This is a genomic window from Streptomyces sp. NPDC008163, assembly GCF_042956885.1.
Taxonomy (GTDB): Bacteria; Actinomycetota; Actinomycetes; order Streptomycetales; family Streptomycetaceae; genus Streptomyces; species Streptomyces drozdowiczii_A.
Map to the genome: position 1 here is coordinate 520,660 of NZ_JBIBHG010000003.1, position 55,793 is coordinate 576,452.

At 71.4% G+C, this 55,793-nt stretch carries 56 protein-coding genes (2 of these 56 only partly in view); 11 read left to right on the plus strand and 45 right to left on the minus strand.

Annotated features, from left to right (window positions below):
* Positions 1-798: the 5' portion of an amidase gene (locus ACFZAT_RS10215; RefSeq protein ID WP_391262624.1), read on the minus strand. 672 nt of this gene lie to the left of the window's left edge; 798 of the gene's 1,470 nt are visible here — the first part of the coding sequence; it begins with the start codon at positions 796-798; the stop codon falls past the left edge of the window.
* A 113-nt stretch (positions 799-911) separates the two neighbouring features.
* A complete protein-coding gene (locus tag ACFZAT_RS10220) occupies positions 912-1,268 on the minus strand; it encodes a hypothetical protein (protein WP_391262626.1) in 357 nt (118 codons plus the stop codon).
* A 258-nt stretch (positions 1,269-1,526) separates the two neighbouring features.
* On the opposite strand from ACFZAT_RS10220, the gene ACFZAT_RS10225 reads away from it, so the two are divergent.
* The gene (locus tag ACFZAT_RS10225) at positions 1,527-2,300 is read left to right on the plus strand and encodes a hypothetical protein (RefSeq protein ID WP_391262627.1); all 774 of its coding nucleotides are present in this window, start codon (positions 1,527-1,529) and stop codon (positions 2,298-2,300) included.
* On the opposite strand, the gene ACFZAT_RS10230 is transcribed toward ACFZAT_RS10225, so the two are convergent.
* The 8 genes from ACFZAT_RS10230 to ACFZAT_RS10265 form a co-directional block, all read right to left on the minus strand.
* Entirely contained in the window at positions 2,263-3,825 is a 1,563-nt protein-coding gene (locus ACFZAT_RS10230; protein WP_391262629.1) for an NCS1 family nucleobase:cation symporter, read from the minus strand. The two genes, ACFZAT_RS10225 and ACFZAT_RS10230, sit on opposite strands and share 38 nt — an antisense overlap.
* Positions 3,826-3,909: 84 nt before the next feature.
* On the minus strand, positions 3,910-4,926 hold the full coding sequence (locus ACFZAT_RS10235) for a TIGR03842 family LLM class F420-dependent oxidoreductase (protein WP_391262631.1): 1,017 nt from the start codon (positions 4,924-4,926) through the stop codon (positions 3,910-3,912).
* Positions 4,927-4,937: 11 nt separating this feature from the next.
* A complete protein-coding gene (hydA, locus tag ACFZAT_RS10240) occupies positions 4,938-6,338 on the minus strand; it encodes a dihydropyrimidinase (RefSeq protein ID WP_391262633.1) in 1,401 nt (466 codons plus the stop codon).
* Between the two features lie 73 nt (positions 6,339-6,411).
* Positions 6,412-7,695 carry an aminotransferase class III-fold pyridoxal phosphate-dependent enzyme gene (locus tag ACFZAT_RS10245; protein WP_391262635.1) on the minus strand — a complete coding sequence of 428 codons (1,284 nt, stop codon included), beginning with the start codon at positions 7,693-7,695 and terminating at the stop codon, positions 6,412-6,414.
* A complete protein-coding gene (locus ACFZAT_RS10250) occupies positions 7,692-8,534 on the minus strand; it encodes a nitrilase-related carbon-nitrogen hydrolase (protein ID WP_391262636.1) in 843 nt (280 codons plus the stop codon). The genes ACFZAT_RS10245 and ACFZAT_RS10250 overlap by 4 nt, the downstream gene beginning before the upstream one ends.
* A 181-nt stretch (positions 8,535-8,715) precedes the next feature.
* Entirely contained in the window at positions 8,716-9,966 is a 1,251-nt protein-coding gene (locus tag ACFZAT_RS10255) for a hypothetical protein (RefSeq protein ID WP_391262638.1), read from the minus strand.
* Between the two features lie 142 nt (positions 9,967-10,108).
* Positions 10,109-10,489 carry a PPOX class F420-dependent oxidoreductase gene (locus ACFZAT_RS10260; protein WP_391262640.1) on the minus strand — a complete coding sequence of 127 codons (381 nt, stop codon included), beginning with the start codon at positions 10,487-10,489 and terminating at the stop codon, positions 10,109-10,111.
* Positions 10,490-10,547: 58 nt separating this feature from the next.
* The gene (locus tag ACFZAT_RS10265) at positions 10,548-10,817 is read right to left on the minus strand and encodes a helix-turn-helix domain-containing protein (protein ID WP_391262642.1); all 270 of its coding nucleotides are present in this window, start codon (positions 10,815-10,817) and stop codon (positions 10,548-10,550) included.
* Positions 10,818-10,888: 71 nt separating this feature from the next.
* On the opposite strand from ACFZAT_RS10265, the gene map reads away from it, so the two are divergent.
* On the plus strand, positions 10,889-11,656 hold the full coding sequence (gene map, locus ACFZAT_RS10270) for a type I methionyl aminopeptidase (RefSeq protein WP_391262644.1): 768 nt from the start codon (positions 10,889-10,891) through the stop codon (positions 11,654-11,656).
* Between the two features lie 194 nt (positions 11,657-11,850).
* Here map and ACFZAT_RS10275 read toward each other — a convergent pair whose 3' ends face one another.
* Both ACFZAT_RS10275 and ggt read right to left on the minus strand, forming a co-directional pair.
* A complete protein-coding gene (locus tag ACFZAT_RS10275; RefSeq protein WP_391262785.1) occupies positions 11,851-12,672 on the minus strand; it encodes a glycoside hydrolase family 75 protein in 822 nt (273 codons plus the stop codon).
* A gap of 78 nt (positions 12,673-12,750) precedes the next feature.
* Positions 12,751-14,568: a gamma-glutamyltransferase gene (gene ggt, locus ACFZAT_RS10280; protein ID WP_391262646.1), complete on the minus strand. Its 1,818-nt coding sequence runs from the start codon at positions 14,566-14,568 to the stop codon at positions 12,751-12,753.
* 105 nt (positions 14,569-14,673) lie between these two features.
* Between ggt and ACFZAT_RS10285 the strand changes: the two genes are divergently transcribed.
* On the plus strand, positions 14,674-15,417 hold the full coding sequence (locus ACFZAT_RS10285) for a hypothetical protein (RefSeq protein ID WP_391262648.1): 744 nt from the start codon (positions 14,674-14,676) through the stop codon (positions 15,415-15,417).
* A 25-nt stretch (positions 15,418-15,442) separates the two neighbouring features.
* On the opposite strand, the gene ACFZAT_RS10290 is transcribed toward ACFZAT_RS10285, so the two are convergent.
* Both ACFZAT_RS10290 and ACFZAT_RS10295 read right to left on the minus strand, forming a co-directional pair.
* Positions 15,443-16,213 (minus strand): hypothetical protein, encoded by a 771-nt coding sequence (locus tag ACFZAT_RS10290; RefSeq protein ID WP_391262649.1) that lies wholly within the window; start codon positions 16,211-16,213, stop codon positions 15,443-15,445.
* Positions 16,213-16,800, minus strand: coding sequence for a hypothetical protein (locus ACFZAT_RS10295; protein WP_391262651.1), 588 nt, complete (start codon positions 16,798-16,800; stop codon positions 16,213-16,215). The genes ACFZAT_RS10290 and ACFZAT_RS10295 overlap by 1 nt, the downstream gene beginning before the upstream one ends.
* A gap of 134 nt (positions 16,801-16,934) precedes the next feature.
* On the opposite strand from ACFZAT_RS10295, the gene ACFZAT_RS10300 reads away from it, so the two are divergent.
* Positions 16,935-17,732, plus strand: coding sequence for an SAM-dependent methyltransferase (locus tag ACFZAT_RS10300; RefSeq protein WP_391262652.1), 798 nt, complete (start codon positions 16,935-16,937; stop codon positions 17,730-17,732).
* Between the two features lie 16 nt (positions 17,733-17,748).
* Here the strand turns inward: ACFZAT_RS10300 and ACFZAT_RS10305 are convergent, their stop codons facing one another.
* The 5 genes from ACFZAT_RS10305 to ACFZAT_RS10325 are packed head-to-tail and all read right to left on the minus strand — an operon-like array spanning position 17,749 to position 23,289.
* Positions 17,749-18,279, minus strand: coding sequence for a hypothetical protein (locus ACFZAT_RS10305; protein ID WP_391262654.1), 531 nt, complete (start codon positions 18,277-18,279; stop codon positions 17,749-17,751).
* Positions 18,276-19,697 (minus strand): ATP-binding protein, encoded by a 1,422-nt coding sequence (locus tag ACFZAT_RS10310; protein WP_391262656.1) that lies wholly within the window; start codon positions 19,695-19,697, stop codon positions 18,276-18,278. The genes ACFZAT_RS10305 and ACFZAT_RS10310 overlap by 4 nt, the downstream gene beginning before the upstream one ends.
* On the minus strand, positions 19,694-20,377 hold the full coding sequence (locus tag ACFZAT_RS10315) for a response regulator (RefSeq protein WP_391262658.1): 684 nt from the start codon (positions 20,375-20,377) through the stop codon (positions 19,694-19,696). Before ACFZAT_RS10315 ends, ACFZAT_RS10310 begins: the two co-directional genes overlap by 4 nt.
* Positions 20,378-20,437: 60 nt before the next feature.
* A complete protein-coding gene (gene murJ, locus ACFZAT_RS10320) occupies positions 20,438-22,129 on the minus strand; it encodes a murein biosynthesis integral membrane protein MurJ (protein ID WP_391262660.1) in 1,692 nt (563 codons plus the stop codon).
* Entirely contained in the window at positions 22,126-23,289 is a 1,164-nt protein-coding gene (locus tag ACFZAT_RS10325) for a peptidoglycan bridge formation glycyltransferase FemA/FemB family protein (RefSeq protein ID WP_391262662.1), read from the minus strand. The genes murJ and ACFZAT_RS10325 overlap by 4 nt, the downstream gene beginning before the upstream one ends.
* A gap of 226 nt (positions 23,290-23,515) precedes the next feature.
* Here ACFZAT_RS10325 and ACFZAT_RS10330 point away from each other — a divergent pair, with 226 nt between their 5' ends.
* Positions 23,516-24,721, plus strand: a complete 1,206-nt coding sequence (locus ACFZAT_RS10330) for an Ig-like domain-containing protein (RefSeq protein WP_391262664.1) — start codon at positions 23,516-23,518, stop codon at positions 24,719-24,721.
* Positions 24,722-24,807: 86 nt separating this feature from the next.
* Here ACFZAT_RS10330 and ACFZAT_RS10335 read toward each other — a convergent pair whose 3' ends face one another.
* From ACFZAT_RS10335 to ACFZAT_RS10370, 8 genes are all read right to left on the minus strand, one after another.
* The gene (locus ACFZAT_RS10335; protein ID WP_391262665.1) at positions 24,808-25,680 is read right to left on the minus strand and encodes an ABC transporter permease subunit; all 873 of its coding nucleotides are present in this window, start codon (positions 25,678-25,680) and stop codon (positions 24,808-24,810) included.
* Positions 25,677-26,321: an amino acid ABC transporter permease gene (locus tag ACFZAT_RS10340; RefSeq protein WP_073965914.1), complete on the minus strand. Its 645-nt coding sequence runs from the start codon at positions 26,319-26,321 to the stop codon at positions 25,677-25,679. Before ACFZAT_RS10340 ends, ACFZAT_RS10335 begins: the two co-directional genes overlap by 4 nt.
* A 17-nt stretch (positions 26,322-26,338) precedes the next feature.
* The gene (locus ACFZAT_RS10345) at positions 26,339-27,250 is read right to left on the minus strand and encodes a transporter substrate-binding domain-containing protein (protein ID WP_391262668.1); all 912 of its coding nucleotides are present in this window, start codon (positions 27,248-27,250) and stop codon (positions 26,339-26,341) included.
* A 14-nt stretch (positions 27,251-27,264) separates the two neighbouring features.
* Positions 27,265-28,008: an ATP-binding cassette domain-containing protein gene (locus tag ACFZAT_RS10350; protein WP_391262670.1), complete on the minus strand. Its 744-nt coding sequence runs from the start codon at positions 28,006-28,008 to the stop codon at positions 27,265-27,267.
* 133 nt (positions 28,009-28,141) lie between these two features.
* Positions 28,142-28,582 (minus strand): DUF6278 family protein, encoded by a 441-nt coding sequence (locus tag ACFZAT_RS10355; RefSeq protein ID WP_391262671.1) that lies wholly within the window; start codon positions 28,580-28,582, stop codon positions 28,142-28,144.
* A gap of 115 nt (positions 28,583-28,697) precedes the next feature.
* A complete protein-coding gene (locus ACFZAT_RS10360; protein WP_391262673.1) occupies positions 28,698-29,477 on the minus strand; it encodes an exodeoxyribonuclease III in 780 nt (259 codons plus the stop codon).
* A gap of 48 nt (positions 29,478-29,525) precedes the next feature.
* Positions 29,526-30,185: an MBL fold metallo-hydrolase gene (locus tag ACFZAT_RS10365; protein WP_391262675.1), complete on the minus strand. Its 660-nt coding sequence runs from the start codon at positions 30,183-30,185 to the stop codon at positions 29,526-29,528.
* 12 nt (positions 30,186-30,197) lie between these two features.
* Entirely contained in the window at positions 30,198-31,475 is a 1,278-nt protein-coding gene (locus ACFZAT_RS10370; protein WP_391262677.1) for an alpha/beta fold hydrolase, read from the minus strand.
* A 473-nt stretch (positions 31,476-31,948) separates the two neighbouring features.
* Here ACFZAT_RS10370 and ACFZAT_RS10375 point away from each other — a divergent pair, with 473 nt between their 5' ends.
* Positions 31,949-32,944, plus strand: coding sequence for a LuxR C-terminal-related transcriptional regulator (locus ACFZAT_RS10375; protein ID WP_391262679.1), 996 nt, complete (start codon positions 31,949-31,951; stop codon positions 32,942-32,944).
* A gap of 24 nt (positions 32,945-32,968) precedes the next feature.
* On the opposite strand, the gene ACFZAT_RS10380 is transcribed toward ACFZAT_RS10375, so the two are convergent.
* The 17 genes from ACFZAT_RS10380 to ACFZAT_RS10460 all read right to left on the minus strand — a co-directional run bounded on the left by ACFZAT_RS10380 (position 32,969) and on the right by ACFZAT_RS10460 (position 50,268).
* A complete protein-coding gene (locus tag ACFZAT_RS10380) occupies positions 32,969-33,847 on the minus strand; it encodes an EamA family transporter (RefSeq protein ID WP_391262681.1) in 879 nt (292 codons plus the stop codon).
* A 206-nt stretch (positions 33,848-34,053) separates the two neighbouring features.
* Positions 34,054-35,043 (minus strand): ornithine cyclodeaminase family protein, encoded by a 990-nt coding sequence (locus ACFZAT_RS10385; protein WP_391262683.1) that lies wholly within the window; start codon positions 35,041-35,043, stop codon positions 34,054-34,056.
* Positions 35,044-35,069: 26 nt separating this feature from the next.
* On the minus strand, positions 35,070-35,819 hold the full coding sequence (locus ACFZAT_RS10390) for an ATP-binding cassette domain-containing protein (RefSeq protein WP_391262685.1): 750 nt from the start codon (positions 35,817-35,819) through the stop codon (positions 35,070-35,072).
* Positions 35,812-36,687: an ATP-binding cassette domain-containing protein gene (locus ACFZAT_RS10395; RefSeq protein WP_391262687.1), complete on the minus strand. Its 876-nt coding sequence runs from the start codon at positions 36,685-36,687 to the stop codon at positions 35,812-35,814. The genes ACFZAT_RS10390 and ACFZAT_RS10395 overlap by 8 nt, the downstream gene beginning before the upstream one ends.
* Entirely contained in the window at positions 36,684-37,700 is a 1,017-nt protein-coding gene (locus tag ACFZAT_RS10400; protein WP_391262689.1) for a branched-chain amino acid ABC transporter permease, read from the minus strand. Before ACFZAT_RS10400 ends, ACFZAT_RS10395 begins: the two co-directional genes overlap by 4 nt.
* Complete coding sequence (locus ACFZAT_RS10405; protein ID WP_391262691.1) at positions 37,697-38,590, minus strand: branched-chain amino acid ABC transporter permease; 894 nt, start codon at positions 38,588-38,590, stop codon at positions 37,697-37,699. The genes ACFZAT_RS10400 and ACFZAT_RS10405 overlap by 4 nt, the downstream gene beginning before the upstream one ends.
* Positions 38,591-38,602: 12 nt before the next feature.
* Positions 38,603-39,766, minus strand: coding sequence for an ABC transporter substrate-binding protein (locus ACFZAT_RS10410; RefSeq protein ID WP_391262693.1), 1,164 nt, complete (start codon positions 39,764-39,766; stop codon positions 38,603-38,605).
* A gap of 82 nt (positions 39,767-39,848) precedes the next feature.
* A complete protein-coding gene (locus ACFZAT_RS10415) occupies positions 39,849-41,000 on the minus strand; it encodes an aminotransferase class I/II-fold pyridoxal phosphate-dependent enzyme (RefSeq protein WP_391262695.1) in 1,152 nt (383 codons plus the stop codon).
* 37 nt (positions 41,001-41,037) lie between these two features.
* Positions 41,038-42,027: an aldo/keto reductase gene (locus ACFZAT_RS10420; RefSeq protein ID WP_391262697.1), complete on the minus strand. Its 990-nt coding sequence runs from the start codon at positions 42,025-42,027 to the stop codon at positions 41,038-41,040.
* Positions 42,027-44,105, minus strand: a complete 2,079-nt coding sequence (locus tag ACFZAT_RS10425) for a molybdopterin-dependent oxidoreductase (RefSeq protein ID WP_391262699.1) — start codon at positions 44,103-44,105, stop codon at positions 42,027-42,029. Before ACFZAT_RS10425 ends, ACFZAT_RS10420 begins: the two co-directional genes overlap by 1 nt.
* Before the next feature lie 93 nt (positions 44,106-44,198).
* Positions 44,199-45,455: an ATP-grasp domain-containing protein gene (locus tag ACFZAT_RS10430; RefSeq protein ID WP_391262701.1), complete on the minus strand. Its 1,257-nt coding sequence runs from the start codon at positions 45,453-45,455 to the stop codon at positions 44,199-44,201.
* Between the two features lie 51 nt (positions 45,456-45,506).
* Positions 45,507-46,793 carry an MFS transporter gene (locus tag ACFZAT_RS10435; RefSeq protein ID WP_391262703.1) on the minus strand — a complete coding sequence of 429 codons (1,287 nt, stop codon included), beginning with the start codon at positions 46,791-46,793 and terminating at the stop codon, positions 45,507-45,509.
* On the minus strand, positions 46,790-47,653 hold the full coding sequence (gene dapF, locus ACFZAT_RS10440) for a diaminopimelate epimerase (protein WP_391262705.1): 864 nt from the start codon (positions 47,651-47,653) through the stop codon (positions 46,790-46,792). The genes ACFZAT_RS10435 and dapF overlap by 4 nt, the downstream gene beginning before the upstream one ends.
* Before the next feature lie 44 nt (positions 47,654-47,697).
* Positions 47,698-48,387, minus strand: a complete 690-nt coding sequence (locus ACFZAT_RS10445) for a 2OG-Fe dioxygenase family protein (protein ID WP_391262707.1) — start codon at positions 48,385-48,387, stop codon at positions 47,698-47,700.
* 26 nt (positions 48,388-48,413) lie between these two features.
* A complete protein-coding gene (locus ACFZAT_RS10450) occupies positions 48,414-49,460 on the minus strand; it encodes an iron-containing redox enzyme family protein (RefSeq protein ID WP_391262709.1) in 1,047 nt (348 codons plus the stop codon).
* A gap of 178 nt (positions 49,461-49,638) precedes the next feature.
* Positions 49,639-49,821: a hypothetical protein gene (locus tag ACFZAT_RS10455; RefSeq protein ID WP_391262711.1), complete on the minus strand. Its 183-nt coding sequence runs from the start codon at positions 49,819-49,821 to the stop codon at positions 49,639-49,641.
* A 174-nt stretch (positions 49,822-49,995) separates the two neighbouring features.
* Positions 49,996-50,268 (minus strand): hypothetical protein, encoded by a 273-nt coding sequence (locus ACFZAT_RS10460; protein WP_391262713.1) that lies wholly within the window; start codon positions 50,266-50,268, stop codon positions 49,996-49,998.
* Between the two features lie 393 nt (positions 50,269-50,661).
* On the opposite strand from ACFZAT_RS10460, the gene ACFZAT_RS10465 reads away from it, so the two are divergent.
* The 4 genes from ACFZAT_RS10465 (at position 50,662) to ACFZAT_RS10480 (ending at position 53,943) form a co-directional block, all read left to right on the plus strand.
* Complete coding sequence (locus tag ACFZAT_RS10465) at positions 50,662-51,246, plus strand: helix-turn-helix domain-containing protein (protein WP_391262714.1); 585 nt, start codon at positions 50,662-50,664, stop codon at positions 51,244-51,246.
* Between the two features lie 13 nt (positions 51,247-51,259).
* Positions 51,260-51,448, plus strand: coding sequence for a hypothetical protein (locus tag ACFZAT_RS10470; protein WP_391262716.1), 189 nt, complete (start codon positions 51,260-51,262; stop codon positions 51,446-51,448).
* Positions 51,449-51,598: 150 nt separating this feature from the next.
* On the plus strand, positions 51,599-52,828 hold the full coding sequence (locus ACFZAT_RS10475) for a metallophosphoesterase (protein ID WP_391262718.1): 1,230 nt from the start codon (positions 51,599-51,601) through the stop codon (positions 52,826-52,828).
* 98 nt (positions 52,829-52,926) lie between these two features.
* Positions 52,927-53,943 (plus strand): helix-turn-helix domain-containing protein, encoded by a 1,017-nt coding sequence (locus tag ACFZAT_RS10480; RefSeq protein ID WP_391262720.1) that lies wholly within the window; start codon positions 52,927-52,929, stop codon positions 53,941-53,943.
* Here the strand turns inward: ACFZAT_RS10480 and ACFZAT_RS10485 are convergent.
* Positions 53,925-54,323 (minus strand): nuclear transport factor 2 family protein, encoded by a 399-nt coding sequence (locus ACFZAT_RS10485; RefSeq protein WP_391262722.1) that lies wholly within the window; start codon positions 54,321-54,323, stop codon positions 53,925-53,927. The two genes, ACFZAT_RS10480 and ACFZAT_RS10485, sit on opposite strands and share 19 nt — an antisense overlap.
* A gap of 242 nt (positions 54,324-54,565) precedes the next feature.
* On the opposite strand from ACFZAT_RS10485, the gene ACFZAT_RS10490 reads away from it, so the two are divergent.
* On the plus strand, positions 54,566-55,793 hold the 5' end (the start) of the coding sequence (locus ACFZAT_RS10490) for a BTAD domain-containing putative transcriptional regulator (protein WP_391262787.1). 1,835 nt of this gene lie beyond the right edge of the window; 1,228 of the gene's 3,063 nt are visible here — the first part of the coding sequence; its start codon is at positions 54,566-54,568; its stop codon lies beyond the right edge, outside the window.

Consider the following 55,793-nt stretch of genomic DNA (forward strand, 5'->3'; position numbering starts at 1 on the left):
GGCGGCCGAGGCGTCGACGGGCGGCGGGCGGTGCGGGTCCTCGGGGTGCGGCCCGGCGACGGCGTCGAGGAGGAGGGCGGCGTCCTCGACGGTCCTGGCCAGCGGCCCGTTGACGGTGAGTCCCTGGAAGGCGTCGCTGTGCGGGTGCACCGAGATCCGGCCGCGCTGCGGCTTGATGCCGACCAGGTGGGTCCAGGCGGCGGGGATGCGGACGGACCCGGCGCCGTCCGAGCCGAGGGCGGCGGGCACCAGCCCGGCGGCGACGGCGGCGGCCGAGCCGCCGGAGGAGCCGCCCGGGGTGTGGTCGGTGTGCCAGGGGTTGCGGGTGGCGCCGAACGCGGCGCCCTCGGTGAAGGGCCACTGGCCGAGCTCGCAGGAGTTGGTCTTGCCGACGATCACGGCCCCGGCCGCGCGCAGCCTGCGGACGGCCTCGCTGTCCGTGCCCACCGCCGCCCGCTCTCCGGCACAGCCGAAGTAGGTGGGCATCCCGGCGACGTCCGTGTCGTCCTTCACCGCGACGGGCACCCCGAGCAGCGGCAGCCGCTCCCCCGCCGCGAGCCGGCGGTCGGCCTCGGCCGCCTCGATGAGCGCGGCCTCGGTGCGCAGGTGGCGGAAGGCGTTGAGGGTGCCCTGGCTCGCCTCGATCCGGGCCAGCGCCTCGGCGACGAGGACGGTGGAGGTGGTCACGCCGTCCGCGAGGGCCCGCACGCTGCCGGCGAGGCCGCGCGGGGCGGGGTCCGGGGCTTCACGGTCCGGTACGGGTTCTTCGGCCGTTCGGGTGATCGGGGCTGAGGACATGGGCGGCTCGCCTCCTCGTACCGTCAGGTGCGTATGTACACCTGTCCGCGCGAACGGACTTACTGGAGGGTAACGAGTGGGCGCGCCGCCCTCAACCGTGTGGGACGAAGTGCTTACGGCCGCACGCTGATCTCGCCGATGCCCGTGCCGAGCCCGGCGCAGTGCGCGGTGGACTGGCCGGACTGGCCCGGGGCGAGGGTGACGTGCTCGCCGTCCACGTCGGGCGACCAGCCGCAGACCAGGTGGACCCAGAAGGTCTGGGTGGTGGAGCCGTTGTTCCGGCACAGCGCGTAGCCGGTGTAGTCGTCCACGGCGTGCTTGCCGGTGTCGCAGGACAGGCCGGGCGGTGTGGCGGAGGCCGGGGCAGCGACGGCGAGACCGCCCGCCACGGCGAGGGCCGCGGCCAGGCCGGTGACGGCGGCGGTGCGGCGCGTCACGGTGCGGGACGGGCTCCCCAGGGTCTTCTTCATGGCTCCCTCTCGATGGTGACCGGCCGTGACCGCCGGGGGCGGCACGCGCGTGGTCGCGTTCGGCTCTGGCGCGGGTGGCCACCGGAGTCGGCCGCCCGCGGTCTGCCTAACCCGGCCGCACAGGAAAACGTCACGCTGCGTGGACGGGGCCGGGGCGGCTGCGCCGAACGGGCGGCGTTCACTCCTGCGGCGTACGCTCGACTGGTCCGGACCGCAGTCGTCCGGAAGCCCCACGACCCTTCGCACCGAGGAGGCGACGTGACCGGTTCTCGACTCGGCACCCGCCCGGCCGCGTGGGCCGCCGCGTTCCTGATCGGCGCCGGCGGTACCGGCGCCCTCGGCGGCGTGGCCCACGCGGAGGACATCGACCATCTCACCGCCCAGCAGATCGCCGACCGCTCCCGGGACGCGCTGCTCGGCGCGGAGTCCCTGCACGTGTCGACGCGCGGCGACCTGGGCAAGGGCACCCCGTCCATGTCCCTGGACCTGGCCGTGGACCGGCACGGCAACTGCAACGGCTCGGTGGACCTGGGCCGGAGCCAGGGCTCGGTGCTGATCGTCAAACGCGGTGACGACGTGTGGCTGAAACCGGACGCGGACTTCTGGAAGAACCAGGTGCCGAACGGCGGTTCGGCCTTCGAGGCGATCGTCGGCGACCGCTATCTGAAGGCGCCCGCCGACAGTCCCCGGCTGCGTGCCCTGACGAAGGCGTGCGACCTCAACACCTTCCAGAAGCTGGTGAGCGACAACGCGAACGACGACACCGGCACCCTCAACAAGGGCCCGAAGACCACCGTCGACGACAAGTCCGTGGTGCCGCTGACCCGGATGCGCGGCGACATGACGCTGACCGTGGACGTGGCGGCGACCGGAAAGCCCTATCCGCTGCGGCTCTCCCTGCACGGCGGGGACGGCGCGGACGCGGTGGTGGACCTCTCGGACTTCGACCGGCCGGTGCCGAAGAACACGCCGTCGCCCGCCGACTCGTACGACGTCAGCGCCCTGCTGGGGCGGACCTCCGCTCCGTCGTGACGCCTGCCATCAGCGCCACGTACACGAGGAGCGAGGCGGCGAGGCCCACCGCCCAGCCGTAGTCCGCGAGCGGCTTCAGGAACGGGATGACCCCGTCCGAGGGGAAGGGGCCCTCGCCGGGCTTCGAGTGGGAGCCGCCGATCGCGAGGACACCGCCGGCCGCGAAGGCGGCGACGGCCCGCCAGTTCCAGCCGCCCGTGTACCAGTAGCGCCCGCCGGGCAGGTAGAGGTCCGCGAGGTCGAGCACGGTGCGGCGGACGATCCAGTAGTCGGCGATCAGGATGCCGGCGACCGTACCGAGCAGCCCGCCGACCAGGCCGAGCCAGGTGAAGATGTACAGCTCGGGCGTCTCGGTGAGCTTCCACGGCATGATGACGACGCCGACGACCCCGGTGATCAGCGCTCCCGTACGGAAGTTGATGAACTTCGGCGCGAGGTTCGCCAGGTCGTACGCGGGTGAGACGACGTTCGCCGCGATGTTGACGGAGATCGTCGCGACCAGGACGGTGATCAGGGCGTAGAGGAGTCCGAAGACGTTGTCGGTGTGGGCGACGAGCTCGACCGGGTCCCAGACGGCCTTGCCGTACACGGCCTGCGAGCCGGAGGTGACGAGGACCGAGAGCAGCGCGAACAGGGTCATCGTGGTGGGCAGTCCGAGCGACTGGCCCCGGATCTGGGCGCGTTGACCGGCTCCGAAGCGGGTGAAGTCGGGGATGTTGAGGGAGAGCGTGGCCCAGAAGGCGATCATGCCCATCAGGGACGGGAAGAAGACGGGCCAGAAGTCCTTGCCCCAGCCCAGCTCAGACGGCTGATCGAGCAGCGGGCCGAAGCCGCCGGCCTTCACCGCGATCCATACCAGGAGCACCAGCGCGCCGACGATGACGAACGGTGCCGCCCAGTTCTCGAAGCGGCGCAGCGCGTCCATACCCCGGTAGATGATGGCGAGTTCGAGCGCCCAGAAGAGGACGAAGCACAGCCAGAGCGTCCAGGGCTGCCCGCCGACCTCGGATGCCTCGGCCCAGCCGCCGAACACCTTGCCGAGCAGCGTGAAGATGCCGACGCCGCCGATCCAGGTCTGGATGCCGAACCAGGCGCAGGCGACCGCCGCCCGGATCAGGGCGGGCAGATTGGCCCCGCGCAGACCGAACGAGGCCCGCGCCAGCACCGGGAAGGGGATGCCGTACTTGGGCCCGGCGTGACCGGTGAGCAGCATGGGCCCGAGCACGATCAGGTTGGCGAGGGCGATGGTGAAGACGGCCTGCTTCCAGTCCATGCCGAGGGCGACGAGGCCGGACGCGAGCAGCCAGGACGGGATGTTGTGGGCCATGCCGACCCACAGGGCGGTGAAGTTGTACGTGGTCCAGACGCGCCGTGCGAGCGGGACGGGCAGCAGGTCCGCGTTGACGAAGCGGTTGTCGTCGGGGACGGCGCCGGGGGCGAGCCCGACGCGGTCGGAGGGGTCGGAGGGGGCGGCCGGTATGGGGTCCGGCGAGGGGGACGGGGACGGACGTGCGGTCGATGTCATGGCGGCTGGACCCTTCGCTCGGGGCGGTGCCGTGCGGGGCGGGGCGCGGGGGGTTTCGCGTACGACCGTGGGGGGTTCGGGCGGTCAGTCGGCGAGTGCGGGGATGACGGCGCAGCCGTAGGCGTCGATGGTGGCTTCGCGGGCGTCGTGCATGTTGTACACCGCGAACTGGTCGACGCCCAGCCCCCTGAGGTGTCTCAGCTTCTCGACGTGAGCGGCGGCGGGTCCGAGCAGGCAGAAGCGGTCCACGATGGTGTCGGGGACGAACGCGGTGTCGGGGTTCCCGGCCCGTCCGTGGTGGCTGTAGTCGTAGCCCTGGCGGTCCTTGATGTACGCGGTCAGCTCGTCGGGGACGAGGCCCGAGTGCTCTCCGTACCGGGAGACGAGGTCGGCGACGTGGTTGCCGACCATTCCGCCGAACCAGCGGCACTGGTCGCGGGCGTGGGCCAGGGCCTCGGGCGCGTCGTCGTCGGTGACGTAGGCGGGGGCGGCGACGCAGATGGTGATCGAGTCCGGGTCGCGACCGGCCCCGGCCGCCGCGTCCCGTACCGCCTTGATCATCCACTCGGTGAGGTAGGGGTCCGCGAGCTGGAGGATGAAGCCGTCGGCCTTCTGCCCGGCGAGCGCGAGGGCCTTGGGTCCGTAGGCGGCCATCCAGACGGGGAGCTTTCCGTCCTTGATCCAGGGGATGCGGACGGGGTTGCCGTCCACCTCCGCCTCGCGGCCCTCGGCCAGGTCGCGGATGACGTCGATCGCCTCGCCGAGCCGGGCCAGGGTGTTGGGGGCGCGCCCGGCGACACGCATCGCGGAGTCGCCCCGGCCGATCCCGCACACGGTCCGGTTGCCGTACATGTCGTTGAGGGTGGCGAAGGTGGAGGCGGTGACCTCCCAGGTGCGGGTGCCCGGGTTGGTGACCATGGGCCCGACGGTGAGCCGGTCGGTGTGTTCAAGGATGCTGCTGTAGATGACGAAGGGCTCCTGCCAGAGCACCGCCGAGTCGAAGGTCCAGCCGTAGCGGAACCCGTTGCGTTCGGCGCGGCGCATCAGGCTGATAACGGCCGATGCGGGCGGGTCCGTCTGGAGGACGAGTCCGAAGTCCATTCCCGTTGCTCCTAGTTCAGGTACTGACAGGTGGCGCGTGGGGTGTAGATGCCGTGGCCCGCGCGGCCGGTGTACGTGCGGTTGTCGATGACCACCTCGCCGCGCGAGAGCACCGTCTCGACCCGGCCGGTGAGCTGCTTCCCCTCGTACGCCGAGTAGTCGACGTTCATGTGATGGGTCTCGGCGGACACGGTCTGCCGGGCCGACGGGTCATAGACGACGATGTCCGCGTCCGCGCCGGGCGCGATCGTGCCCTTCTTGGGGTAGAGGCCGAACATCCTCGCCGGGGACGCGCAGGCGATCTCGATCCAGCGGCGGCGCGAGATGTGGCCGTCGACGACCGCCTGGTGCAGCAGGTCCATGCGGTTCTCGACGCCCGGCATGCCGTTGGGGATCTTCGAGAAGTCGCCCCGGCCCATTTCCTTCTGCCCGGAGAAGCAGAAGGGGCAGTGGTCGGTGGAGACGACCTGGAGCTCGTTGTTGCGCAGCCCGCGCCACAGGACCTCCTGGTGCTCCCGGGGCCGCAGCGGGGTGGAGCAGACGTACTTGGCGCCCTCGAAGTCCGGTTCCGCGAGGTTGTCCGTGGAGAGGAAGAGGTACTGCGGGCAGGTCTCGCCGAAGACGGGCTGCCCCTTGTGGCGGGCGGCGGCGATCTCGGCGACGGCCTCGTCGGCGGAGACGTGCACGACGTACAGCGGCGATCCGGCGACCCGGGCGAGCTGGATCGCCCGGTGCGTGGCCTCGGCCTCCAGCGCCACCTTGCGTACGTCGCCGTGGTGGCGGGGGTCGGTGCGGCCGGCGGCGAGGGCCTGCTCCACCAGGACGTCGATGGCGATGCCGTTCTCCGCGTGCATCATGATCAGGCCGCCGTTGGACTCGGCCCGCTGCATGGCGCGCAGGATCTGCCCGTCGTCGCTGTAGAAGACACCGGGATAGGCCATGAACAGCTTGAACGAGGTGATGCCTTCGCCGACCAGGAGGTCCATCTCCTTGAGCGAGGACTCGTTGACGTCCGCGAGGATCATGTGGAAGGCGTAGTCGATGGCGCAGCTGCCGTCCGCCTTCGCGTACCAGCTGTCCAGTCCCTCGCGCAGGGAGCGGCCGACGGACTGGATGGCGAAGTCCACGATGGTGGTGGTGCCGCCCCAGGCCGCGGCGCGCGTGCCGGTCTCGAAGGTGTCGGCCGCGTAGGTGCCGCCGAACGGCATCTCCATGTGGGTGTGCGCGTCGACGCCGCCCGGGATGACGTACCTGCCGGTGGCGTCGATGGTCCGGGCGGCGGTCCAGCCGGCCGCCTCGTCGCTGTCGTGGGCGGCGAGCGCGACGATCCGGCCGCCGTCGACGAGGACGTCCGCGTGCATCTCGTCCGACGCGGTGACGACCAGGCCGCCGCGGATGACGGTACGGCTCATGGGTACCCCTCCTCGTTGTACGGGTGGAACGCGGGTGCGGGGTCCTGCCCCGCACCCGCGTGGTTGCCGGCGCTCAGCCCACCGAGCGCAGCGCGTCGGCGAGGATGTCCGCGCCTTCCTCCGCCTCGGGGATGGCGAGCGAGAGCGGCGGGGCGATGCGCAGCACGCTGGTGTTGTGGCCGCCGCCCTTGCCGATGAGCAGCCCGCCCTCGCGCGCCGCCTCCAGGACGGCCGCGGCCGCTTCCGGGTCCGCCTCGTCGGTGCCGGGCTTCACGAGCTCGACGCCGATCATGAGGCCCCGGCCGCGCACCTCGCGCACCCGCTCCGAGGCGGCGCCGATCGCGCGCAGCCGCTCGATGAGCAGGCCGCCGACGCGGCGGGCGTTGCCCTGGAGGTCGTGTTCCAGGAGATACGCGAGGTTGGCGAGGCCGGCCGCCATCGTGACCGGTGAACCGCCGAACGTCGAGATGGAGTTGGCGTCCAGGCAGTTCATGACCTCGGCGCGGGCGACCACGCCGCCGATGGACATGCCGTTGCCGATGCCCTTGGCGAAGGTGAGGATGTCCGGCGGCCCGTTCTGCGCGTGGGCCTGCCAGCCCCAGAAGTGTTCGCCGGAGCGCCCCCACCCCGTCTGCACCTCGTCGGAGATCCACAGCACCCCGTGCCGGTTCAGCACCTCGCGGAACGCGCCGTACAGCCCGTCCGGCGGTGAGGTGAAGCCGCCGACGCCCTGGATGGGTTCGGCGATCAGGGCGGCCGGGGTGCGGGTGTGGCCGAGCAGGTCCTCCAGGTCCGCGACGCAGGCGGCGGTGAACTCCTCGTCGCTCAGGTGCGCGTAGGGGCCTCTGGTGCGGACGCCGCCGTGCACGTACAGGGTCTGGAGCGGCGAGAGGCTGGTGGGCGACCAGGCGTTGTTGCCGGTGATGGAGACCGCGGAGAAGGACCGGCCGTGGTAGCTGTTGCGCATCGCGAGGATCTGGTTCGACCTGCGGTACGTGGTGGCCAGGAGCAGCGCGGTGTCGTTGGCCTCGGTGCCCGAGGTGGTGAAGAAGACCCGGGCGTCGGGGATGCCGGAGAGCGAGGCGACGCGTTCGGCCAGCTCGATCATCGGGCGGTTGAGGTAGAGCGTCGAGGAGTGGATGATCCGGCCGGCCTGCTCGCTGACGGCCTTGGTGACCTCGGGCAGGGCGTGGGCGGTCATGGTGGTGAGGATGCCGCCGAAGAAGTCGAGGTAGCGGTTGCCGTCGGCGTCCCAGACGTGGCGCCCCTCGCCGTGCGTGATCTCCAGCGGGTGGCGGTAGTAGAGGGCCAGCCACTCGGGGCTGACGGCGAGGTGGCGGTGGTGGAGGCTGCTCACGGCTCAACCAGCCCCTCGTACGCGTCGGGCCGTCGGTCCCGGTAGAACGCCCACTGCTGCCGGACCTCTTCGATGAGCCCGAAGTCCAGGTCGCGGACGAGGAGTTCCTCCTCCTTGTCGCTGGCGACGTCGCCGACGAACTGGCCGCGCGGGTCCACGAAGTAGCTGGTGCCGTAGAAGTCGTTGTCGCCGTACTCCTCCTGGCCGACGCGGTTGATCGCGGCGATGAAGTACTCGTTGGCGACGGCGGACGCGGGCTGTTCCAGCTGCCAGAGGTAGGCGGAGAGGCCGCGCGAGGTGGCGGACGGGTTGTAGACCAACTGGGCTCCGTTGAGGCCGAGTTGTCGCCAGCCTTCGGGGAAGTGCCGGTCGTAGCAGATGTAGACGCCGATCCTGCCGACGGCGGTGTCGAAGACCGGCCAGCCCGCGTTTCCGGGTTTGAAGTAGTACTTCTCCCAGAAGCCCTTGACCTGCGGGATGTGGTGCTTGCGGTACTTGCCGAGGTAGGAGCCGTCGGCGTCGATCACGGCGGCGGTGTTGTAGTAGAAGCCGGACTGCTCCAGCTCGAAGACCGGGACGACGATCACCATGCCGGTCTCGCGGGCCAGGTCCCGCATGCGCCGTACGGTCGGGCCGTCCGGCACCGCCTCGGCCCAGCGGTAGTGCTCGGGCTCCTGCACCTGGCAGAAGTAGGGGGCGTTGAACACCTCCTGGAATCCGATGATCTTCGCCCCCTGCCGGGCGGCCTCGCGGGCGTGCTCCTCGTGCTTGGCGATCATGGATTCGGTGTCGCCGGTCCAGGTCGCCTGGACGAGTGCGGCGCGTACGACGTGGGACATGAGCTGCTCCTTCGACGCGGCGTCAGAGAGCCTCTTCGTGCTTCTTCTACGCCCGTAGACACGTGCGTACGGGAGAACGTAAGCCCCGTCACACCGCGGGGCAAGACCATCGCCGTGAACCAGCGGAGTCGATCATGTTTCACACCCGTGCGGGCCAGTGCCGGGAGGCGGCGCCCGCCGCTCAGCCGAGGCCCGCCACGCGCAGCGCGTGCTCGACGCCCCGCTCCTGCGCCTCGGACACCGCCCGGGCGGCGGCCAGCAGTTGCGGTACGAGCCGGGGCGGGTCGACCGAAGCGATCCCGACCGCCTCCTGCGGCGACCGCGCCCGGACGAAGGCGCCGAGCAGCGTCCGGGCCAGCGGCCCCCGGCCCGCCCGGTCGAGGGCGGTCGCGGCCTCGGCGACCTCGGCGGCCGGACGCGCGACGCCCTGCCGCAGCAGCCGCCCGCAGTCCTCGGCGCGCCCCGCGGCCGCCAGCGCGTCCACGGCGGCGGCGAGCCCGTCCGGGGGCAGCGAGGCGACCTCCCAGAGCAGGGTCGCCCAGTCCGCGCCGAGCCCGGCCCGGTGCAGTTCGACGGCGAGGAGCGGCAGCCGGTGCGCGGGAAGGGCCGCCGCTTCGCAGAGCACGGCGTGCGCCTCGCCGCTGCGGCCCTCGGCCCGCAACCGGAGCAGCGCACCCACGGCCGCCTGCGCGGACCGGAGGGCGGCCGGGTCCGGCGGGGCCGTGGGCCGCTCGGCGCCCGGCGTTGCGGGCGCCCCGCCGAAGCGGGCTCCACGCGGTGAGGCGGCCGGTGCGGCGGGCAGCACGGGCGCCTTGTCCGCGCCGCCGCCCTCGGCCTCCAGCCCGGCGAACCGGGCGCCGGTCGGCTTCCGCTTCCGGGTGGGCGGGGTGGCGCCGGAGGCCGGAGCGGGGGGTCTTTCCGGGATCCCGGCCGCGGCCCCGAACCGGTCCGGGGTGCGGGAGAGGACCGACAGGCGGCGGCGGAGCTCGACACAGCGGGCCGAGGCGCGGGCGTGGTCGTCGCGGGCCCAGGCGAGCGCCGCGTCGCCCCCGTCGCCGCCCTCCCGGGCCGCCCGCAGCCGCTCGGCCGCGTACTCCTGCTCGCGGAGCATCAGGCCGAGCCGTTCCACCAGCCGGGCGCGGCCGCCGGGACGGCGGTCGAGGCTGAGGGCGCAGTCCGCGTGCACCTGCGCGGCGCGCCCCGACGCCTCTTCCGCGTAAGCGGTCCCCCGCACCTCGGCCAGGTCCGCGAAGAGCGCCTCCATCACGTCCCAGGGCGGCAGCTCCGCCCCGTCCAGGCAGGCGTCCATACCCGCCGGGTCGCGTCGGCGGAAGACCCCGTACCAGCCGCGTCCGGGGTCGAGCAGCGCCACCAGCTCCCGCAGATGGCACGCGAAGTCCTGTACCGATACCGCCTCTTGATGCACCGTCACTGTCACCGTCGCCTTCGGCCGCCGTCGGCTGGAATCCGGTCCGGGGCATTCGACCGCAGCTGTGTTACGGGACGGCTACGCGCGCTTTGCGACTCCGAGGCGGCCTCGGCGCGGCTCGGCGCGTAACAGGGCGGGGCGGGGCTCAGAGGGTGATGGCGATCCCGGTGTGCGGGCGCTTGCCGAGGCGGACGATCATCGCCGGGTAGTCGAGCAGCCAGTACTTCCACGTGTACTTGCGGCCGATGGCACGGCGCACGGTGGCCGTTTCCCGCTCGTCGAGCAGCCTGGCGGTGCCCTCGGCGGTCGGGGCGCCCTCCTCGGTCCGGCCGCGCACATCGCAGACCGTGACCCGGACCCGGCTGTCGTTGCGCAGCCGCTTGACCTTCCAGGAGTCGGTCTTGGTCCAGACGAGCAGTTCACCGCCCTCGGCCACCGCCCAGACGGGGGTGGCGACGGGCGTGCCGTCCTTGCGGTACGTGGTCAGGCTGACGTACTCGCTGCGCGCGAAGTCCTGGAGGCTCATGGCCCCCAGCCTAGGCGCGCGGGCGCAAGCGGGGCGCGAGGGTCGGGCGGATCCGGCGCTATCCGGCGAGTGGGACCGCCGCCGGTTCCGGGGCGCAGCGCAGCAGGAGCTCGTCCATGGAGAGGCCGAGCGCGCCGGCCAGGGCGGCGACGGTGAAGAACGCGGGGGTGGGGGCGCGGCCGGTCTCGATCTTCCGCAGGGTCTCGGCGGAGATGCCGGCATGAGCGGCGATCTCGGCCATGGAGCGGGCGCCGCGCGCCTCGCGCAGCAGCCGGCCGAGCCGTTCGCCGCGCAGGCGCTCTTCGGGAGTCAGAGGGGTACGGACCATGCCGTCATTCTAATACCGCCCGGACCCTGACACCGGTGAACCGGTATAGTAATTGCGGTATTGTAATTGGCATGGTGCAACTCAAGACGGACACATCCATCGAAGCCATGCGTGCGACCGGCCGCGTCGTCGCCCGCATGCTGACCGCCGCCCGGGAGGCCGCCGAGGTCGGCGTCTCGCTGCGCGAACTGGACGAGGTGGCGCGCGGGGTGCTGCGCGAGGCGGGCGCCGGCTCGCCGTTCCTGGGCTACCGGCCGCACTTCGCCCCGGTCCCCTTCCCCGCGGTCATCTGCGCGTCGGTCAACGACGCGATCGTGCACGGTATCCCCACGGACTACCGGCTGCGCGACGGCGACCTGGTCAGCATCGACGCGGGCGCGAAGCTGGACGGCTGGGCCGGCGACTCGGCGATCAGCTTCACCGTGGGCCGCGCCCGCCCTTCCGACACCCGGCTCGTCGACACCGCGTACAGGGCCCTGGCAGCGGGCATCGCGGCGGCCACCGTGGGCAACCGGATCGGTGACATCGCGCACGCCATCGGCACGGTCTGCCGCGCCGGCGGCTACGGCATCCCCGAGGGGTTCGGCGGGCACGGCGTGGGCCGCGAGATGCACGAGGATCCGGGGGTGCCCAACGAGGGCCGTCCGGGGCGCGGGATGCCGCTGCGCCACGGCATGGTGCTGGCCATCGAACCGATGCTGACCGGGGGCGGCGTGGACACGTACCGCACGGACCGCGACGGCTGGACCCTGCGCACGACGGACGGCAGCCGGGCCGCGCACGCCGAGCACACGGTGGCGATCACGGACGAGGGCCCGCGCATCCTGACCGCGCTCTAGGGCCACGCCCCGCGTCCCCAACCTCACAGGGCAATACACCTAGGGGGCGTCTTGTCGATCAGGCCGCGGCGTCCGGTGCGGTGCATCGCAAGGCGCCGGAGCGTCTCGATAGCGGAGCTATCGGGGCGTTTCGGCAACGCCGCGAGGTGCCGTGCCAGGCGTCGCGGACCCGGCCCTGATCGACAAGACACCCCCTAGCCCCCGCGTACGAACTCCCCCGCGAGCGCCCGCCCCGTGCGCACGGCGGCCTCGTGGTCCTCGACCGGGGACACCCGGGAGCCCTTGAACAGGATGTAGGTGACCCCCGAGGGCGCGCCGCCGCTGCTCGGGTCCGGGTCGATGCCGAGCGACTTCGCCGTGGCGTACGAGGCTTCGCCGATGATGCGCTCCGGGCCGACGTCGCCGACGACCGCGTACTCCACCTTCTCCCCGTGGACGACGGCGACGACCCCGCCGCCGTGGATGCCGGACTTGGCGTAGTCCCAGGTACCGGAGGGCGCGGGCACGACCACGTACGGCAGCTCCGCCGCGTTCAGCGGCCGGCCGTCCGAGGCGTGGAAGGCGGTGTCGCCGTGGAAGGCGGGGTCGGTGGCGGCGTTGCAGGCTGCGGTCGTCCGGCCGTCACAGTCGATGTCCAGGTCGGCCTTCCAGAACACCGCACCGCCCGCACCGCACACCGGAACGGTCGGCGAAGCCGCCTCGTCCGTCCGGTACTCGCCCTTCGAGACCTGCTCGCAGGCCGACGCCCTGGCCAGCAGCTCGGCCGCCCCGACCTCGGTGCCTTCCCGGTCCCGGGCCGGGGCGGACGCGGGTCCGGACCGGTGCGCCCGGGCCGGTGCCCGGTGGACCTGCGCCACCAGGGCGAGCGGCACGGCCGGCAGGAGGGGCCGGGGCGCCGGTGCGGGCGCGGCGAGGGCCGGGTCCGGGTCCCCCGCCACCGCGAGGGTGACGGGGGCCGGCGCGCCGGCGGTGAGCAGCGCGGCACCGGAGGCCGTGACGAGGGCGAGCGTTCGCATACGCACTGGGGGGGCGCCCTTCTGGCGAGGAGATGTCGTGCCGTGCCCCCCCCCTTTTGTCTCTTTCCGGTGTGCGGGTCAGGGCCGCCCGCTCGGCTTCACCACCATCGCCGAGCCTCCGCCGCGCCGCTCCTTCTCGGCCGCGGCGAGCCACCGCCCGTCGGGCAGCCGCTGTACGCCGGTCGCGGCGCCGATCTCCGGGTTGAGCTTGAAGACGTGGCCGATGGATTCCAGTTTTGCCCGCAACGGGCTGTTCCAGAGCGCCGGTTCCAGCTCGGTGGCCGGGGCGTTGCGCTGGCTGGCCCGGGGCGCGGCGATGGCGTCGACCAGCGGGAGCCCCCGGTCCACCTTGCCGGTCAGCGTCTGGAGCACGGTGGTGATGATGGTGGCGCCGCCGGGCGAGCCGAGGGCGAGGACCGGCTCGCCGTGCCGGAGCACGATGGTCGGCGAGATCGAGGAGCGCGGGCGCTTGCCGGGGCCGGGCAGGTTCGGATCGTGGACGGCCGGGTCGGCCGGTGCGAAGGAGAAGTCGGTCAGCTCGTTGTTGAGCAGGAAGCCGCGCCCCGGCACGGTAATCCCGCTGCCGCCGGTCTGCTCGATGGTGAGGGTGTAGGCGACGACGTTGCCCCACTTGTCGGCGGTCGTCAGGTGCGTGGTGTTCTCACCCTCGTACGTGGTCGGCGCGGCCTTCCCCGTGGAGCGGCAGGCGCCGGGATGGCGCGGGTCGCCCGGGGCGAGCGGGCTGGTCAGCACCGCGTCGTCCTTGATCAGGCACTCCCGCGCGTCCGCGAACCGCCGCCCGAGCAGCTGCTTCGTCGGCACGTCCTCGAACGCCGGGTCGCCGACCCAGCGCCCCCGGTCGGCGAACGCGATGCGGCTCGCCTCGATGTAGCGGTGCAGGTACTGGGCCTCGCTCGCCCGCGAGAGGTCCGTGGACTCCAGGATGTTGAGGGCCTCGCCCACCGTCGTGCCGCCCGAGGAGGACGGCGCCATGCCGTACACGTCGAGACCCCGGTAGTCCACCTTCGTGGGCTCCCGCCGCAGCGCGCGGTAGGAGCGCAGGTCCTTGGCGGTCAGGTCGCCGGGGCGGACGACCCGGTCGGACGCCGGGTCGACGGGCGGGTTGCGTACGGTCCGCACGACGTCCTCGGCGAGCTCGCCCCGGTAGATCTCGTCGGTGCCCTTGCGGCCGACCTCCTCGTAGGTGCGCGCCAGGTCCGGATTCCTGAGCACCGAGCCGACCTCGGGGAGCTTTCCGCCGGGCAGGAACAGCTTGCGGGTGGCCGGGAAGTCCCGGAACCGCTCCTCGTTGCCGGCCGTCTGCGAGCGGAACGTTTCGTCCACCACGAAGCCGTCCCGGGCGATCCGCTCGGCGGGCCGGAGGACCTGGCGGAGCGATTGACGGCCCCAGGCGTGCAGGGCGGTGTCCCAGGTGGCGGGCGTGCCGGGGGTGCCGACGCTCAGCCCGCTGGTCACGGCGTCGGCGAAGTCGAGCGGCTTGCCGTTCTCCAGGAAGAGGGAGGAGTCGGCGCTGCGCGGTGCGGTCTCACGGCCGTCGATGGTGCGGACGGTGTGGCTGCGGGCGTCGTAGTAGACGAAGTAGCCACCGCCGCCGAGCCCCGCCGAGTACGGCTCGGTGACGCCGAGCGCGGCGGCCGTGGCCACGGCGGCGTCGACCGCGTTGCCGCCCTTGCGCAGCACCTCGATACCGGCGGCCGTGGCGTCCGCGTCGACGCTGGAGACCGCTCCGCCGTATCCCACCGCGACGGGCGACTTGGGCGGGGGCGCCGGGGAACGGGCGGGGTGGGCGGACGAGGAGGGGGCGGCGGCCCCGACCGACACGACTGCGGCCAGGACCGCCGCCAACGACACATTTCGCCTGATGGAACGTCGCATGCGCAACCTCCGGTGAAGGATCGTCCGCGCAGGGTAACGCCGCTGTGGCCACCCCGTCAGGACCGCCTCGGACGTGAGGCCGAATGCCCGCTAACATGCCCGCCCATGACTGACGACGTACGCAACATCGTGCTGGGCGTGATAGCCGCCGGCATCAGCGCCGCCCTCGGCTGGCTCGCGCGCACCTATCTGTGGCGCCGCAAGCTCCGCCGCAAGCAGGCGTTCTTCGGCCTGCCGGGGAACTCCGAGTGCCTGCTCGTCGTCAACCGCGACGCGGGCGGTGACGGTTCGGTCCACCGCCACGACGTCTTCGCCCTGCTGGAACTCTCCGCGCTGATCAAGGACTGCGAGGCGCACGCCCAGATCCTGTCCCACGACATCGCGCAGCAGGGCATCGGGGAACGGACCGAATTCTGCGTCGGCGGGCCGGTGTCGAACCGCCGGATGGCCGCGCACCTCCATTCCCTGCTGCCCGGTGTGCGGATCAACACCGAGCCGGAGCCCGGGCCGGACCGGGGTGCCTTCCAGATCGGCTCCGAGCGCTACCGGGTCGAGAAGGGCGTCAGCGAGTACGTGCTCCTGGCCCGGCTGACGACCCATCAGGAGGCGAGACCGGTCTTCCTCTTCTGCGGCCAGCAGGCCATCACCAACCAGGCCGCCACCCGCTATCTGGCCCGCAACCACGAACGTCTCGCCCGCAAGCACGGCAACAGCACCTTCTGCCTGCTCCTGAAGGTGGTCAACTCCCAGGCATACGGCCCCGACGTGGTCGAGCTCGTCGCCGACGTCACCCGAGCGGCCCAGGCCCCGGTCCCCGCCCCGCGCACCTCGCACCGCGCGGGGACCTGAGCGGCGCGGTGCGGACCCGCGCCGGCTACCGGCCGAAGCCCTGGGCGGTCCGCTCGCCGCCGCGCAGTCGCCGGCGCAGCCCGCCGAGCATCGGCATGGTCAGACCGGCGAAGAGGAAGAGGACGGCGAGCCCGCTCAGTGCCGGGCTCACCGCCTCCTCCGCATCGAGGGACCAGGGGCTGCCGAGGGCGTGGCAGACGAGGTACGACCCCTTGGACATGGTGTAGCCGACGCCCAGGACCGCCGCGAGGGCGCACAGGGTGAAGCCGGCGCCGGTCCAGGGCCGGGTGGTGCGGGACCGGCGGGCGGTGCGGCCGCACATGAAGGCGAGTTCGGCGCAGGTGATCAGGACGTAGAAGAGGTAGACGAGCAGGTAGGCGGTCACCGAGGAGTGGTCCGCGTACGCCGTGGTGAACTCGACGTCCTCGCCGTTCGTGGCGAGGAAGAGCGGGACCATGACGGCCAGCACGACGACCGCCAGGCAGATGCGCTGGTACAGGGCGGCTCGCAGGTACTCCGGGCGGTAGGCGAGGTCCACCATCGTCATCTGCAGTGCCGCGCACCAGAGGATCGCGCAGATGTGCGCCACCAGCTTCCCCGCGTTGTCCAGGCCGGTGACCTCCTCGGCCGTCCGGGCCACCGCGGGAACGGCGAAGAAGACGCCCACGGTGCACACACCGAAGGCGACCGCGATCAACCAGGTGAACACGCGCGGGTGGTGAAGGGCTCTCCGGGCGCAGAGCACAGTGACGATCACTCCGGCGACCGTGCAGGCGCCGAATATCATGCCGTCCATCAGAGACCTTCCAATGCGTCGGCCGCGTACTGGGCGGCTTCGGTTTCGGTCCTTCGCCTTCGGGTCCTCTTCGGCTTCACGGCGGCCGCCGCCGCGCCCGTCCCGTCGCCCGTCCCGTCGTCCGGCACGGAGGGGAGGCCGAGTGCTTCGCGCCGCTGCTCCAGGTGCGCGATCACCGCACGGACCTCACCCTCCGGCAGATCGCCCAGCAGGACGAGCAGGCGACGGGCGAGAGGGTCCTCGAAGGCTTCGAGTGCCGCGAGGTCGTCGTAGCCGGGGTGCGGCAGCAGGTGGGCCGGCGGCACGTCACCGAGCGCCTGGCACAGGGCCAGGACGGTCTTGATCGTCGGGTTGTCCTGCTGGCCGCCGGCGAGTTTCGCAATGAGCGCGAAGGACGTCGTCGCGGGCGGTTCGGGCAGGTCCTCGACGGCCTGCGACAGGGTGCGCGAGACGTAGGCCCGGCCCCGCGCGTCCTTGCGGTGGGCCATCAGCGACTTCAGCTTGTGCGCGAGGGAGTGCGGTCGCGGGTGCGGCCCTTCGGCGGCAGCGCCCCCCGGGGGCTCTCCCTCGTCACAGCTCGCACTCACGTGGTGATCTCTCTCGCCCATCATCGATCTTGCTCTTGTGTACTTTAGTTGACACGCCGTCGGACGCACGGGCAGGATCGCAGGATCGGCTGACTCCGGAATCCGACCGCCACGGCCGCCGAGAGGAGCGCCACTTGAGGCAGCACGGCTTACCCGTCCCGGTGATCGACACCGGCCGACCGCACTCCGCAAGGATCTACGACTACCTGCTCGGCGGCAAGGACAACTACCGCGTGGACCAGCAGGCCGGCGACGAGCTCGTCGCCACCGCGGCCCAGGAGCGGGCCGGCGCCCGGGCCAACCGCGCCTTCCTGGAACGCGCCGTCCGCCACGTCGTCGGCGCGGGCCTGCGGCAGGTCCTCGACATCGGCACCGGGCTGCCCCACTCCCCCAACGTGCACGAGGTCGCCCTCGAAGCGGCGCCCGATGCGCGCGTCGCGTACGTCGACAACGACCCCATCGTCACCGCGCACGCGGACGCCCTGCTGCGCAGCTCCGACCAGGTCGGCGTCGCGCTCGCCGACCTCCGCGATCCGCAGGGCGTCGTGGAGCATCCTCAGGTCCGCGGGGTCATCGACTTCCACCGGCCCGTCGCCCTGGTCCTCACCTCGGTGCTGCACTTCCTCACCGACGCGCAGGAGCCCCAGCGGGCCGTCGCCACCCTCCGCGACGCGCTCCCGGCCGGCAGCTGTCTGGTGATCTCGCACGCCACCGACGACTTCGCCGACTGCCGTGCGGCACAAGCGGTCTACGCCCACGCGACCACACCGCTCACCCCACGCTCCCATGCGGAGATCGAGAAGTTCTTCGACGGGTTCGAACTGCTGACGCCCGGCCTCGTTCCCGTCCCGTCCTGGCGGCCGGACGCACCCGTCGCGGCGCGACCGCCCACGATCGGCGTCTACGGAGCGGTCGCCCGCAAGGCCGCCTGAGCGGCCGGAGTACCGGTCAGACCGAGCAGTGCGTCGGACCGATGACTCCCTCGGTGCCGATCACCGTGACCACCTCCGTACGGTCGGCGGTGCCGGCGGCTGCCGCGGTGCAGACGAGCTGCTGGCGGGCGGCTTCGGAGAGGCCGGTGACCGGGATGCCGATGGTGACCTTCACCCCCTCCGAGCTCAGCTCGATGGCCGCCTTCATCCCGCCGGTGGGCAGCTCGGAGCGCAGTCCGGAGTCGCGCTCCGCCCGGGTGGGCCCCTCGAAGAGCAGATACAGCGCGGCAGACGCCCCGCTGAGCCCGTGAGCCGTCCAGGCCCCGCCGTCGACGCTCTCCGGAGGGCTCATGGTCCGGACGACCGGCATCAACCGGGACGCCGATGACGAGGACACGAAATACACCAGGGCGCTGCGCCGGTCCGCCGGGGCCACCTCCACGGTCGCCGGTTCACCCGCCTCCACGACGTCCGTCGCACGGATGCCGCACCCGGTGGCGAGCAGCAGCACGGGCAACAGCGCGCCGAGCACGCGCGCGCCCCTCACCGCTGCCCCATCGGCAGCTCCACGGTGAACACCGCGCCGCCCCCGGGCCGGTTCGCCGCGCACACCGTGCCCCCGTGCAGCCGTACGTTCTCCTGGGCGATGGCGAGGCCGAGGCCGCTGCCCGCCGACCGGGTGCGGGCCGCGTCGGCCTTGTAGAACCGGTCGAAGATGTGCGGGAGCACCGCCGCGTCGATGCCCGGCCCGCTGTCCTCCACCTCCACGACGAGCCGGTCGCCGCCGCGTACGCGTACGGTGACGGGCTCGGCGCCGTGCCGCAGGGCGTTGCCGACCAGGTTGGCGACGACCACGTCGAAGCGGCGCGGATCGAGCACCGCCCGGACCCCGTCGGGGAGTCCGGTGGCAACCCGGCCCTCCCATCGGCGGCCCTGGAGCGTCTTGCGTACGGTCTCGGCGACGTCCACCTCGTCCAGGTGCAGTTCGGCCGCGCGGGCGTCGAAGCGGGATATCTCCATCAGGTCCTCGACCAGGGTGGCCAGTTTGCCGGTCTCCGTGCTGATCAGGCGGACGGCGGCGGCGGTGTCGGGGCGCAGTTCACCGGCGTCCTCGTCCAGGACCTCGGTGACGGCGAGCATACCGGCGAGCGGGGTGCGCAGTTCGTGGGAGACGTCCGAGGCGAAGCGCCTGGCCCGCTCCTCGGCCCGGCGCAGCTCCTCGACGGACTCCTGGAGTTTCGTGGACGACTCATTGAACGTCCATGCCAGATCGGCGAGTTCGTCGGAGCCGCGCACCGTGATCCGGGTGTCGAGCTCGCCCCTGCCGATGCCCGCCGCCGCCCGGCGCAGATCGCGGACCGGGCGCAGGACACTGCGGGCGGCGAGCAGCGCGGGCACCAGGGCGACGAGCAGGGCGGGCAGGGCGCCGTCCCGGGCGGCGGTGACCATGGCGGCCACATTGGCGTCCTCGGCGGACAGCGGCATGACGGCGTAGAGGACGAGGCCGGTGGGCTGTCTGCCGTCGCCCCGGTTGAAGAGGGCGGGCATGCCGACGGTCAGCCAGGGCTCGCCGTCCTTGACGACGCGCTGGAACGAGCCGTGGGTGTTGTCGCGGGTGGCCGTGCGCAGTCCGGCGGTGATCACCCGGGAGGAGGACCGGTCCGACGAGGAGGCCCGCAGCTTCCCGTACTCGGCGAACACCGTCCAGCCGCGCCCGCCGCCCGCCCGGGCGAGCACCAGGCAGACGTGGCGCAGCTGCTCGCTGTCTATGGGGAGGCTGACGGACTGGTCGTTGATCCGGTCGCGGAACTGGGCGACGGCGGAGTCCTGTGCCTGCTGGAGGATCGCAGAGCGGGCCTCGCGATAGGTGAGGGCGGCGGTGGTGGCCGCGCTGACGGCCGCGACGAACAGGAACGCCGCGATCAGGCGGGTGCGGAGGCCGAGGCGGGCCGCGAACAGTCTCATGCGAGTGGTCCGAAGCGGTAGCCGAAGCCGCGGACGGTCTGGATGTAGCGGGGGCTGCCGGGGACGTCCTCGATCTTCTGGCGGAGGCGGCGGACGCAGGCGTCGACCAGCCGGGCGTCGCCGTGGTAGCTGTGCTCCCACACGTGTTCCAGGAGCTGCTGGCGGCTGAAGACCTGTTCGGGCGAGGCCGAGAGGTGGAGCAGGAGCTTCAGTTCGGAGGGGGCGAGGAGGAGACGTTCGCCGGCCTTGGCGACGGCGAGGCCCGCGCGGTCGACGGCCAGTGCGCCGTGCGACTCGATGCCGCCGCGCCCGGCGGGGACGGCGAGCCGGCGCAGCACGGCCCGGATGCGGGCCTCGATGACCTCGGTACGGGCGGGCTTGACGATGTAGTCGTCGGCCCCGGCCTCCAGCCCCACGACGACGTCGAAGTCGTCGCCGCGCGCGGTCAGCATGATCACGGGGAGCTGGCTGGTCTCGCGGATGCGGCGGCAGACCTGGACGCCGTTCATGCCGGGCAGCATCAGGTCGAGCAGGACCAGGTCCGGCCGGAATTCCCCGAGCGCGGCGAGCCCGGCCTCGCCGGTGCCGACGGCCCGCAGTTCGTGGCCGCGCCTGCGCAGGCCCAGCTCGACCCCTTCGCGCACGGAGGGGTCGTCTTCTATCAGGAGCACGCGAGGCATGGCGTCAGTATCCCAGCGATCAAGGAATGGATTCGAACGGGCGGGCGAGTGCGGGCCGGTTCAGCCGCGCCGCAGCCGGCCCCGGACGGCGTTCAGCGCACCGCTCACCTCGGTGAGCCGCAGCGGCCGGGCCAGCCCCGCGACGACCAGCGCGAGGACGGCCGTTCCGGCGCCCAGCGCGGCGAAGTCCCCGAGGCCCGAGCCCTCCGTGTCGACGGCGCGGGCCGCCCCGTACGCCAGCGCACCGGCCGGCACACACGCGACGACCAGCCGCACATGCGCCCACACCCCGGGCGAGCGGCCGAGCGAGGGGCGCGGCGCCCCGCCCGGGGAGAGCCTGCGGTGCAGCACGTACGCGGTGACGGCGAAGCCGGTGAGCAGGGCGACGGAGTACGCGCCCGCCATGCCGGTCACCGCCCAGCGCGCGGACAGCGTCAGATAGGCGACGACCGAGAGCCCGGCGTTGAGGGCCGCGATGACCAGGTTCAGCAGGAACGGGGTGCGGGTGTCACTCATCGCGTAGAACCCGCGCGAGAGCACGTACTGCCCGGAGAAGGCGATCAGACCGGGGGCGAACGCGGCCATCATGCCCGCCATCACCGTGATGTCCGCCGGGCCGGTGCGCCCGTAGCCGAAGACCGCGCCCATCACCCAGGGCGCGAGCACCAGCAGCAGCGCGGCGGCCGGGACCACCACGGCGGCCGAGGTGCGCAGCGCGTACGAGAGGTCCCGCCGCACCCCGGCGAGGTCGCCGCCGGCCGCCGCCCTGCTCATGCGCGGCATCAGCGCGGTGACGAGGCTGACGGTCACGATGCCCTGCGGGACGACCCACAGCTGATAGGCGTAGCTGTACGCGGTGTAGCCGGCGCCGCCCGCGAGGTGCTGGTCCACGGCGTGCTGGCCGCTCGCGGTGGAGAGGCGGGTGATCACCCAGTAGGCGGCCTGGTTGGTGAGGACGAGCATGACGAGCCAGCCGGCGGCCCGCAGCGGCCGGGTCAGTCCGCTGCCACGCCAGTCGAACCGGGGCCGCCAGCGGAACTTCGCGGCGCGCAGCGAGGGCACCAGAGCGAGGCTCTGCACGGCGATGCCCGCCGTGGTGCCCCAGCCGAGCCACTGCGCCTGCGCGGAGCTGAGGGTGCCGCCCGAGTCCGCCGCCGTCCCGAGGTAGAGCCCGAACACGGCGATGATCACGACGTTGTTGAGGACCGGCGTCCACATCATCGCGCCGAACCGGTCGCGGGCGTTGAGGACTTGGCCCAGGAGCGTGAACAGGCCGTAGAAGAGGATCTGCGGCAGGCAGTAGCGGGCCAGGGCGATGGTGAGTTCGGCCTGGTCGCCGTCGTAGGCGGGGGCGTACACCTGGATGATCAGCGGTGCGCCGAGCACGGCGAGCGCGGTGAGGGCGAGCAGCCCCACGGTGCAGAGGGTGAGCAGGCGGTCGGTGTAGGCGGCCCCGCCGTCGCTGTGTTCCCTGGCGGCGCGGACGAGCTCGGGCACGAAGACCGCGTTGAGGGCGCCGCCGATGAGCAGGATGTAGAGGATGTTGGGCACGGTGTTGGCGACCGAGTAGCCGTCGGCCCGCAGTCCGGTGCCGAGCGCGGCGACGACGACCGCCGAGCGTATGAACCCCGTGGCCCGCGAGACGATGGACCCGGCGGCCATCACGGCGCCGCTGCGCAGCACCGAGCCGGAGCCGCGCGCGCCGCTCTTCTCGGGGGCGGCCGCCTCCGGGGCGGTGCCGGCGGCCGTCACCGGCGTGCCAGGTACGCCTGGAACGCCCGGTACAACGTGTTGTTGGCGGTTCCGCCCACCGATGTCTCCCACTCTCCGAGGGTCTCCACGACCTCCCCGCCGGTGCCCAGCTTCCAGCGCAGCAGCCCGAAGGGCCGGTCGTGGGGATCGAGGGTGGAGGATACCCCGCGCATGTCGTACACCTCGGCGCCCCCCGCGAGGGCGTCGCACATCATCTGCCACTGAAGGGCGTTGCTGGGACGCACCTCGCGGCGGTGGTCGGCGGAGGCGCCCGTCTGGTACCAGACCCTCCGGCCGGTGCTGATCATGGTGTGGGCGGCCAGGATCTCGCCGTCGTGCACGGCGAGGCAGAGCTTCATCCGGCCGGGCTGCTCGGCGTTGAGCGCGGCGTACTGACGCTGGTAGTAGCCGAGAGAGCGGCCGAGCCGGAAGCCGTCGCGCTCCTCGGTGATCCGCAGCAGCCGGTGGAAGTCGGGCAGTTCGGCGGCGCTCCCGGTCACGATCCGCACACCCGCCTTCTGCGCGCGGCGGACGTTGCGGCGCCACTCCTGGTTGAGCCCGGACCACAGGTCCTCGGTGGTGCGTCCGGCGAGCGGCACCCGGAACACGTACCGGGGCTGGGCGTCCGCGTCGTCGCCGTCCCCGCCGCAGCGCCGCCAGCCGCGGGCCCGCAGCCGGTCGGCCACGGCGGCGCCGAGCGGGTCGACCTCGCTCGCCAGGACGTCGCCGACGGCGCGCCCGGGGCCGGCGGCGGCCTTGAGCCGGGCGCCGGTCCAGCGGCGGTAGGCGGGGCCGGGTCCGATGCGCACGGCGAAGGCCCCGGCCGCGCGCAGGTGCGCGAGCAGGGGGCGCAGCCAGCGGTCCATTCCGGGGTCGGCCCAGTCGGCGGCCGGGCCCTCCGGGAGATAGGCGAAGTATTTCCGGGTGCCCGGGAATTGCCGGTAGAGGACGAGCGCGCTCCCGCTCAGGGTGCCGTCGTCGTCCTGCCAGCCGAGCCTTTCCGAGGACCAGCCCTCTTTCACCCCCGCCCAGGAGGGGTACTGCAGGAAACTGGCGTCGGCCCGTGTGGCCAGGTGGGCGCGGTGCTCGTCCACCGTGAGGCCGTGTACGCGTAGGTCCCGTTCCCTGCTGCGGTCTCCGGTCGCGAGCAGCGCTGACATGTCGGTGGCCCTCCCCCTCGTGGGCCCCGCGGTCTGCTCTGCGGGGCTGCACAGGATGCTCACAGCGGTCCGTGACGGGTCCGCGCGCCGAATGTGACCGGACGATGACCGTTGCGCTGCGCTTCCCGTCACACAGGGAATTCCTGCTTTTCCGCAGATTTACGGAACTTAGGCTCCGGTGCGTTCCTCTTCACCGATGACCGAGTACGGCCCTGGAGGTTTTCCGTTGATTCCCGCATTCCTGATACCGGCGCGCCCGCAGCGCCCCGCCCGCCTCGCGCTGATCGCCGGCTGCGCGGTGCTCGGCGTCACCCTCACGGCCTGTTCCGGCGGCGCCGCCGCGTCGGACAAGAACGGTGACTCCGCTCCCTCGAAGGCGGCACCGCCCTCCATCTCGGTGAACCTGCACGGCACATCGGCCGCCGCGGGGAAGCCGGTGACGGTGACCCTGGCGGACGGGAAGCTGAATGAGGTGACCGTCTCGGCCGGTAAGGACGGCACGCTCAGCGGCCGGATTTCCGCCGACGGGCGGACCTGGACGTCCGACCGGGCGGCGGCGCCCGGCACCGCGTACCGCGTGGAGGCGCACGACACCTCGGGCGGCACTGACACGGCCTCGTTCACGACGAAGGCGGCCGACAAGGTGAACAAGCTGACGCTGGCGCCGGGCAAGAACACGACGGTGGGCATCGCGCAGCCGCTGTCGATCGTGTTCGACAACCCGGTCAAGGACAAGGCGGCCGTCGAGAAGGCCCTCAAGGTCTCCACCTCGAACCACACCGAGGGCTCCTGGGGCTGGCTGCGCGACTACTCGGGCCGCGACCGCGTCGACTGGCGCCCGAAGGACTACTGGAAGTCCGGGACTCGCATCACGCTCGACGCCGAGCTGAACGGCGTCGACTCGGGCCAGGGCGGCGGCTTCTTCGTACGGGACTACGCGACGACCTTCACGGTGGGCGCGAGCCAGGTGGTGAAGGTGGACCTGGACCGGCACCGGCTGGCGCTGCAGCGGGACGGCCGGACGGTCATGGACGTGCCGGTGTCGGGCGGCACCCCGGGCGGCGACAAGCGGTCGTGGCGGGGGACGGCCGTGCTGATGGCGAAGGAGGGCACGATCAACATGCGCTCCGAGACGGTGGGCCTGGGCCACACCTACGACAAGATGGTCGACTACTCGATGCGGCTGACCTGGTCGGGCATGTACGCCCACGCCGCTCCGTGGAACGCGGCGTACTTCGGTGTGGCGAACCATAGTTCGGGGTGTGTCGGGATGAGCGACGCGAACGCCGCTGCCCTCTACCGGCAGGCCCACGTCGGTGACCCGTTCGAGATCACGGGCGCGGAGACCAAGGGCACGGTCGCGGAGGGCAACGGCTACGGGGCGTGGAACGTCTCGTGGGACGAGTGGCAGACGAGGAGCGCCCTCGGCTGACCGGTCCGCCGGCGCGCAGCTGACCTTCTTCCCGCGTGCGAGAAGTGATCACCGGCTGCTGCCGGGCGGACCCCGCTCCCGTCCTTCTACCGCCCTCCCGGCATCAGCGTGCCGGGCTGTGCCGGGCCGACGCCCACCGCCTCCGTCTTCGGATTGCGCCGTTGCCGCCTCGCCACCCAGGTGGCGAACCAGGAGAGCAGCATGCACATCCCGATGTAGATCGGTGAGATCACCATCACCACGGGGATGAAAGGCAGATCGTAGTCCAAATTGGAGGCGATGAGCTTGCCCGCGTGGAGGAATTCCTCGTACGTGATGAGGTAGCCGAGCGAGGTGTCCTTCAGGGCCACCACCAGCTGGCTGATGATGGTGGGCAGCATCGCGCGGATCGCCTGCGGCGCCAGGACGAAGGTGGTGACCTGCGTCTTCCGCATGCCCAGCGCGTAGGCCGCCTCGCGCTGGCCGCGCTCCACGGAGTTGATGCCGGTACGGAACACCTCGGCGAGCACCGAGCCGTTGTAGAGCGTCAGTCCGGCGACCAGCGCGGGCAGCGGCTGCACCTTCAGCGCCACGAAGATGAAGAAGATCATCACCAGGACGGGCATGGCGCGGAAGAACTCGACGAGGACCGTCGACACCCAGCGCACCGGCCGGTGTTCGGACAGCCGCCCGACCGCGAGGACGGCGCCGAGGGCCAGGGAGAGGACGGCGGCGTACGCGAACGCCTTGAGGGTGTTGCCGAGTCCGCGCAGCAGGAGTTCCTGGATGCCCTTGTACTCGAAGGGCGTCCACTTGGCGGCGGTGAACTGGTCGGTGTCGAAGAGGAGATAGATCACCCAGCCGATCAGGGCGAGGATGAGGACCGTCGACACGATTCCGTAGAGGCGGTGCCGTTTGCGGGTGTGCGGTCCCGGGATGTCGTAGAGGGCGTTGGCGGTGGGTGCGGTGTGGGCGGTCATCGGGCGACTCCCCAGCGCTTTTCCATGACGTGGAAGAGCGCGCTGATGGCGAGGGTGATGATCAGGTACCCCACGGCGATCCACACGAAGGTCCAGATGATGCTGTATCCCAGCTCGTTGAGGGTCTTGTAGGTGCCGAGGAGTTCGGTGACGCTGAACGCCCCGGCGATCGCCGAGTTCTTGGCGAGCGCGATGAGCGTCGAGCCGATCGGCGGGATCACCGAGCGGAACGCCTGCGGCAGCACGATGGAGCCGAGGCTCTGTCCGAAGGTCATCCCGAGGCTCCGGGCCGCCTCGCCCTGCCCGGTGGGCACGGTGTTGATGCCGGAGCGCAGCACCTCGCAGATGAAGGCGGAGGTGTAGCAGCCCAGCGCGATGATCGCGAACACGTTGAACGGCAGGACGAGCCCGAAGCGGGGCAGGCCGAGGAGCACGGCGAAGAAGAGCAGGGTGAGCGGGGTGTTGCGCAGGACCGTCACCCACACGGTGCCGAACACCCGGAGCGAGCCGACGGGCGCCACCCGGAAGGAGGCCATGACGAAGCCGAGGACCAGGGCCAGGATCGAGGCGTAGACGGTGAGTTCGAGGGTGCCGAGGAAGCCCTTGCCGTAGAGCGAGAAGTTGTCGGTGAGTACGTCCATGGGTGCGGGCCGTCCTCTCAGTTCGCCGGGTAGCGGTCGATGGGCGGCGGCTTGGGCGCGGGCGCGCCGGACAGGCCGAGGGTCGCCTCGAACGCCTTCTTCCAGTTGCCGTTCTTCTCGTTCGCCTCCAGCGCGTCGTCGAGCGCGAAGCGCAGCGCGTTGTCGCCGCGCGGGACTCCGATGCCGTACGGCTCCTCGGAGAAGGGCTTGCCGACGACCTTCATCTCGTCGGGCGCCTTGGCGGCGAACCCCAGCAGGATCGCGTCGTCGGTGGTGACGACGTCGACCTGGAACGTCAGCAGGTTGTCGACACAGATCGAGTACGTGTCGTACGCGACCAGCTTCGCCTTCGGATAGTCGGCGGCGATCCGCTGGTACGGGGTCGAGCCCGCGGCCGAGCAGACCGTCTTGCCGGCCAGGTCCTGCGGTCCGTGGATGTCGTCCTCGTCGGTGCGCACCAGGAGGCCCTGGCCCGCCATGTAATAGGGACCGGCGAACCCGACGAGCTTCTTGCGCATGTCGTTGATGGTGTAGGTGCCGACGTAGTAGTCGATCTGCCCGTTCTGCAGGGCGGTCTCGCGGTTGGCGGAGGCGATCGTCTTGAAGCGGATCGTCTTCGGGTCGAAGCCCAGCGACGCGGACATCATGCGGGCGATCTCGATGTCGAAGCCGGAGTAGACACCGGTGGCCGGGTCCTTCTCGCCCAGGTAGGGCTGGTCCTCCTTGGCGCCCACCCGGAGGTAGCCGCGCTTCTTCGCGTTCCGCCAGGTCCGGGAGTCCGGCAGCCGGAAGCCCTTGTCCACCTGGTAGACGGGCAGTTGGTCGGCCTTCGGGCCCTTGACCGGCGGGCTGCCCTCCTTGCCGCAGGCGGCGGCGAAGAGGGCGAGCAGGAGGCCGGCACAGACGGCCAGTAGTTTCCTCGTACGCAACTCAGGGCCTCCCGTCAGTGCTTGAGGATCTTGGACAGGAAGTCCTTGGCCCGGTCGCTCTCCGGGGAGGTGAAGAAGTCCTCCGGAGTGCGGTCCTCCACGATGCAGCCGTCGGCCATGAAGACGACCCGGTTGGCGGCGGAGCGGGCGAAGCCCATCTCGTGGGTGACGACGACCATGGTCATGCCCTCGCGGGCGAGCTGCCGCATCACTTCAAGGACTTCGTTGATCATCTCCGGATCGAGCGCCGACGTCGGCTCGTCGAACAGGAGCGCCTTGGGGTCCATGGCGAGGGCGCGGGCGATGGCGACGCGCTGCTGCTGGCCGCCGGAGAGCTGGGCGGGGAACTTGTCGGCGTGCGCGGCGAGCCCCACCCGGTCCAGGAGTTCACGGGAGCGCTGGTCCGCCTCGTCCTTCTTCCGCTTGCGCACCTTGACCTGGGCCAGGGAGACGTTGGCGAGGACGGTCTTGTGCGCGAAGAGGTTGAACGACTGGAAGACCATGCCGACTTCGGCCCTCAGCTGGGCCAGCCCCCGGCCCTCCTCGGGGAGGGGTTTGCCGTCGATGGTGATGTGGCCCGACTCGATGGTCTCCAGCCGGTTGACCGCCCGGCAGAGCGTCGACTTCCCGGAGCCGGACGGGCCGATGACCACCACCACCTCCCCGCGGCCGACGGTGAGATTGATGTCCTGCAGTACGTGCAACTTTCCGTAGTGCTTGTTGACGTCTCGCAGCTCGATCAACGGATCGACGGCCATACGCTGCCCTACCCACTTGTCGCTCGGTCGAGGTCAGCGCAAACTAACCAGCCCGGCAAGGGACTTCTCGACCGACACGCACCAATGGGGCAAAAGGATTCTTATCGCTTCGCGCGGTTCGTCGCGCGGCGGGTCAGCCCTCGGCGGACTCGGCGTACACCTGGGACAGCTCGGGGCTGCCGGACATCGCCCAGTCGAGGCCCGCCTCGACCACGTCGATCTCGCGGCCCGAGGCCAGCCGCACGACGGGCTGACCGCTCGGCCAGATGTGCCAGTGCGCCCCGGCGACATTGCGCACCAGGACCGTACCGAGGTAGAGCCCGGCGTCGTTGCCCAGCCAGGGCAGCTCCTCCGGGTCGTCGCGCCAGCGCGGCACCAACTGGTCGAGGGCCGTCAACGAGGCGGGGCTGTCGTCCAGTTCGATGCCGCGCTCCCCCACCCGGACCCGGAGCAGCTCGCATTCGGCGAGCAGTTCGGCCACGCCGTCCGGATCGGCGTCGGCGACCCCCGCGAGCCCCGCCTCCCGCGTCCCGTCGTGACGTTTACGCCAGTTGTCCAAGAAGGGGATCTTCATCCGATCAGAATCGCATCCCGGCGCACCCGCGCACCACAGGGCGCGCGGCCTGTCGTTCGAGTGCCGAACACCACACGGTCACCGTGCGTTCACGGAACGCGGGTGCCGGGGCGGCTCAGAGGTCGAGGTCGACGACCACCGGGGCGTGGTCGGAGGCACCCTTGCCCTTGCGCTCCTCGCGGTCCACGTAGCTGTCCCGCACGGCCGCGGTGAAGGGGTCGTTGCCGTAGACGAGGTCGATGCGCATGCCCTTGTTCTTCGGGAAGCGCAGCTCGCGGTAGTCCCAGAAGGTGTACGGGCGGTCGTACTTCAGGGGGCGGGGCATCACGTCGGACAGGCCCTCGTCGCGCAGCGCGGCCAAGGCCTCGCGCTCGGCGAGCGTGACATGCGTGGCCCCCTCGAAGAGCGCCGGGTCCCAGACGTCCTCGTCGGTCGGGGCCACGTTGAAGTCGCCGAGCACGGCGAAGGGGGCCGCACCGGCGGCGTCGGCGGCCACCGCCTTGCGCAGCGCCTCCAGCCAGCGCAGCTTGTACGCGTAGTGCTCATGGGCGACCTCGCGGCCGTTGGGCACGTACACCGACCACAGGCGCACCGGGCCGCAGGTCGCGCTGATCGCGCGGGGCTCCTGCGCGGTCTCGTAGGCCGGCCCGTCGGGCAGCCCGAGCACCACGTCGGAGAGGCCGGCGCGGGAGATCAGCGCGACCCCGTTCCACCGCCCGTTGGCGTTGACCGCGGACTCGTAGCCCGCCTCGCGGAGCGCCTCGGCGGGGAACTGCTCGGCGGTGCACTTGGTCTCCTGGAGGCACAGCACGTCGGTGCCGCTGCTCTCCAGCCAGGCCAGCAGCCTCGGCAGGCGGGCGGTGATCGAGTTGACGTTCCAGGTGGCGATGCGCATGTACGTAAACCTAACGCCTGCCACTGACAGCCGCCGGGGCGGCGGCCGTCACAGGGCCGTCGAGTCGCCCGGTGTCATCCGGCCGTGGTCGGAGCCGCCCAGCTCGCCGATCTGCCGGTCGTAGATCGGCCGGGCCAGGTCGGTGAGGAGCGCGTCGTGGATGTCGATCGCGCGGCGCGGCTTCACTTCGCGCACGTAGTCGATGACCTCGGAGATCTTGTTCCACGGGGCCATCACCGGGAGCAGGAGCGTGTCGACGGCCCGGCCGGGCACCGTCAGGGCGTCGCCGGGGTGGAAGACCTGGCCGTCGGCGAGGAAGCCGATGTTGGTGACGCGCGGGATGTCCGGGTGGATCACCGCGTGCAGTTCTCCGTGCACCTCGATGTCGAACCCGGCGGCCGAGAAGGTGTCACCGTGGCCGACCGTGTGGACGCGCCCCGGGAAGGCCGCGCTCAGCCGCTCCGCGACGCTGCGCAGGGTCCAGACCCGGGCCTCCGGGTCGGCTTCGAGACCGGCCCGGATCCGCCCCTCGTCGAAGTGGTCGGGGTGCTCGTGCGTCACGAGGATCGCCTCGGCGCCGATCGCCGCGTCGCCCTCCGAGAAGCCGCCCGGGTCGATGACGAGCGTGCGCCCGTCCTTCTCCAGGCGGATGCAGGAGTGCGACTGCTTGGTCAGGGTCGGCGCGGTGTTCCCGGTATGGCTGCTCATGGCTCCATCCTGCTACGCGGGCGGCGTCGTTTCCGCCCGAATCACCGACTGCGCGATCGTGAAGGCGGCGCTCGCGGCCGGAACCCCGCAGTACACGGCGGTCTGCATCAGCACCTCACGGATCTCGGTGGGGGTGAGTCCGTTGCGCAGGGCGGCCCTGGTGTGTGCGGCCAGGCTCTCCATCCGCCCGGAGGCGACGAGTGCGGTGAGGGTGACGGTGGAGCGGGTGCGCCGGTCGAGCCCTTCCCTGGTCCAGACCTCGCCCCAGGCGTACCGGGTGACCAGCTCCTGGAAGTCCTCGGTGAAGTCGTCGGCGGCGGCCATGACCCCGTCGACCTGGGCGTCACCCAGCACCTCGCGCCGCAGCCGCATGCCGGGCGCGTACGGGTCGGGGCGCCCGCCGGCCGCCGCCTCGGGGGCCGGTCCGGCGGGGGCGATCTCCGCGACGGGCTGGACGGGGGCGGAGAGCCGGGGCACGGAGTCCGGCATCGGGATGGCCGCCTGGGTGTCCTGCCAGGCGGCGGAGAAGTGGGTGAGCAGGAGGTCGGTGACCGCCCCGGGCTGCTCGACGGGCGCCAGGTGCGAGGCCCCGGGCACCAGGGCGAGCCGGGCGTCCGGTATCCCGGCGACCAGGGTGCGGGCGTCGCCGGGCCCGGTGACCCGGTCCTCCGCCCCGACCACGACGAGCGTGGGGACGGGGATGCGGCTCAGTTCCGTACGGACGTCGAACGCGGCCAGGGCCTCGCAGGCGGCGATGTAGCACCCCGGGTCGGTGGTCCGCACCATCTGGACGGCCCACTCCACGATGGCGGGCTGCGCGGCGGCGAAGGCGGGCGTGAACCAGCGCTCGGGCGCGGTGCGCGCCATGGGCTCCAGGCCGTTCGTACGGACGATGACGCCGCGCTGCCGGAACTCGTCGGCGCTGCCGAACCGGGCGGAGGAGGCCACCAGGGCGAGCGCCGCCACCCGGTGCGGGTGCCGCAGCGCCAGGTCCGCGCCGATCGCCCCGCCGATGGAGCACCCCACGTACCCGAACCGCTGGACCCCGACCCCGTCGAGCGTGGCGAGGAGCCGGTCCCCCAGCTCCGCCACGGCGGTCGCGGGCCGGGCGGGGGCGCCGCCGTGCCCGGGGAGGTCGTACCGGAAGACTCTCCAGTGCCGGGTGAGCTCGGGTATCTGGCGGTCCCACATGTGCCAGGTGGTACCCAGTGAGGGGCCGATGACCAGGACCGGCGCGTCCTCGGGGCCGTCGAAGCGGTATTGCAGGGTGTTCGGTGGTGTCTCGCTCACCCGTCCGACCCTCTCACCTGTCACGAGATGTCACAGCGCCGGGGTGGACCTTGCCGGGCTCGGCCGGCCCGCAAGGCCGAGCCCGGCGCCGGGGCGCCCGGCGGAGATCCGGGCACAGCTCGCCCGCACGACCTCGCGCGGGTCGCTCAGGGTGGATTGCCGCGCGTCGTGGAGTGGGGTCGTACTGGGCCCCTCCGCTTTCCGGTATGCGAAAGGAGCGAGGTGAGGTGCCGGCGAAGCGAAATGCACGACCGATCTGTCATGGGTGAATTGCCCCGACCGGCCGGCATCGAGATCAGCCCGCTGAATCGCGCCCCGGGAGACCGCGCCGGACCGCTCCCGGCAAGCGAAGGCAGTCGCATCTCATTTCGTGAGATGGAGTCCTGATGTCGTCAACCGGAGCGCGCCCGGCGGTTACTCTTGCCCCTCGTCGGGCCCGCGGCCCGCGCTCGGCGAGCCTTGGGGGGCCTCACGTGTTGATTGAACTTGGAATCGACTCGATAACCGAATCGGTTTATCGCCTGCTTCTGTCCCATCCGAGTGGCGACGTTCAGCAATGGGCCGCGGAGTTGGAGCTGCCGGTCACCGCCGTGCAAGCCTGCCTGGACCGGCTGAGCGAGCTGGCACTGGTGAGCATCTCCCCGGGCGAGGGTCCCCGCGTACAGGCCGTGCACCCGCTGCTCGGTCTGGAGGCGCTGCTCGCGCGGCAGCAGGCGGAACTGGTCGCACGCCAGCAGCAGGTCGAGGAAGCCCAGGCCGCCGCCGCCGAACTGGTCGCGTACTACGCCCAGAAACAGTCCGCTTCGAGTGGCGGAGTTCAATACCTCGACGGAATCGACGCGATCCGCAGTTACATCGTGACCGTCCACAGCCGGGTGCGGGAAGAGTTCCTCACCTTTGCTCCCGGCGGTCCGCAGACGGCCGAAAACATGCATGCTTCCCGGCCATTGAATGTCCGAGTGCTGGGACGCGGTGTGCAGATGCGGACCGTTTACCTGGACAGTATTCGCCGGGATCGCGCCACCATGGATCATGCCCAGTGGCTTGAAAGCCTCGGAGCCACAATACGCACGGCCCCGACGCTCCCCAACCGCTTCATCATTCACGACGGGCTGACCGCGCTTATCGCGGCCGACACCGGCGACACGGCACGCGGCGCACTCGTCGTGACGAACCCGGGAGTGCTCTCCCTGCTGCGGAGCCTGTTCGAACAGGTCTGGCAGGCGTCCAGACCGCTCAACGCGCTGCCGGACCGGGCCCCCGGCAAGCTCACCGCCCAACAGGCCGAAGTGCTGCGGCAGATGGCTCAGGGCCGTACGGACGAGGCGATCGCCGCGAGCCTCGGTGTCTCCACCCGCACCGTACGCCGCATCGCGACCAACCTGCTGCAGCTCGTCGGCGCCCAGAGCCGCCTCCAGGCCGGGGTCCACGCCGTACAGCGCGGGTACCTTCCGGCCACCCCCCAGTGAGCGACGGCTCCGGGCGCGCCGGGCTCACGACCGGTCGCGGGCCAGTACGGCGACGGCCGACAGCAGCAGGACCGAGCCGACGACGAGCGAGACGCTGATCCGCTCACCGAGCGCGACGGCGAGGAGCGCGGCCGTGGCGGGTTCGAGGAGCACGAGAACCGCTGCGGTGGTGCTGGGCACCGTGACCAGACCGTTGAAGTACCAGCGGTAGGCCAGCAGCGTCGGCACCACCCCCAGGAAGAGCAGCCAGGTCACGGACTCGACGGCGTTCTCGGCACCCGGCCAGGCACCTTCGAGCAGGGCGAACGGCAGGAGACAAAGGGCTCCCGTGCCCCAGGTGGCCGGACTCGCGCTCGTGGCACCCGACCTGCGGGCCCACAGCGTGACGGCGCTGTAGCCGATGGCCGAGACCAGTGCCAGCAGGACTCCGGCGAAGGGGTGCGGCCCGGCGACCGGGTGCGCGACCAGAATCACCAGGCCGATCAGCGCGAGTCCGATCGCGGCGGTGCCCCGCCTGCTGAGCCGTTCGCCCAGGAGGAGATGGGCGCCGACGCTGACCAGGAGCGGACTCATGCCGAGTGTGACCAGGGTGCCCAGCGCCAGTCCTGCCTCCTGGACAGCGCCGAAGTAGGCCGTCTGGTACACCGCCAGGGCGACTCCCATGAGCACGGAGGCCGGCCCGCAGGTGGATCCGGCCGGCCTGCGGGGAGCCTGGCCGAGGAGCCTCGGGGCGGTGAGGATGACCGCCGCGATGGCGAACCTCCAGAAGGACACGGCCATCGGGCCGAGACCGCTGGTACGGAACAGTTCGGCGGCTGCCGCGCCGCCGACTCCCCACGCGACGGCGGCGGCTGAAACGGAAAGCTGTCCACGCCGGAGCGGCGTGAAGGCAGGCGAAGTCATCTGGTACGTCTCCATGACGATGGATTGCCGGAAGGGGCCGCATGGTGAGCGGACGGCATCCATCGCCCCGGCGGCGGTGCGGCCGGGGTCGGAGTGGGTCTGCGCGCCGTCCGCTAGCGGACGGGCGGCGGCAGGATCATGGAACGCATGGGACGACAATAGCGCGACGAGGCGAGCACGTCGCGCCTCGGCAGCAGCGCTTCCGTTCAGTGCTGTACGGCCACCCCCGGTCCCGCGGTCGGTCCCGGGGATTTCCGAAGACGTTCGTAGGCCCCTGCCGCCACTGCCAGGTCTTCCCAGGCCATGCCGACGCTCTTGAAGAGCCGGGGTACGGCTGGGCCGATGCCGACCCGGCCCGCGACGAGCTCGGCCAGATCTCCTGCGATGGATTCCGGTCTCCACTCGCCTGCGGAGACCGGCAGCACGATGTCGCCGGCCTCGCGGAGAGCGGCGCCCCGGCTCTCCACGACCACGGTCGACCGGCGGACCAGTTCCGAGTCCACCTCGCGGGCGTCGGGCTCGTGCGAGCCGACGGCCACCACGGTGGCGTGCCCAGGCACCAGCCTTCCCGGGAAGAGCGGCTCCCGCGCCGTGGTGCAGCACAGGACGATGTCGGCCTGGCGCACCGCTTCGGGACCTACCCTCGTGGCGCGCAGTCCCGCGCCCCGGCAGCGGTCCAGGAAGGCGCTGATCCGCCCGGCGTCACGCGCCACAACCCCGACGTCGCCGACCGGCCTGACGAGGCGGGCGGCCTCGACGTGCCGCCATGCCTGGGGCCCCGTGCCGAACACCACGAGGCGTGCGGCCTCGGGGACGGCCAGCCGGTCCACTGCGAGAGCGGAGACCGCCGGGGTGCGCAGCGCGGTCAGGGCGGCACCGTCCAGCAGAGCCCTGGGGAGCAGGGTCTCGCTGTCGAGCAGCACATAGAGCCCCGTGATCCGGGGCAGTCCGCGTGCCGCGTTGCCGGGTGCGACGGAGACCAGCTTCACCCCCGCGTACGGACCGGATTCGGCGGGCATGAAGAGCAGTTGACCTGCGCCGACGTCCGCAGCGGTACGGGGCATCGTGTCGTCCGCGTCCAGGACGCCGGCCCGCAGCATGTCCTCCAGGGCGGAGACGGCCCGGCTCATCGGCATCAGCCGGTCGAGGTTCGCGGCGTCGATGTGCGGCAACGGGCCGAGTTCCGCGGCGCTCACGCTCGTATCCGGAGAGGCATCCGGGTTCACTTCGTTCCCTCCGCCGCTGTCGGGGCGAATCCGAGGTATGCCTCGGCGATGCGCGGGTCGTCGGCCAGTTCGGCGACGGGTCCCTCGACCACGCAGGTCCCGGTGTCCAGGACGTAGCCGCGGTCGGCCACACGCATCGCGGCCCGGGTGTTCTGCTCCACGAGGAGCACGGCGGTCCCCTGCTCACTGATGTCGCGGATCAGGCCCATCACGGTCGCCACCATGCCGGGCGCGAGGCCCATCGACGGCTCGTCCAGCATGAGCAGCCGGGGCTCCGCCATCAGCGCCCGGCCGATGGCCACCATCTGCTGCTCGCCGCCCGACAGGCTCCCGGCGGCGCGGCCGCGGAGCTCGGCCAGTCGGGGCAGGGTCGCGCAAACGCGGTCCAGGCGTGTTGCGAGCTCCTGGGCGGAGCGCACCAGATACCCGCCGAGCTGAAGGTTCTCGTGCACGGTCAGCCGGCTGAAGACCCTGCGCCCCTCGGGTACGTGCACCAGGCCGCGTCCGACGATGTCGTGCGGTCTGGCACGGGTGATGTCCTGGCCCTCGAAGATGATCCGTCCGGCGCTCGGGGTCTCGAGGCCCGAGATCGCGGAGAGGGTGGACGTCTTGCCCGCGCCGTTGCCGCCGAGCAGGGTGACCACCTCGCCGGGCATGACGGAGAGGGTGAGGCCGTGCAGGGCCTGGACCCCGCTGTAGTGGACGTCGACGCCGATGAGTTCGAGGACGGGCGTGCGCTCAGACATGGCTCTCCTCACGGTCGGACGCGGTCTCGTCCGGTCCGGCCCCCGTGCCCGTAACCGCGTCCGTGTTCGCGCTCTCGTAGTCGGGGTCGGTCCCGAGGTAGGCATCGACGACGGCCGGATCGTTCCAGACGCCTTCCGGGTCGCCGTCGGCGATCTTCTTGCCGAAGTCGAGGACGACCACGCGCTCCGAGACCGCGCGGACCAGCCGCATGTCGTGCTCGATGAGCACGACGGCGGTGCCGAGCGCGCGGATGCGGTGCACCAGATCAATGAGCGCGATCTTCTCGGCCGCGTTGAGTCCGGCGGCGGGTTCATCGAGCAGCAACAGGCGCGGGCGCATGGCCAGTGCCCTGGCGATCTCGACCAGGCGCTGTGCCCCGTAGGGAAGTTGGCTGACCGCCCCCGCCCGGTCAATGGCGCCGGGCACGCTCTCGTGCAGGCCGACGAAGTCCAGCCAGCGGTGGGCCTCGTCGGTGTTCGCGCGCTCCGACCGGTGGTAGCGCGGGGTGTGGAGCAGTACGTCCCACACGTTCTGGCCGCCCCGCAGGTGGAGGCCGGCCCGTACGTTGTCCAGAACCGGAAGCGACGGGAACAGCCGCAGGTTCTGGAAGGTGCGGCACACTCCGAGGGCCGCGATGGCCGAGGGCCTGGCCCTCGTGACGTCGTGCCCGGCGATCCGGATGCGGCCTGCGGTCGGCCGGTAGAAGCCGGTGACGGAGTTGAACAGCGATGTCTTTCCCGCCCCGTTGGGCCCGATCACGGAGACGATCTCCTCGGCTCCGATCGTGAGATCGACGCCGTCCACGGCCCGGACGCCGCCGAACGCGATTTCCACCTGTTCGAGGGTGAGCAGCTCGGATCCGGTCATGATGCGTCCTCCTTTCCTACGGGTACGGGTACGGGTGCGGGCCCGGTCCCCGTCGGCGAGCGGCGGGCGGTGCGATCCCCTTCCCGGGACGGGCGGGGCCAGAGTCCGGCGGGCCGGAAGACCATGACGGCGATGAGTACCGCGCCGAAGGCGAAGTACCGGTTGTCCTCGACGCCCCGGAGCAGTTCGGGCACCAGGCTGATGCAGACGGCGCCCAGGACGACCCCCCGGGAGCTGCCCATGCCTCCGAGCACCACGGCCATCAGCACCAGGGCGGACTGGATGAAACGGAAGCTCTCCGGCGAGACCGCGGAGAGCTGCGCGGCGAAGAGCACTCCGGCCAGACCGCCCCATACGGCGCCCGCGCTGTACGCGGCGAGCTTGACCCGGTGCGTGTGCACGCCCATGGCCTCGGCGGCGTCTTCGTCCTCGCGGATGAAGCTCCACGCCCGGCCGAGCCGGGATCTGCCGAGCCGGGCAGCCAGGACGACCGCGGCGGCCACCAGGACCAGCACGGTGTAGTAGAGCGTCACCGGGGCGTCGAGGCGGGTCCCGAAGGCGGACAGCCCCGGGATTCCGTAGATCCCCGAGGGGCCGCCGGTGATGTCCAGGTTGTTCGCCAGGATGCGGATGATCTCACCGAAACCCAGCGTCACGATGGCGAGGTAGTCGCTGCGCAGCCGCAGGGTGGGCAGCCCGATCACCATGCCGGCGAGCAGCGTCACCACGACGACGGCCGGGACCGTCTCGACCAGCGAGAGCCCGTACCTGGTGGTGAGGATCCCGCTGGTGTAGGCGCCCACCGCGAAGAAGGCCACGAAGCCCAGGTCGAGCAGCCCGCAGTAGCCGACCACGATGTTGAGGCCGACCGCGAGCATCACGAAGATCGCGGCGCTCGTCATGACGTTGAGCGCGTAGGGCGTGGCGATGAGGAACGGAGCGAGTGCCGCGACGGCGAGTCCCGCGGGACCGGTCGCGCGGTGGTCGGCGATGCGTCGGATCCCGGCGTTCATACGCGCTCCTGCTCACGTGCGCCGAGCAGGCCCGTGGGGCGCACGCTCAGCAGGACGATGAGGCATCCGAAGGCGAAGACGTCACGCCACTCGCCTCCCAGCCAGTGGGTGCCGAAGGATTCGAGCATGCCGAGGGCCAGACCGCCGAGCATCGTGCCCTTCAGGTTGCCGATCCCGCCGATGACAGCCGCGGTGAACGCCTTCAGACCGATGACGAAGCCCATCAGGAAGTCGACCTTCCCGTAGAACACGCCCGCCATGACGCCCGCGGCACCGGCCAGCGCCGAGCCCACGAAGAAGACCCGCGAGATGACCTTGTCGACGTCGATGCCCATCAGCCGGGCGGCCTTCTGGTCGAGGGCCACGGCGCGCATGGCCCGGCCGTCGCGGCTTCGGTTGATCCAGGTGTCGAGGCCGAGCATCAGGACGAGGGCGACGCCCATGAGCAGCAGTTGCTGGGGGGTGAAGCGTGCCCCGAGGAAGGTGAGCGCCCGGCCGTCGAGGCGCATCGGGTAGACCCGCGGTTCGGGTCCGGCCGCGACGCGGACTCCGTACTCGACGACGAAGGACGCGCCGACGGCGGTGATCAGGAGGGACAGTCTGGGTGCCTGGCGCAGCGGGCGGTACGCGACCCGTTCGATCGCCACTCCGGCGAGTCCGGTGGCCAGCGAACCGACGACGAGTACGGCGAGGAGGGCGAGCAGCGGGAGGGTGGCGGGGACCGTGCCCAGGGCGCTGAGCAGCCAGAGTCCGACATAGGCGCCGAACATGTAGAGGTCGCCGTGCGCGAAGTTGAGCAGCCTGATGACCCCGTAGACCAGGGTGTAGCCCAGGGCGATGAGTGAGTAGAACGCGCCGACGAAGAGGCCGTCCCAGATGAGTTGCACCATGGTGGTCGCCGGCTACTTCTCGTCGTCGGCGAGGACGAACCGGCCGCCGCGCCGCACGAGGATCACGAATCCGCCCTTGGACAGGATGTGCTCCTTGGTGAAGGTCAGCGGTCCCGAGAACAGCGGGAAGCCCTTGATGTCCTCCAACGCGGTGACGACGGCGCCCGATTCGGTGGATCCGGCTCTCTTGACGGCTTCGGCCGCGAGTCGTACGGCGTCGTACGACTGGGTGGAGAAGGGGCCGGGGCGGGAGTTGAACTTCTTGCGGTACGCGGCGATCCACTGCTCGCCGCCCTTGATGGTGTCGGGGGTCTGCGTCATGGTCGCGAGCACGCCTTCGGCGTTCGCGTTCCCGGCGATCTTCGCGAGGGAGTCGCTGACCGCGCCGTCCGCCACCATGATCCTGCCGTGGTAGCCGGCCCGCCTCAGCTGTCGGATGAGGAGACCGCCCTCCTTGTCGTACCCCGTCCAGTAGACGAAGTCCGGCTTCGCGTTCAGCACCGCGCCCACGGTGGAGCTGTAGTCGCTCTCGCCGGGGGTGAGGGACAGGGACGCGGCCTCCTCGGGGCCTCCGCGCTTCTTCAGCCGGGGGCCGAGGAGGGAGGCGATGTTCTTGGCGTAACTGGTGTTGTCGTCGATCACGACGACCCGGGCGGCCTTCGCCTGCGTCATCCGGGCCAGTGCCGCGTCGGCCTGCTGGGTGCCGGTGCCATTGATCAGGAAGGTGCTCTTGATGCCCTGCTGGTACAGCTCGTCGGAGTTGGCCGCCGGGATGATCATCGGTATGCCGGCCTTGGCGAAGACGGGCAGGGTCGGCAGCGTCGCGCCGGAGCAGTACCCGCCGACGGACACGGCGATCTTCGCGGTGACGAGCTTGGCGGCCGCGGCCACCGCGGTCTTCGGGTCGCACGCGTCGTCCTCGACCCGCAGTCGCAGCTTGCGGCCCAGCACGCCGCCCTTGTCGTTGATCTCGTCGACCGCGAGCTGGGCGCCGTTCTTCATGTACGGGCCGATGTCGGCGCTCGTCCCGGACATCGGGGCCGCCATGCCGAGGACGATCGGCCCCTGCGGGCCGGCGCTGTCGTCGCTCCCGGCCAGCAGACCCTGTCCGCATCCGGTCATCAGCAGCCCGGCCAGCACCGCCGTCACAGCGGCCGGCAGCGTTCTTCTCCTCATGTCGTGCTTCTCTCTTTCCCAGTACGGTGCGGCCGCGGGGCGGCCCAGGCGCTGCACGGACGTGCGGTGCGTGGTGCGGTGTTCACTTCGCGTGGACGGACGCCAGGTCCTTGAGGACCGCGGCCACGCGGTCGAGTGCGTCGGCGAGGTAGGCGGCGTCGTGTCCATGGGCGATCCGCACATGCCCCTCGGAGCCGAAGTGCGCTCCCGCGCCGACCAGTACGCCGCCGCGCACGCGCAGCGTCTCCGCGACTTGACGGCTCGGCAGATCCAGGCGGTACGCGAGGAATCCCAGGGCGGTGGCCTGCGGCGGGACATAGGAGACCAGGTCCTGGTGTGCGTGGGCCCAGTCGGCGAGCCAGGTGCTGCTCTCGCGTATCAGGCCCCGGTACCGGCGGGTCAGCCAGGTGCGGTTCCGCTCGGCCAGCGCGATCTCGGCGAGGGCCATGGAGACGGAGCTGGTGGAGACGGTGGCGTACTCGTGGCGGCGCCAGAGATCCGCGCGGATCTCCTCCGGCGCGACCAGCCAGCCGACGCGCAGCCCTGGCATCCCGAACGCCTTGGAGAGGCTGCCGACGCAGACCACCCGCTCGTACCGGCCCCAGAAGCTCGGTGTGACCAGGTCGGTGAGCAGCTCGGTGCCCCGGTGCACCTCATCGGCGAGGATCCAGGCGCCGGCCTCGGCGGCAATCGCCACGATCTCGTCCATCTCACGCTCGGTGAGGATCGTGCCGGTGGGGTTGTTCGGGTTGGTCAGGGCGATGAGCCGGGTGTCGGGCCGCACGGCCCTGCGCAGGGCGTCCAGGTCGGGGCGCCAGCCCGCGGCCGATGAGGAGTGGATCTCCTCGACCCGGGCCCCCGCGTTCATCGCGCAGCCCCAGACCTGCCGGTAGCCGGGTGCGAACGTCACCACGTGGTCGCCGGGGCGCACCAGGGCGTCGATGGCCAGGGAGTTGGCCTCCGCGGCGCCGACGGTGACGATCACCTCGTCCGGCTCCCCGCAGTGGTGTGCGGAGATGAGCCGGCGGAGCTGCTCCTGGCCTCGTTCGGGCGGGTAGTGCAGAGGGGTGTCGAGGAGCAGGGCGAGCCCGCTGCCTTCGCCTCCGGCGTCCTCGGCGCAGTCCAGGAGCTCCCGGATCGTCACCGGCTGGCAGCCGCTGTCGGCAAGGCTGTACGGGGAGGCGCCGTCGTCGGACGACTGCCACTCCAGGAGCTCGAACGGGACGTGTTTCATGGGCGCTTCCTCCGGTTCTGTCGGGATGGGGCCGGCGCTACCAGACACTGTCGGTCTTCGTCGGGTCACGCTCGACGACCGGGCCGAGCACGTCGTCGATCTGCTTCATGAGGGCGGGCTCCAGGGTGACTCCGGCAGCCACCGCGTTGTCGCGCACCTGCTCGGGGCGGGAGGCGCCGACGATGGCCGCCGCGACATTGGGGTTCTGCAGAGTCCAGGCGAGGGCCAGTTGCGCTCCGGTCAGTCCGGCCTCGCGCGCCAGCGGAGCGAGCAGTTGCACGCGCTCCAGCACGTCGTCGCGCAGGAAGGCGCCGACCCACTGGGCGCCGTTGGCGTCGGCTCCCCGTGAGTCGGCGGGCACGGGCCGGCCCGGCAGGTACTTGCCGGTGAGCACGCCCTGCGCGACGGGCGACCAGACCAGCTGGCTCAGTCCCTCCCGGGCGCAGAGCGGGACGATCTCCTCCTCGATCACGCGCCAGAGCATCGAGTACTGCGGCTGGTTGGCGACGAAGCGGTCGAGGCCGAGGTCGTCGGCGATGCGCAGCGCCTGCCGGATCTCGTCGGCGGTCCACTCGGAGACCCCGATGTAGAGGACCTTCCCCTGGCGGATCAGGTCGTCGAAGGCCCTGAGCGTCTCGACGAGCGGAGTCTCCCGGTCGAAGCGGTGCGCGTGGTACAGATCCAGGTAGTCGGTCCCGAGTCGGCGCAGCGAGCCGTGCACCGACTCCAGGATGTGCTTGCGGGACAGGCCCCTGTCGTTGGGGCCGCTGCCGGTCGGCAGGCAGACCTTGGTGGAGAGTTCGACGGACTCCCTGCGGTGGCCCTTGAGCGCACGGCCCAGCACTGCCTCCGCCCTCGTACCTGCGTAGACGTCGGCGGTGTCGAAGGTGGTGATGCCGACGTCCAGGGCCGCCCTGACGCACGCGACCGCCGTCTCCTCGGCGATCTGCGAGCCGTGGGTCAGCCAGTTGCCGTACGCGATCCGGCTGACCTTCAGCCCGCTGTTGCCGAGCCTGTTGAACTCCATCAGTCCTCGTCTCCGCGTGGGCGGCCGATCAGTTCGACCTCGACCCGGTTGTCGTTGAATACGGCCCCGCCGCCCATGTCGGCGTCCTGCTCTTCGACGGTGGCGTTGATTCCCGAACCGCCGTCGAGCTTGGGCCAGTTGCCCTTGGCCGTGAATGCGACGCCGGGTCGTACCATGTCGTCCACGCGGGCGGTGGCGATGAAGACGCCGCGCGCGTTGAAGACCCGGACCCGGTCACCCTCCGCGATGCCCCGTGCGGTGGCGTCGTCGGGATGCAGGACGACGTGCGCGTCGCCCGCCCGGCGTCGCAGCTTCGGCTTGTTGCCGAAGACCGTGTTGAGGAAGAAGTGCGAGGCGCCGGAGAGCAGTACGAGCGGGAATCGCCGGGCCAGCCCGTGGTCCGAGACCTCCGCTCCGGGCGTGAACCCCGCCAGTGGGTCGAGACCCGCGGCCCCCGCCCGCTCCGACAGGAACTCGACCTTGCCCGAAGGCGTCGGAAATCCGTCCTCGTACGGCGCGAACAGGGCGGGGTACGTGAGCCGCGCCCAGCCGTTCTTCCGCAGGCTGTCCAGGGTGATCCCCTCCAGCGAGGGGTGGTCGGAGTCCAGCAGTTGCTGGGCCATCTCCTCGTCCGAGTCGTAGAGGCTCGGCTCCCGCAGCCCCATGTGCCGGGCCAGCCGGCGGAAGGTCTCGGTCGTCGGCAGGCACTCGCCCGGGGGCTCCACGGCCGGCTCGTTCCAGGTGAGGTAGAGGTGGCCGTATCCGTCGTGCAGGTCCATGTGCTCGGGCTGCATGGTGGCCGGGAGCAGGATGTCGGCGTAGTCGGCGGTGTCCGTCTGGAAGTGGTCGAGTACGACGGTGAAGAGGTCGTCGCGCTCCAGGCCCCTGCGGATGCGGTTCTGGTCGGGCGAACTGGCCACCGGGTTCGCCCCGTACACCACCAGCGCCTTGACCGGCGGTCCTTCCACTTCGAGCAGGCCCTCGGCCAGCCGTGTCATGGAGAGGGAACGCACTTGCCGCTGTCGCAGGTCGTCCCGGTACAGTGCCTCGCGGTTTCCGCCGAAGTACCCGTCCGTCGAGTAGAGCAGACCGCCGCCCGGCAGCTTCCAGTCGCCGGTGACGCCCGGAATGCAGGCCAGGGTGCGTACCGCCATGCCGCCGCCCGCATGGCGCTGGATGCCCTGTGCGACGCGGATCGCGGTGGGTCTGACCGTCGCCACCTGCTCGCCGAGACGCACGATCGTCGCCTCGTCCACACCGGTCAGAGCGGCGACGCGGGAGGGAGTGAACCGGAGGATCCTTTCGCGGAACTGCTCCCAGCCGAGCGTGTGGCGCTCCAGGTAGGCCTGGTTCTCGGCGCCCATCGAGACGACCACGTGGAGCAGGCCGAGCGCGAGCGCCGCGTCGGTGCCGGGGATGGGCGCCACGTGTTCGTCGGCCCCCTGCGCGGTGCGGGTTCTCACGGGGTCGATCGCCACGACCCGGGCGCCGTTCCTGCGCGCGTCCTGGATCGGCTTCCACAGATGGTGCCCGGAGGTGAGTGTGTTCGTCCCCCACAGCAGAATGAGCCGGGATGCGCGCAGGCTCTCCGGGTCCAGGCCGCGGCTGGTGCCGAGGGTGTAGTCGAGTCCCGCGAGTCCGGCGATCGAGCAGATGGTCATGTCGTGCGAGGACGCGCCGAGTACGTTCCAGAGCCTGCTGCCGGCCCTGCCCTGGAGGCCCTGCAGAAATCCGAGGGTGCCGGTCCCCTGGTAGGGCCAGATCGCCTCGCCGCCGTCGCTCTCGATGATGCCGGTGAGCCGCTGGGCGATCTCCGCCAGCGCTTCGTCCCAGGAGATCCGCTCGAACTCTCCCCTGCCCTTCGGGCCGATGCGGCGCATCGGGTACAACAGCCGGTCGGGAGCGCGGGTGTGCTCCAGAAACTGGTTGACCTTCACACACAACGCGCCTTGCGTATAGGGGTGTTCGGGGTTGCCACGCAGGCTGACCGCCGCGCCGTTCTCGATCGTCAGCAGCCAGCTGCAGCCGTCGGGGCAGTCAAGCGGGCACGCCCCCGGGGTCGTTCTCTGCTCCGTCACGGTCTCTCGTTCCCTGTTGGTCACCACCGGCTGTCGGTCCCTCCGGGCGGTTGGTGCCGGCCGCCCGGAGGAGCAGATCTTCGCCCCGGCCGACTACTCCAGTTCGAGGCTGATCAGCGCGGTCGCGGCGAGCAGCCGCTGGTGCACCTCGTCGTAGGTGTCCGCCTCGACGTACACGTAGAGCGCGTCCTGCTGTACGGCGTCGGGCACGGTCACCAGACGGGCGCCCGGTTCGAGTACGACCTCGATGTCGAAGACCCCGGGACTCTCGGCGGCGGCGTCGAGCCCCTGAATGGACTTGAGGATGCCGGGGACCTCGGGGCATACGGCGCGGTAGCCGGCGTACCCCTTGCGCCGCGGCTCGACCACCGGACGGTGGCCCAGCGCGATCTCGATGGCCGCGCCCATCAGGTCGACGCCCAGCGAACGGGCGATGATCTGCGGCACCCGCTGGCCGGCCGGGCGGGGGTGCAGTTCGAGCAGCCGGGGGCCCCTGCTGGTCATCCGCATCTCGGCGTGCACGACGGCGTGGTCGAGACCGAAGCCCTTGATGGTCAGTTCATTCGCGGCGAACGCGGTGTCCACCGTCTCGGCGGGGAACGCCGTCGGAGTGATGAACTCGACCTCGGGGAAGACCGGTCCCGGCATCAGTTCGGGGTTGTCGGAGATGTTGTGGAAGAGGATCTCACCGCCGGACACCAGGGCGTCCACGGTGACTTCGAGGCCGTCGAGGTATTCCTCCACGACGAGGTCGGCGCAGTCGCTGAGGTTGAGCCCCACCTCGTTCGCCTTGGTGAACGCGGCGTCCACCTCCGACTCCTGGTGTGCCAGGACCACTCCGGCGCTGCCGGTCCCGTACGTCGGCTTGATGACGACCGGGAAGCCGATCTTCTCGGCGGCGGCACGCGCCTCCGCCAGCGTGTGCACGAGAATGCTGGCCGCCGAGGGCAGGCCGAGCTCGGCGAAGCGCTCGCGCATGGCGTTCTTGTCGCGCAGCGCTGCCGCCATGGAGGGCGAGGGACCGTGCAGCCCGAGGGTCTCGGCGACCTGGGCCATGACCGGAACCGCGCTGTCGAATGTCGTGATGATGCCGCTGACGTCCTGCTCCCGGCAGAAGTCGACCACCGCGGCGACGGTCGCCTCGAAGTCCGTGAAGTTCTCGACGGACAGCGGCAGTATCTCGTCGCAGAACTCCTTCTCCCAGGTCACGTCCTTCTTGATCAGGACGGTGCGGATGCCGCGCTTCCGGGCCGCCTGGAACAGCAGCGGCTTGGACGGGCCCGCCGCTCCGAGAATCAGAAGTGTCTTGTTCTTGAGGGCCGTTGCCTCGTCCGTGGCGTTCTCGGGCATGCGCGGTCATCCTTCCGATGGTGATGAGGTGGAGTGCGTACGACGGTGACTTCAGGCCGCGGCGCGGGTGCGCCGCAGGAGAACGGAGAGCAGCACGGCAGACAGCAGCGTCATGACCGCCATGGCCGCGAACATGAACCAGGCGGGTGCGAAGGCGCCGCCGACGCCGATGGCCGCCAGCATCAGAAGCTGCATGACGGACGACGCGAACTGGACGCCGCTCAGGACCCTGCCGAGTACGGACTCTTCCGTCCTGGACTGCACGTAGGCGGGAAAGAGGATGCCCGAGCAACTGATGGCGAGCCCGAGCATCATCGACGCCGGCAGCGAGAAGCTCATCCGCTCGATGAGGGAGAAGACGAGCATGGTCGCGGCGACGGCCAGCAGGGAGCGCACCAGCAGGCGCAGTTCGTCCGTGATCCGGCCCGCCAGACGGGAGAGCGCTATCCCGGCGAGCAGCGCGCCGCCGCCCCAGATCCCCTCGATCAGGCCGAAGCCGACCGGTCCCGCACCGAGTTGTTCCTTCGTGAAGACGGGGAGCAGGGCGTTGGAGGCCGCCAGGAGGCTCGGCGGCAGGATCGAGAAGACGGTGACCAGCAGAGTGAGCCGGTCGGCGGCGACGCTGCGGGCGGCGACCGCCAGATCGTGCCGGAGACGGCGGCGGGACTGTGCCCCGGCGGCGGCTCCTGCTTCGGCTGTCGCCTGCGCGTCTGCTCCCGCCCCGGCCACGGCTCCGGCGGTGGTGGAAGAGGCGGCCCCCGGCACCAGTTGCAGGGTCCCCGCCGCGACGAGGTAGCCGAGGGCGGCCGTGCACAGACCGCCGGCCACACCGCCGCCTCCCACCAGGAGCCCGCCCAGTGCGGAGGCTGCGATGCCGCCGACCTGGGTGGCGATCTGCCAGGTCGCGTTGCCGCTCACCAGCCTCGTCCGGGGCAGCACCTGGGGAAGCATGGCCCCGTAACAAGGGAGGGTGACCGCGTTGCCCAGGCCCAGCACCAGGGTGATCGCGTACACGTGCCAGAGGGCAGGCGATGCGGTTGTGTACAGGACGGCGAGGCCCACGACCGCTGCGGCCCGCGCCAGTTCGGCGCTCTGACCGATCCGGCGGCGGTCGTGGCGGTCGATGAGCACGCCGCCCTGAAGGGCCGCGAATACGCTCGGCACGGTCATGGCGATGGCGAGGCCGGCGACCTCGGTGCTGTTGCCGCCGTGGTCGATGAGGAGCCAGGCCGCCGCGATGAAGTAGACGCCGGTGGCGGCGACCGAGGCGAGTCTGGTGGCCAGGAGTGGAAGGAACCCGCGCGGCGTGGCCACCCGCCCGCCCTCCAGAGCGGTCACGCCGCCGCTCCTGCCGCGAGGCGGGCGCGGAAGGCCGGCGAGAACCGGCCGGCGGCCACCTTCTCGGAGACCCCGGTGAGGGATATCCCGCCTCGTTCGCCGACCGATACCTCCACGGACCCGCCTGCCATCTCCACGTGTACGTGTCCGCCGACCAGTCCGAGCCGGTGCGCGGCGGCCGTGGCGGCGCAGGCACTGCTGCCGCTGGCCAGGGTGTATCCCGCGCCCCGCTCCCACACCTCGATCCGGATCCTGTCCCGGTCGAGGACGCGCAGGAACTGGACGTTGGTGCCCTGCGGGAACGCGGAGTGCCAGGCGATGTGCGGGCCGAGTTCCTTCGCGAGGCCGGGGGTGACGTCGTCGAGCGGGACGACGGTGTGGGGGTTGCCGAGGTGCAGGTTGATCACGTCGAGCCGACGCGTGCCCGCGGTGAGGACCGAAGGCGCGTCCGTCGCGAAGTCGGGCTCCCCCATGTCCACCCGGACCAGGCCCCGGTCGAAGTCCAGGATGTCGGTGCGGGAATCTCCGGCGACGGTCCGCAGCACATGGGACCGCTGCCCGGACGCGTTCCGCCCGGACCCCTCCTGTGCGTAGTGCTCCGCCAGGAACAGGGCGAACATCCGCAGGCCGTTCCCGCTCTTCTCGCAGGGACTGCCGTCCGAGTTGAAGATACGGAGCCCGACCGGCTCGCCGGGACGCGGTGCGGCCGTGGGTCCGATGAGCACGCCGTCCGCGCCGACTCCCCGATGCCGGTCGCACAGCAGCCTGACCGACTGTGCGGTGGCCGTGAACTCGACCCGCAGGGGGTCGACCACGAGGTAGTCGTTGCCCAGTGCGTGGTACTTCGTGAAGTCGCTCATCGTTCTTACCCTGTTCCTGGATGCGCTGCGGCGTTGCCTCGTGGTCAGGAAGGGCGGTCGGCGAGCGCGGCCTCGTCGTGCTGGTCGCCGTACCACTTCTCGCTCCACCGCGAGAACGCGACGATGACGATGTCCCGGTGGCCCGGACCGCCGTCCGCGGACAGGACATCGGTGACGTCGTGCGCCAGCGCCCGGTCGTCGAGCAGTACGGCCTGGCCGGGGTCGAGCGTGCCGGTCCAGAACGGGGACTCCGCTCCGGGGTTCCAGAGCCGCGTCTCCCCGCCCGCGACGTTCTCCCTCCGGAGAACCGCGATCATGACGTACTCGTGGCCGTCGTGGTGAACGCCCTCGGGGGTCAGCGGCCCCGGCCTGCCGCCGTCCGCGCGGGTCCGGTTCTGGTGGACGTTGATCTGCCAGTCCTCGGACCGGTCGAGGCCGAGCTCGGCTGCTCCGACGGCGATCAGCGGGGTGAAGTCGACCTCGATCGGTTCGTAGCCGCGCCGGATTCCGCCACCGACGGAGTTGAACGTCTTGTACGTCGTGTAGTCGCGGTGCGGCAGCAGCTCGAAGTGCCACTCACCGTCCTTCGGGGACAGCCGGTACTGGTCGAACCGTTTGAACCGGGTGCCGTTTCCCATGTAGTCGTCGACCGGAAGTCCGTCGTAGCTGGCGAGAACGTCCGTCGACACCTGGGGCAGGTCGATGACAGCGAATCCCTGTGCGTTCAAGGGCATGGCACGGCCTCTCTGGAAAGGGGAATTCACGCGGTCCGGGCGGAAGGCATGCGCTCGTCGAGGTAGCGGGCCGACGAGTTGAGCCGCCAGAGCGTGCCGCGCGCGATGGCCCTGCGCATGGACGCCGATTCCGCGGCCGGAACGACCACGTTGTGGAACCATCCGGCGGCGTGCTGGGAGTCCACCGTGATGTGCAGCCGGTGGTACACGATGCCGACGTCGGCGAGCCCCAGCCGCTCCCACGCATGCACGACCTGGACGAAGCGGTCGGGCACCATCCACTCGGTCATGCCGAGGAATCCGACGGCCTCCGGGTAGTACTTCCGGTACCGGGAGAGCATCACCGCGAGGTTGCCGGAGAGGAGCGCGTTGGCCGTGAGGCTGCGCTCCAGTTCGCTCTGCGGGATGTCGAAGACCTCGTAGATCTTGTTGAACAGGTACGTGTGCACCTGGGCAGGGTCGCCGTTGCCCATCTCGTCCCAGAAGTTCGCGGCGATCTCCATCTTCGCCGGACCCGAGGTGCCGACCTGCATCATGGCGAGAAGGTCGTCGAACCGGCCGTCGACCACGGACTCCTGCATGACGTAGTTCCGCAGGTCGTTGGCGTCGGCCTGGTTGCGGATGAACTCGTGGTAGTAGGGGTGCTTGAACACCCGGTGGCCACGGGCCAGTTGCTTGAGCCAGGACAGGTAGGCGCGCGGCTCTTCGGGGGCTTGGTCGAGCAGGTCCGGGTCGACCCGGGCGTCCTCCGCCTGAGCAGTGGCGTGCTCCAGGAGGCGGGTCACCTCGGCCACGAACACCGAGCCCTCCGCCGTCGTTCCCTCGGTGAGGACGGTGTGCATCTGGTAGATCCGGGCCAGCAGCAACTGCTGTGCGTAGAAAGCACCCTGATCATCGGTCAGTACGGCGTCGTTGAGTTGACGCACGGTGGCCAGGAGGCCGGCCCCGTACTCACCGGCCAGGCTGGTGTCGACATCGCCGGCGTCACGCGTCAGCCAGCTCGACACCTCGTCGACGAAGGTGGTCCAGTCCTGCCGGACAGCGATGGGGGCGGACAGCTCTCGGGTATCCATGAGTTGAGTCCCTGTGGGTGACATGAGGGGAGGGCGCGGCGCGCCTGAATGCGCGCAGCGCTCCAAAGACAAGAAGTGGGGAGTGAGAGGAGTTACGGAAGGCGCGGCGGGGTCTGCCCGGCCGAGGCGCCCGTTCCGCGCCGGAGAGCGTGTGGTGCGAGCCGTCCTGTGCTTCTGTTCACTGCCATCCGGCGTCGTCGCCGGCGGCCTGGTTGCCGCTGCTCTGCCATCCGGCGTCCAGCGGGCTCACAACGGTGGCGCGCTCGGAGGCGGCGCCGGCGGCGGAGGCGCTTCCGACGAAGATGCACGAACCGACCCCCAGCGTCACGACTATCGCAACTGCCCGATTCGCGGCCTTCATACGATCCATTTCACTCTTCCGTTCCACTGGCGTCCGTTTAAACCTCGTCACAGAGTCTGAATCAGGGACACGCCGAGCTGAAGTGACTCCCGCAGGGGCAATGCGGCCATGTCCGCTGGTGGACACTCGGGCCGCCGGGGCACTCCGGACAGGGGACGCGGCAAAATCCCCGCCTCACCAGTCGTAGCCCGGCATGATCGGCACTTCGGCGCGCACGAGCACCCACTCGCGCAACCAGGAGTGGCTGTCGCGGGCCGCCTGCCAGATGTCCCGCGCGGCCGTCTCGGCGTCGAGCAGCGAGGCGCTCGCCAGGTAGACGCCGATGACGGGTCCCGGCTCGGTCCCTGGATGCAGGGCGATGTACACGACCTTGGCGATGCCGACCGCGGCGTGCGTCATGGCCGCGCGCGTGGAGTCGGGCAGTACGTCACCGCGAGATCTGGGCACCAGGTGAATGTGTACGAGATACACGAAGGTCCTCATGGAGTGATCGACGGATGCGCCGGGAACACAAGAGCGCACCGCGGCTCGTGAGATCGAGGGGGCGCCGGTTCCTCCGGCACTCGCTCTGCCGTTCGTCGGCCCGGCCGGAGAGTCCGAGAACGGACCTGAACCACCGGGTGCCGCCACCTTTCGGTCCAGCCGGGCAGGCCGGGAGGTGGCGGAACACCGAGCCGGAAGGGGGTTTCCTCGCCGACTCAGGCGACCACCTTAGAGCTCGTCACACGATCTTGCCGGAACGGCCTGGTCAGCCGCGCGGGCGGGACCTCACCCAGGGTCCAAAGAAAGCGATGCAAAGAAACCCTTGCAACCAAGTCTTTGCATGTCTACCTTGGAGTCATGCAAGAACAGCCGGACGGAAAACTCCGCACTCTCGACGCCCGGTCGCTGCGTGGACTCGCCCATCCGCTGCGCATGCGGCTGCTGGACGCGCTGCGCTTCGACGGACCGGCCACCGCCTCCCAACTCGCTGCGAAACTGGGCGAGTCGAGCGGTGCCACCAGCTACCACCTGCGGCAGCTCGCGGCGCACGGCTTCATCAAGGACGCCCCCGAGCACGGCAAGGGGCGGGAGCGCTGGTGGCAGGCGGCGAGTCAGGGGCTGACCTTCGACGAATCGCTGCTCAACCACTCCAGTCCGGAGGTGCGCGGAGCCGCCGACATGTATCTGCACGAGGTCGCGCACACCCAGGCCCGGGATCTGTCGACCTGGCTCGGCGACCGCACCACCTGGCCCGAGGAGTGGGGCCGCACCTGGGACATGAGCAGCGCGACGCTGCGGCTGACACCCGGGCTCGCCGGCGAGCTCATCGGGAAGATGCACGCACTCATCGACGAGTACCGCGACCGGATCACCGACGAGGACGAGGGCGACAGCGCCCGCGTACGCGTCCACACCCATGCGTTCCCCCTCACCACCGAGTAAAGGAGAACCACCCATGCACGCGCACGCCCACCTCGCCCTGCACCACGTCCACGCCGCCGAACTCCACGCCGATGCCCAGAAGTACCGTCTCGCCCGGTCCGCCCGGGGCTCCCGGCCCCTGCGTACCGCCCTCGGGCAGGCCCTGATCGAGGTCGGCCTCCGCCTGACCGCCCCGTCCCGTCCCACCGTCGCGCTGACCTAGGGGGTGTCTTGTCGATCAGGGTCGGATCAGGCCGCGGCGTGCGCCCGAGGCGGTCGTCCCGGGTGTGCGGTCCGGCGGTGGCCGTCTGCGGGACCTCCGGGGCGACCGGGTACAGTGCCCGGCGGCATTCCGGCCGCCCGAGGAGGAAACGTGACCGACACCAGCGAGACCCGGTCCGCGGAAAGCGGGCCGGCAACGGCCCCACCAAGCCGGATCCGGCGCCTGATGCGTTACGTCCCCCTGGTCGCCCCGGTCCTGCTGTGGGCCGTGCCCTGCTGGGTGCTGCTGTACACCGGACAGCACTGGCCGCTGCACGTCACCGTGGGCGGCACCTGTCTCTTCGCGCTCGGTCTCCTCACCATGCCGGTGGCGATGATGCGAGGGCACGGCAAGCGGCAGCAGGACCGGGCCGCGATCGTCGGGGACAGCATGCTCGGCTCCATCTGGGTGCTGTTCACCTGGTCCGTACTGCTCGGCGTCCTGCTGCGGCCCGCCCTCGCCCTGGCCGGGACCGGCGACGGGCAGGACCGGGCCAGGATCGTCACCTGGTCGGTGCTCGGGGCCGCCGCCGCCCTGCTCGGCTGGGGTTACGCCGAGGCGCGCCGGGTGCCCAGGGTGCGCCGGGTCGACGTACAACTGCCACGCCTGGGGCCGGGCCTGGACGGGACGCGGGTCGTCCTCATCACCGACACGCACTACGGGCCGCTGGACCGGGCCCGCTGGTCGGAACGCGTGTGCGCGGAGGTCAACGCGCTGGAGGCGGACGTGGTCTGCCACACCGGTGACATCGCGGACGGCACCGCCGACCGCCGCCGCGCCCAGGCCGCGCCGCTCGGCACGGTGCGCGCCGCCCACGCCCGTGTCTACGTCACCGGGAACCACGAGTACTACAGCGAGGCGCAGGGCTGGGTGGACCTGATGGACGAGCTGGGCTGGCAGCCGCTGCGCAACCGCCATGTGCTGCTCGAACGCGGCGGCGACACCCTCGTGGTCGCCGGTGTGGACGACGTCACCGCCGAGTCCTCCGGTCTGGCCGGGCACCGGGCGCACCTCGCCGGGGCGCTGGACGGCGCCGATCCGGAGCTGCCGGTCCTGCTCCTGGCCCATCAGCCGAAGTTCATCGACCGGGCCGCCGAGGGCGGTGTCGACCTCCAGTTGTCGGGCCACACTCACGGCGGCCAGATCTGGCCCTTCCACTACCTGGTCCGCCTCGACCAGCCGGCCGTCGCCGGGCTGAGCCGCCACGGCGATCGCACGCAGCTGTACACCAGCCGGGGCACCGGATTCTGGGGCCCGCCGTTCCGGGTCTTCGCGCCCAGCGAGATCACCCTCCTGGTGCTGCGCTCACCGGGCGGCACGGTCGGCACCGCCGCCTCCTGACCTGCGGCCGGGCGGGGCGCCGCTTGGCGCGATCTTGGCCGATCCAGCAGACTGCACACGGCCGGAGACCGACGTCGTCCGGCGGCCGAGCGGGCGTGATGGGGGTGCCGACGGTGTGGCAGGAGATGGCGGCGGCCGAGATGGCGCCGGACAACAGGTTCGAGTGGTTCGAGCAGGTGGTGTCCGACGTCCTGCTTCCCACGGAGTTCCGCGCCGCGGACCCGGACACCTTCGACGCGCAGGGCGCAATGCTCGGTCTCGGGACCGTACAACTGGCCCGCTTCAGCTACGGGCCGCTGCGGTCGCGCAGGACACCGGCGCTGATCCGGAGGGGCGATCCGGAGCAGTACCAGCTGGCGCTGGTGACGCGTGGCTCCGCGTGGTTCGCGCAGCAGGGCGGTGAGGCCGAACTGGGCGTCGGGGGCATGGCGTTGTGGGACACCTCGCGTCCGTACGAGTCGGGCTCCGGGACGGACGGGCGGGACGTCGAGGTGATCGTCCTCCAGATACCGAAGGCCCGGATGCCGTTGCCGTCGCAGCGGGTGGACCGGATCCTCGCGCGGAGTGTCCCGGGCGACGCGGGGATGGGCGCGATCCTGGCCGGTTTCCTGACCAGCCTCGCCGCGACGGGGGCCGGCTGCTCCCCCCAACAGCTGGGCGTGCTGGGCGAGATGGCCGTGGACATGGCCGCGTCCTGCCTGGCCGACCGGATCGGGTCGTTCCCGGGGCGGGCGCCCGCCGAGCTGCGGACGCACGTCCTGCTGCGGCGCATCAGCGCCTTCATCGACCACCACATCGCGGACCCCGGGCTCAACCCGAGCCTCATCGCCGCCCGCCACCACCTGTCGCTGCGGAGCCTGCACACGCTCTTCCGCGACCAGCCGGAGAGCGTCGCCGCGACGATCCGCCGCCGTCGGCTCGACGGCTGCCGCACGGACCTGGCCCGCCCCGAGCTGCGCCGGCAGCCCATCGGGGCCGTCGCCGCCCGGTGGGGCTTCACCGACGCGACCGTGTTCAGCCGGGCCTTCCGGACGGCGTACGGGATGGCTCCGCGCGACTACCGCGCGATGGCCCTGCACCCGGCGGACGAGGCCGGTCAGGGCACCGCGTGGTAATAGCGGGTGCAGGACTCCACCATGCCGTCCTCGGCGATGCGGAAGAAGTCCACGAAGCGCACGCACGTAGCATCGGTGCCCGTGCCGAGACGGCGGCCCGCGGCCACCACGTTCCGGGCGTGCGCGACGAGGTGGTCGATCTCGTGCCGGGCGGGTGCCCCGGGGTGGTCGCGGTGGGCGTGCAGGAACGCGGTCCGGCCGTGGGCCGCCGGGGCGCCGGGCAGGTCCAGGGCGACGTGCTCGTGCAGCAGCGAGGCGCACGCGTCGAGGTCGCCGGTGTCGAGGTATTCGTAGACGAGACGAACGTGGTCGGTCCCCGCCGCGGTGACCAGGTCGCCCCCGGCGTACGGGTCGCTGCCCGTCCAGGCGTCGGTGTGCATGGACGCCTCCTTTCTCCTTCGCCCGGCACTCTTCCGGGCCGCGCCAACCCCCGCCTATCGCGCCGCTATTCGCCGGCCGGTCACGCTCGGCATGCAGGATGGACAGATGCGTGAGGATTGTGAAAACTTTGGGGACGTTGATCCCGGAGTATCAACGCGCTTACGAGCTGGGGGTCTCGGTGGCCGAGGGTACGACGCACACGGTCCAGGATGCCCCCGGCGCGGCGAGACCGCCCTTCCAATTGCTGGGCCCGCTCCAGGTACGGGGCAGGGGCGGACCGCTGCGGGTGCCGCCGGGTCGGCAGGAGGTCATCCTCGCCGCCCTGCTGCTCGAAGCGAACCGGGTGGTCAGCACGCACTATCTGGTGGACCTCATCTGGGAGGACAACCCGCCGGAGACCGCCCGCACCCAGGTGCAGATCTGTGTGTCCCGGCTGCGGAAGCTCCTGGCCGGGGCGGACAGCACGGTCTCCATATCGACCCGCCCGCCGGGATACGTCCTGCACGTGGACACCGGGGACGTGGACTCGCTGCTCTTCACCGGCCTGGTCGCGATGGCCAGGCGGCAGCGCGACGAGGGCGAGACCGAGAAGGCGGTGGCGCTTCTGAAGTCGGCGGTGGCGCTCTGGCAGGGGGACTCCCTGACCGGCCTGGACAGCGGACCGCTCGCCAACAAGGCGCGCCAGCTCGACGAGGAGCGGCTGAGCGCCGTCGAGCTGCGGATGCAGTTGGAGCTGGAGCTCGGCCGCCACGACCGGTTGGTCGGTGAGCTCCAACTCCTCACGCACGAGAACCCGTTGCGGGAGCGGCTGCGGGGCCAGCTGATGTGCGCCCTGTACTGGTCGGGCCGGCAGGCGGAGTCGCTGGAGGCGTTCCGGGACGGGCGCCGGATCCTCGACCAGGAGCTGGGGCTCGCACCGGGCCGCGAACTGCGGCGCCTGGAGGCGGCGATCCTCGCCGGTGAACTGCCCGCCCCGGTGCGGGGGCAGGAAGGCAGGTCCTCGGGCGGGCGCTCTGCCGAGGCCTCCGCACCCCTGCGGCCCGCCGACGCGGCCGGGCGCGCCGCGCCCCGTACCGACACGGGAGACACCGGCGCCCGGAGCCCGCAGCCGGCCTCCGGGCCCGGACCGGACTCCCCCGCCCCCGCGCCCGCCCCTGCCGAACCGCAGCCGCACGACGTCCGGCCGCAGCAGCTGCCCGCCTCCACGTCGGACTTCGTGGCCGACGAGGCACAGCTCGCCGCCCTGGAGAAGGCGCTGACCGGCGGCCGGGAGCGCAAGGCGGTCGGTCTTGCCGTGATCACCGGGAAGCCGGGCACCGGCAAGTCCACGCTCGCCGTGAATCTCGCGCACCGGCTCGCGGAGACGGGGTTCCCGGACGGACAGCTGTACTGCGATCTGCGCGGCACCGGCACCCCGGCCACCACCCTGGAGGTGCTGGGCCGCTTCCTGCGGGCCCTGGGCATCCCGG

Coding starts and splice junctions, on each gene's coding strand:
- ACFZAT_RS10415 (WP_391262695.1), bottom strand. CDS start 41,000: ATGAAACACGTCCCGTTCGAGCTCCTGGAGTGGCAGTCGTCCGACGAC.
- ACFZAT_RS10220 (WP_391262626.1), bottom strand. CDS start 1,268: ATGAAGAAGACCCTGGGGAGCCCGTCCCGCACCGTGACGCGCCGCACC.
- ACFZAT_RS10315 (WP_391262658.1), bottom strand. CDS start 20,377: ATGCCTCGCGTGCTCCTGATAGAAGACGACCCCTCCGTGCGCGAAGGG.
- ACFZAT_RS10430 (WP_391262701.1), bottom strand. CDS start 45,455: ATGCCCGAGAACGCCACGGACGAGGCAACGGCCCTCAAGAACAAGACA.
- ACFZAT_RS10420 (WP_391262697.1), bottom strand. CDS start 42,027: ATGGAGTTCAACAGGCTCGGCAACAGCGGGCTGAAGGTCAGCCGGATC.
- ACFZAT_RS10400 (WP_391262689.1), bottom strand. CDS start 37,700: ATGAACGCCGGGATCCGACGCATCGCCGACCACCGCGCGACCGGTCCC.
- ACFZAT_RS10465 (WP_391262714.1), top strand. CDS start 50,662: ATGCAAGAACAGCCGGACGGAAAACTCCGCACTCTCGACGCCCGGTCG.
- ACFZAT_RS10390 (WP_391262685.1), bottom strand. CDS start 35,819: ATGTCTGAGCGCACGCCCGTCCTCGAACTCATCGGCGTCGACGTCCAC.
- ACFZAT_RS10230 (WP_391262629.1), bottom strand. CDS start 3,825: ATGACATCGACCGCACGTCCGTCCCCGTCCCCCTCGCCGGACCCCATA.
- hydA (WP_391262633.1), bottom strand. CDS start 6,338: ATGAGCCGTACCGTCATCCGCGGCGGCCTGGTCGTCACCGCGTCGGAC.
- map (WP_391262644.1), top strand. CDS start 10,889: ATGGTGCAACTCAAGACGGACACATCCATCGAAGCCATGCGTGCGACC.
- ACFZAT_RS10380 (WP_391262681.1), bottom strand. CDS start 33,847: ATGACTTCGCCTGCCTTCACGCCGCTCCGGCGTGGACAGCTTTCCGTT.
- ACFZAT_RS10395 (WP_391262687.1), bottom strand. CDS start 36,687: ATGACCGGATCCGAGCTGCTCACCCTCGAACAGGTGGAAATCGCGTTC.
- ACFZAT_RS10485 (WP_391262722.1), bottom strand. CDS start 54,323: ATGCACACCGACGCCTGGACGGGCAGCGACCCGTACGCCGGGGGCGAC.
- ACFZAT_RS10350 (WP_391262670.1), bottom strand. CDS start 28,008: ATGGCCGTCGATCCGTTGATCGAGCTGCGAGACGTCAACAAGCACTAC.
- ACFZAT_RS10470 (WP_391262716.1), top strand. CDS start 51,260: ATGCACGCGCACGCCCACCTCGCCCTGCACCACGTCCACGCCGCCGAA.
- ACFZAT_RS10335 (WP_391262665.1), bottom strand. CDS start 25,680: ATGACCGCCCACACCGCACCCACCGCCAACGCCCTCTACGACATCCCG.
- ACFZAT_RS10260 (WP_391262640.1), bottom strand. CDS start 10,489: ATGAGCCTCCAGGACTTCGCGCGCAGCGAGTACGTCAGCCTGACCACG.
- ACFZAT_RS10410 (WP_391262693.1), bottom strand. CDS start 39,766: ATGAGGAGAAGAACGCTGCCGGCCGCTGTGACGGCGGTGCTGGCCGGG.
- ggt (WP_391262646.1), bottom strand. CDS start 14,568: ATGCGACGTTCCATCAGGCGAAATGTGTCGTTGGCGGCGGTCCTGGCC.
- ACFZAT_RS10480 (WP_391262720.1), top strand. CDS start 52,927: ATGGGGGTGCCGACGGTGTGGCAGGAGATGGCGGCGGCCGAGATGGCG.
- dapF (WP_391262705.1), bottom strand. CDS start 47,653: ATGAGCGACTTCACGAAGTACCACGCACTGGGCAACGACTACCTCGTG.
- ACFZAT_RS10275 (WP_391262785.1), bottom strand. CDS start 12,672: ATGCGAACGCTCGCCCTCGTCACGGCCTCCGGTGCCGCGCTGCTCACC.
- ACFZAT_RS10405 (WP_391262691.1), bottom strand. CDS start 38,590: ATGGTGCAACTCATCTGGGACGGCCTCTTCGTCGGCGCGTTCTACTCA.
- ACFZAT_RS10450 (WP_391262709.1), bottom strand. CDS start 49,460: ATGGATACCCGAGAGCTGTCCGCCCCCATCGCTGTCCGGCAGGACTGG.
- ACFZAT_RS10290 (WP_391262649.1), bottom strand. CDS start 16,213: ATGGACGGCATGATATTCGGCGCCTGCACGGTCGCCGGAGTGATCGTC.
- ACFZAT_RS10360 (WP_391262673.1), bottom strand. CDS start 29,477: ATGCGCATCGCCACCTGGAACGTCAACTCGATCACCGCCCGCCTGCCG.
- ACFZAT_RS10250 (WP_391262636.1), bottom strand. CDS start 8,534: ATGTCCCACGTCGTACGCGCCGCACTCGTCCAGGCGACCTGGACCGGC.
- ACFZAT_RS10310 (WP_391262656.1), bottom strand. CDS start 19,697: ATGAGACTGTTCGCGGCCCGCCTCGGCCTCCGCACCCGCCTGATCGCG.
- ACFZAT_RS10265 (WP_391262642.1), bottom strand. CDS start 10,817: ATGGTCCGTACCCCTCTGACTCCCGAAGAGCGCCTGCGCGGCGAACGG.
- ACFZAT_RS10365 (WP_391262675.1), bottom strand. CDS start 30,185: ATGAGCAGCCATACCGGGAACACCGCGCCGACCCTGACCAAGCAGTCG.
- ACFZAT_RS10340 (WP_073965914.1), bottom strand. CDS start 26,321: ATGGACGTACTCACCGACAACTTCTCGCTCTACGGCAAGGGCTTCCTC.
- ACFZAT_RS10325 (WP_391262662.1), bottom strand. CDS start 23,289: ATGTCAGCGCTGCTCGCGACCGGAGACCGCAGCAGGGAACGGGACCTA.
- ACFZAT_RS10235 (WP_391262631.1), bottom strand. CDS start 4,926: ATGGACTTCGGACTCGTCCTCCAGACGGACCCGCCCGCATCGGCCGTT.
- ACFZAT_RS10445 (WP_391262707.1), bottom strand. CDS start 48,387: ATGCCCTTGAACGCACAGGGATTCGCTGTCATCGACCTGCCCCAGGTG.
- ACFZAT_RS10285 (WP_391262648.1), top strand. CDS start 14,674: ATGACTGACGACGTACGCAACATCGTGCTGGGCGTGATAGCCGCCGGC.
- ACFZAT_RS10455 (WP_391262711.1), bottom strand. CDS start 49,821: ATGAAGGCCGCGAATCGGGCAGTTGCGATAGTCGTGACGCTGGGGGTC.
- ACFZAT_RS10355 (WP_391262671.1), bottom strand. CDS start 28,582: ATGAAGATCCCCTTCTTGGACAACTGGCGTAAACGTCACGACGGGACG.